We start from the raw sequence: 57,320 nt of genomic DNA, 5'->3' as shown, positions 1-57,320 counted from the left end.
TGCCTGTCACTCGGCCTGGGACTATCCGCAGCTTCCGGGACTGCGAATGCGACGCAACCATCTCTAATGGCGACGCCATCCGCACAGAATTCGGCGCCGAATGTGCATCAGGTCCAGTATTACGATTACCGGGGCGATCGTCGCTACTGGCGCGAACATCGCCGCCACTGGCGGCATGACTACCCGCGTTACCGTCCACACTATCGCTATGACCGACGCTATTGGGGACCGCCGCCTGCCTACCGCTACCGCGCAGCGCCGGTCTATCGCGGCGGCAACCCGCATGTGCGCTGGTGCTACAATCGTTATCGCTCCTATCGAGCCTATGATAACACGTTCCAGCCCAATTACGGGCCGCGGCGCCAGTGCTATTCGCCATATCTCTAAAACGAACAAGCCCCGGTTTCCCGGGGCTTTTTCTAAATGAACCGGCTCAAAAATCAGGTAACATAAGCACCGATGGAAGCCGCGACGAGGCCGATCGCGATCGCAATCATCACGCCATAGACGCGCGGCTTGTCGAAAAGAACGGCGAAAGCTGAAAACCAGCCGACGACCGCCGCGCCAAGCGCGAATAAAAAGCCCGGCTTGTCGCCGTGGTACAGGTTGGCCGCCATGAGACCGCCGATGATCAGCGCGCCAAAAACGATCATCAACCCTGTGGCATATCGCTCGTAATCGTCCATTTAAATTCCTCGGTTCCGCTCCCGCCGTGACAGGTGCCGGAAACTTTCGTCAATCCATTTGGCCATTTAAGGGCATTGGCCGGTCGCTTTCACACAATCATTATTCGTGTCGTTCTTCAACCATTTCGCTGCGCCATTTTTGGCAATTGTTGCGACTTTTCACGTGAACGTTCCTGTAGCGGCCCGATAAGCGGCCCGATAAACGGCATTGTCGTGATCAAAACCGTGCTAACATCACAGCCATGGAATCGTCAGGCGTCACCATTTTCGAAACAGAAATCGGACCGTGCGGCATAGCGTGGCGCGGGCAGAAAATCGTTGGCGTCGAAATCGGAGATGCCGACGAAAAGGAAACCCGGTATCGTCTGCGCGAGCGGTTTCCCGGGGCAGACGATAAAGAGGCGCCGGCTTTCGTTACCCGGGCAGTCGAGGGTGTGCGTGCGCTTCTGGCCGGAGCCGATGTTGATTTTTCGGGCACGCCGCTGGCGCTCGATGCCCAACCCGACCTCAACCGGCAGGTTTATGAAATCATCCTCGAACTGAAAACGGGCGAGACCACGACCTACGGCGCAATTGCCCGGCGGATCGGTGATGTGAGTCTCTCACAGGCTGTCGGCTATGCGCTGGGCAAGAATCCGTTTCCGATCATCGTTCCCTGTCACCGGGTGCTCGGCTCCAATGGCAAGGTCGGTGGCTTTTCGGCGGCGGGTGGCACGGCGACGAAACTGAAGCTTCTCAATATCGAGCGGGCGAGAACGTCCAGCGAGCCCGATCTTTTTGGCGGCCTGCCATTGCAGGAGAGGCCGCAGGCCGACTGGTAGTTATCATCTGCGAACGCAAAACCGCTTCGCACTTGGCTCGAAAGTGCTTCAGCCCTTGTCCGTCACCACATCTGCGGAAAAACGCAATTCGCGCATGGGACGCACAAGCTGTGTCGTGGCGTCGTAAGTCGGATGCCTTTTGAAAGCGAAAAGCGCTTCCTCATCCTTGAACTCGGCATAGACAACCAGATCGATGCGGTCGCACATCGGGTCGACCTTGGAATTCGGCAGGACTTCAAAAAGGTCAGCGTGGGGAATGGTGGCAAGTTGCTCCAATCCCCTTTTGACAGTCTCGATATCCTGATCTTGCCTGACGCTGAAGAAAACAATGTGCCGGATCACGCCGCGACTCCCTGAAATTGGTGAGGCGTGTCTAGCGCATCAAGGCGCGCAGAAAAATGGCAAATTTGAGCGATGCGCCTAACTTGCCTTGACGCGACGCCAGGCAAACCCGCCCTCTTCCGGAATGGAACCGCGACCCGGCTGATAATAGCCGGGGGTATCGACAAGCCGGTTTTCATCAAGCCGCTTCTGCGCGACCTTGTTTGTCACCTGCAATGTGTCGAAGCCCGTGCGCAGCATCAGGCTCGCCTGATCGATCAGCACGTCACCAACGGCGCGCAATTCGCCCGTAAAGCCTTCACGCCGTAAAATCTCGGCCTTGGAATAGGAGCGTCCGTCATTGAAAGCCGGGAACTGCAAGGCGATCAACGGTATGCTGCCAAGATCGTCCAGAAGCGGATCGATTGCTTCGCCCGGCGCAACAGTAACGCCGATCCGGCGGTTGGAGGCGCGGCGGCGCTCCTCATCCAGTCCGAGCCAGATGGCCAGCGGAATGATGACAGCCGAAGCATCGCCCGCTGCGTCCAGATCGTCGGCAAAGACATAGTCGTCCTCGCGAAAGCCATCGGCAGACCAGAGTTTTGTTTCGTTGATTTCACTCATTTGCGGTCCGTGGCTCCCAATGTTTTAAGGCTGTCGGCAAGACCCGTCAGATGGATGCCGCATTCCGTCTTTTCCGATCCGGCCCAGCGTCCGGCACGTTGATCCTCGCCATCGCTCACGGGGCGCGTGCATGGCATGCAGCCGATGGAGCGATAGCCCTGCGCCGTGAGCGGATGCGGCGGCAGTTCGTGCTTTTCGGCATAGGCCTTCAAGTCCGCCGCCTGCCAGCGCGCCAGCGGATTGATGCGGATGCGCGGGCCGACCGATTCAAATACCGGCAAACTTTCACGGGTCGATGCCTGAAACTGCTTGCGGCCTGTCATCCAGGCCCGATAGGGCGCGACCGCCCGCGCCATCGGCTCGACCTTGCGGATGAAGCAGCAGCGGTCCTTGTCGGTCATCGACAGGGCGCCGAACGGATCTTCGCTTTTGAGACTTTGCTCGACGGGAAGAATGTCCTGCACATCGGTCAGGCCAAGCCTGTCCACCAGATCGTGCCGATAATCGAGCGTCGCCCGGAAGTGCTTTCCCGTATCCAGAAACAGGACCGGGGTCGCCGGGTCGATTTCCGAAATCATGTGCAGAAGCACCGCGGATTCCGCGCCGAAGGAAGACACGACCGCGATCTGCCCCCCATAGAGTTCATGCGTGGCAAGCGCGATCACTTCCTGCGGGGAAGATGCGCCGTGGCTAGCCTCAAGAAGGCGGGCTTCGGCGGCAGCACTTTCTTCGGCATCAAGCTGCACGGCTGATTTCTCCATAAAGCGCGCGTTTGAAGGGCTCCATGCCGACGCGGCGATAGGCGGCAAGGAAGGTCTCGTCCGCGCTCTCGCGCAAGGCGAGATAGGTGTCCACCACCGTCTCGATGGCATCCACCACGTCTTCCGAGGAGAAACCGCGACCGGTGATCTCACCAATGGCCGAATGCTCGTCCGCCGAACCGCCAAGCGTGATCTGATAGAGTTCCTCACCCTTCTTCTCGACGCCCAGAATCCCGATATGGCCGACATGATGATGGCCGCAGGCATTGATGCAGCCCGAAATCTTGATCTTCAGATCGCCGATTTCAAGCTGGCGCTGCTGGTCGCCGAAGCGCTCGGAAATGCGCTGCGCCACCGGAATGGAACGCGCATTGGCAAGCGCGCAATAGTCGAGACCCGGGCAGGCGATGATGTCGGTGATGAGACCGGCATTGGGTGTCACCAGACCATCCGATTGCAACAGATCGTAGACGGCGGCGAGATCGGCCTTGGCGACATGCGGCAGAACCAGATTCTGCTCGTGGCTGACCCGGATTTCATCGAAGGAATAAGTTGCAGCAATATCCGCGACCAGCTCCATCTGTTCAGCGCTTGCGTCACCCGGAATGCCGCCAATTGGCTTCAGCGAAATGGTGACGACCGCGTAATCCGGGTGCTTGTGCGGCGTGACATTGCGGGCAACCCAACTCGCGAAAGCCGGATCGGCCTTTTGCGTGACGGCCAGTATCTCCCAGCCTTCCGGCCGCTGCGGCAGGTTCGGCATACGGAAATAGCTTTCGATGGCGTCAATATCGCGCTGCGGCAGCTTCAACTCACCGTAACGGATGTCTTCCCATTCGGCATCGATCTCGCGGGTCAGTTCTTCCACGCCCGTTTCGTGGACGAGAATCTTGATGCGCGCCTTGTACTTGTTATCGCGGCGACCATGCAGATTATAGACGCGGACGATTGCCGTCACATAGGTCAGCATGTCCTCGATGGGCAGGAAGTCGCGGATTTTCTTCGCCACCATCGGCGTGCGGCCCTGACCCCCGCCAATGTAGACGGCCAGCCCCAGATCGCCTGCCTCGTTCTTCTTCAGCTGCAAGCCGATGTCATGCACCTGAATGGCGGCGCGGTCATGCTCCGAGCCGACAATGGCGATCTTGAACTTGCGGGGCAGATAGGAAAATTCCGGATGCAGCGAAGACCACTGGCGCAGGATTTCCGCGAATGGGCGTGGGTCGGCAACCTCATCGGCGGCAGCGCCTGCGAAATGATCGGCAGTCACGTTGCGAATGCAATTGCCCGAGGTCTGGATAGCGTGCATCTCGACTTCCGCCAGTTCTTCAAGAATGCGCGGCACGTCCTTCAATGCAGGCCAGTTGTACTGGATATTCTGGCGCGTGGTGAAATGGCCGAACCCACGATCGTAGACGCGCGCGATGTGGCCGAGCTTGCGCAACTGGCGGCTCGACAGCGTGCCATAGGGAATGGCCACGCGCAGCATGTAGGCATGCAATTGCAGATAAAGACCGTTCATCAGGCGCAACGGCTTGAACTGATCCTCAGTCAATTCGCCCGCCAGACGGCGCTCGACCTGATCCTTGAACTGGGCAACACGGGCCGCAACGAAATCGCGGTCGAATTCATCATAACGATACATAGGCTAGGTCCAAATCCGCAATCAGGAAGCGCGCTTCAATTCAGGCTTGTCGAGAGGCAAATCGCCGAAGGTCACGATGGTCGGGCCGGAGAGACGGATGCGTTCGCGCAAGCGGATCGGGTAAAGCCCCTCCTCGCGTTCCTCGACATCGATCACGTTCACATCCACGACCAGATTGGCTTTCGCGGCAATCTTCCCAGCGTCTTCAAGCGCCTCGACGGCCTCCGCATGACGGGCGACCAGCGCGCCGTCGATGGTTTCCTGCCAGGAGCCATCGGCACCAAGCCACACAGCCTGCCCGTCGATGAGGCGGTTTGCAGTGAGAACTTTTACGACCATTTCCAAACTCCAAACTTTTGTTAACCGCGCATCCTGCGCTCTAACTTTTTGTTTTTGAGCGCATCTTGTCCGAAAACCGCTGCACACTTTTCGGGATGCGCTCTTAGGCTGCGACGGAAACCGGCTTGAGCGCCAGCGCTTCGGCCTTGTCGATTGCTGCACCAGCGACCGCATCGCCAATGATCACCAAGACCGGGCCGGAAAGCTCCTTGCGGCTTTCGAGATCCGGCAGATCCTTCAACGTTCCGTGGAACAGGCGCTTGTCCTGACGGCTCGCATTTTCCACGACTGCCACGGCAGTATCTTCATGCAGGCCCGCCGCAATCAGGCGCGCGGCAACGGAAGCCGCGACCGTCGACCCCATATAGACGGCGATGGTTGCACCGGAGACGGCAAGCTTTGCCCAGCCCGGCAGCACATCGCCGGTCATGTCGTGGCCGGTCGTAAACACCAGCGAGGACGCGACGCCGCGCAGCGTCAGCGGCAGTTCCATATCAGCTGCGGCGGCGAAGGCCGAAGTAATGCCGGGCACGATCTCGAAGCCGATACCGGCGGCACGCAATGCCGCCATTTCTTCGCCTGCGCGTCCAAACACCAGCGGATCGCCGGATTTCAGTCTCACGACGCGCTTGCCTTCCCGGCCGAGCGTTACCAGCAGGCGGTTGATCTCTTCCTGGCTCTTGGAATGGCAGCCCTTGCGCTTGCCGACGGCAAGGCGTTCCGCGTCACGGCGGCCCATGGCAATGACACCCTCCGGCACCAGGGCATCATGCACGATCACGTCGGCTTCCATCAAAGCGCGGTGCGCCCGCAGGGTCAAAAGGTCCTCGGCGCCGGGACCGGCACCCACCAGCCAGACATAGCCGGATGCGTCCAGCGGCCACTCGATGAGATCATTTGCAGCGCGATAAGCCCCTTCACGGTCGCCATCTTCAATGGCGCGCGAAACGCTGCCCGAAAAGAAACCGCGCCAGAAGCTGCGACGCGCCAGCCCTTTCGGCAGCACGCGCTCGACCAGCGGACGCCAGCTTTCGGCAAAATGCGCAAGCTCGCCGAGGCGGGGCGAAAAGGCGGCATCGATCCGCGCACGCACCATCTGCGCCAGTACCGGGGCCGAACCTTCGGTGCCGATGGCGATTGCGATGGGGGCGCGGTTGACGATGGCTGGCGTCAGAAAATCGCAAAGCGCAGGCCGGTCCACCACATTCACCGGAACCTTCTGCGCTTTGGCCAATGCAGCGACGGCGCGATCCTGTGCTTCATCGCCGGTCGCGACGAAGACGAGCTTTGCGCCTTCCAGGTGCTCGCTGGCAAAGGGAGCTGCGACATGCTCCACATCATGCGCGGCGATGAAATCGGCCAGATGGCGTTCCGTTTCCTCCGCGACGATACGAATGCGGGCGGAGGTCTGCGCCACGAGGCGCGCCTTGTTCAAGGCTTCCTCGCCGCCGCCAACGACGACAACCACCTCGTCCGAAACCCGGAAGAAGGCGGGAAAATCAGCCAGCAGACGCTTCTGCGAAAAAGACATGAGCACCATCCTTTGAAGCATTTCCAGCGAAAGCGGATACCGGTTGTCCGGAAAAGCATCAGGCAACAAGACGGTGCTATTATTCATGGAAGGGCCTTGCTTTATAAGAAACGCCCTTGCGCGCGAAAATCTCGCCGCGCATCACTTTTTCTCAAATCAGGCAATTGCAGGATTTTCATTCCCGGAAGCGGAGCAAATATACTCTACAATTTTTATAGGATTTACATAGACTTATAAGTAATTGCGGCTGGTGAAGAATGCTGGCACATGCTTCGGCCACCGCCTCGGCAGCACGGCGATCAGGTCGAAACGCAGCGACAGTCGGGCATGATCGGGCTGGCGTTGCAGCCAGAGATCGGCTGCGGCTTCGATACGGTGCATGGCTTGCGGCGTGACGGCCAGTTGCGCAGCTTCGAGGCTGTTCCGCGCCTTGACCTCGACGATGAGCACCAGATCGCCGCGCCGGGCGATCAGGTCGATCTCGCCAAGCCTTGTGCGATAACGCCGCGCGACGACCCGAAAACCCTTGAGGAGAAGCACCACCGAAGCAAAGCGCTCGGCGCTATGTCCGCGAAAGAAAGCAGTTCGCTTTTTCTCGCGGAGGTCCGTCATGGCTGATCCGATTTCAGTTGCATGAGGCGCTGATAGAGCACCGATTTCTGCCCGCCGGTCATACGCGCCGCCTCGCCTGCGGCCTTGGATGGCGGCAGTTCGGCGGCAAGCGACAGAAGCAGCCTGTCGATATCTTCTTCGCTTTGGGCAACAGCATCGCCGACAGGCGGGCCAACCAGCAGTACGACCTCGCCGCGAATACGATCCTCGCCATCGAACTTTTCCGCAAGTTCACCCAGCGATGCCGTGACAACGGTTTCATAGGCCTTGGTCAATTCGCGGCAAAGCGCGCCCGCGCGTTCCGCTCCGAAAGCGGCAGCCATGTCGGCCAGTGTCGCGGCCGTGCGGTTGGGCGACTCGTAGAACACCAGCGTTGCGTCGATATTTTTGAGGCTCTCAAGCTTCGACAATCGCTGTCCGTGCTTGGACGGCAGGAAGCCGCAGAACATGAAGGCATCGGTCGGCAGGCCGGAAGCGGCAAGTGCGGCCAGAACGGCGGAAGCACCCGGAACAGGCACGACACGGATGCCCGCCTCGCGCGCCTCCCCCACCAGCCGGAAACCGGGATCGGAAACAAGGGGGGTTCCCGCGTCGGAGACGAGCGCGACGCTTTTGCCCGCCGTCAGCGCAGCAATCAGCTTTTCACCGGCCTCTGCGGCATTGTGCTCGTGATAGCTGATCGGACGGCGCGCTATGCCATAGCGGTCGAGCAGGACGCGGGTGACACGGGTATCCTCGCAAGCCAGAATATCGACGGAAGCCAGCGTTTCAATGCCGCGCAGGGTCATATCGCCGAGATTGCCGATAGGGGTCGAGACGATATAAAGCGCAGGCTCCAGCGGTCGGGCACGCATCACCGTGCCGCCCACCACATATTCCCGCCGCTCACCGCCCGTTTCATCCGTCATCATGCGTCCTTCAGTGTCTGAATCAAGCGGCCAGATCGGCGACCAACGCATCCAGCACCAGCGCGCCATCCGGCGTTGCGCGGATGAAGCTGCCATCCATCGGTTCGATCATGCCTTCCGCGATCAGTTTCGCCAATCGCTTTTCGTCGACGGCATGGCCTGAAAGCCGCTCGTAACGGGCAAGGTCGATGCCTTCACGCAAGCGCAGGCCCATCATCAGGAACTCGTCGCCTTCCTGCTCGCCATCGAGATATTCTTCCTCGATAATGCCGTGGCCGTTGCGCTCGACCTTGTCCAGCCAGGTTTCCGGGTGTTTTTCGGTCATGGTGACGGTACGCACATCGTTTTCCACGAACCGCCCATGGGCGCCGGGACCGATGCCGACATATTGCCCGTAACGCCAATAGACGAGATTGTGCTGCGACTCGCGCCCGGGCACGGCGTGGTTGGAAATTTCATAGGCCGGAAGCCCGTGCTCAGCCGTCACCCTTTGCGTTTCCTCATAAAGGGCTGCGGCGTGATCCGGGTCGGGCGTCGTCAGCTTGCCCGCCTTCCAGAGATTGTAGAACTGCGTGCCTTCCTCGATCGTCAGCTGGTAAAGCGACAGGTGATCGGCAGCAAGGCCGATGGCTTCCTTCAGCTCCTCGCGCCACGCCTCTATGGTCTGGTTCGGGCGCGCATAGATCAGATCGAAGGACAGGCGCGGGAAAATCTCACGCGCCAGCCGGATTGCCGCCTTGGCTTCCTCGACCGAATGCATGCGCCCAAGACGGCGCAGATCGGGATCGTTGAGCGCCTGAATGCCGAGCGACACGCGATTGACGCCTGCCGCGCGATAGCCGCGAAAGCGATCCGCTTCCACGCTGGTGGGATTTGCCTCCAGCGTCACCTCGATATCCGGTGCAACGGACCAATGGGACGCAATCCCATCGAGAAGAGCGCCAACCGTTTCGGGCTGCATCAGCGACGGCGTGCCGCCGCCCAGAAAAATGCTGGTGATCGTGCGCGGGCCGGTGCGTTCGCGCAGGCATTCCATCTCACGAAGAAACGCCTCGGAAAAGCGGGCCTGATCGACCGGCTTGTGCCGAACATGGCTGTTGAAGTCGCAGTAGGGACATTTGGCCAGGCAGAAAGGCCAGTGCAAGTATACGCCGAACGCATCTTCCCCGTTTGCGCGCGCGATCGGTATCGCCCCGGCGGTATTTGCGCGGGCAGCGTCCATTGCCTGCAAAGGGGGAAACAGCTTGTTCATTTCGCAGGCGCCGCTTCCACATTGAGCGCTTTTTCGGCAAAAAGCTTGAAGGCGCGCGCACGGTGCGACAGGGCCGAAGCGTCGCCCGGTTTCCAGCCATGCTTCTCGTCGGCGGTCATTTCGCCGAAAGTCTTTTCATAGCCGTCAGGCAGGAAAATCGGGTCGAAACCGAAACCGGTATTGCCCCGCGGCGGCCAGACAATCGTGCCTTCGACCTCGCCACGGAAATATTCCGCCTCGCCATCGGGCCAGGCGAGACAGATGACCGATACAAACCGTGCCTTGCGCTGCTGCGGTTCAAGGGCGCCTTTTTCCTGCAGCAGGTTCTCCACCTTCTGCATCGCCATGTCGAAATCGCGGGTACCGTCCTCGGTCTCGGCCCAGTTTGCCGTGTAGACCCCCGGATCACCGTCAAGCGCATCGACCATCATGCCGGAATCGTCCGAAAGGGCGGGCAGTCCCGTTGCTTCGGCAGCCGCGAGCGCCTTGATATAGGCGTTTTCCTCGAAAGTCGTACCGGTTTCATCCGGCTCCGGCAGGCCAAGGGCAGCTACAGAACTGACCTCGAAACCGAACGGGCCGATCAGGCCGTCGAATTCCTTCAGCTTGCCCGCATTGTGCGAAGCAACGATCAGCTTGCCCTGTTCCAGTTTTCTCATTTTCAGTTCCATAGTTTGGGTTCGGCAATCTCCAGCGAATTGCCGGACGGATCACGGAAGTAAATTGAATGCGCGCCATTCGGCCAATCGAACTCGGCCTCTATCGCCACGCCATGTCTTGCCAGATGGCTGCGCCAGCCTTCCATCTCCTCCCGGCTTGCGGCAAAACAGACATGACCGGGCCCGCTGGTGCCGTGGGCCGGTACGGGCAAATGTCCGGCGGGCGGCGGCTTCAACGTTTCTTCCGCCTTGAAGAGAAGCAATATGCCCTCTCCGCAGCGGAAAAATGCATTGCGCTCGCTGACTTTGCCAACCGGCTCCAGTCCCATTGTTCCCTGATAGAACTCTATCGCCTCGGCGACATCGCGGACATAGAGAGCGGTTTCAAGAATACGTGCTGCGCGCATGGATGAGGTCTCCTCGATATATGGAGCAGACCTCGTTCCTATCAGGCGACAGCCATTTTCTGCAAGGACACAAGACGATCAATGCCGCCGCGAGCAAGCTTCATCAGGCTGGCGAATTCTTCTTCCGAGAAAGGCGCACCTTCCGCCGTTCCCTGAACTTCAACGATCCCGCCCTTGCCGGTCATCACGAAATTGCTGTCGGTTTCGGCGACAGAATCTTCCGCATAATCCAGATCGAGCACCGGCTCGCCTTCATAGATGCCGCAGGAAATCGCGGCGATATGGTCTTTCAGGACCTTCTCGACGCGCACCATCTGGCGTGCTTCCATCCAGCGCAGGCATTCATGAAGCGCCACCCAGCCGCCGGTGATAGCCGCCGTGCGGGTGCCGCCATCGGCCTGAATGACGTCGCAGTCCACGGTGATCTGCACTTCGCCGAGCGCCTGCATGTCGACAACGGCGCGGAGGCTTCGTCCGATCAGGCGCTGGATTTCCTGCGTGCGGCCACCCTGCTTGCCAGCGGCGGCTTCGCGGCGCATGCGGTCGCCGGTCGAGCGCGGCAGCATGCCGTATTCCGCCGTGACCCAGCCCTTGCCCGTATTGCGCATCCAGCCCGGCACCTTTTCTTCAAGGCTTGCGGTGCACAGGACATGCGTATCGCCAAACTTGACGAGGCAGGAGCCCTCGGCATGTTTGGAGATGCCGCGTTCGAAAGAGACGGCGCGCATTTCGTCAGCCGCACGCTTGGATGGACGCATTGAGAATTCCTCGATTCATTTACCTGTGCGGCTTTTTAGGCTTCCCACACACAAATAGAAAGGCGCTCTGCCCGAAAAACCGACAGAGATGTTGAGAGCCCTGTCACTATAACCTAAAGCCTTTGACGCTTTGGCTTGTGCCCTTATATTTGGCCTATGTCATTCGTAAACTTCGCGACCATAATATGATGAAAACGCCGGAACACCAGCTTCTGAGTTCGCTCGACCAGCGTTCGCGCGATATTTTCAGGCTGATTGTGGAAACCTATCTGAACGATGGCGATCCGCTCGGTTCACGCAACCTGTCGCGATTGCTGCCGCACACGCTTTCGCCTGCGACCATCCGCAATGTCATGAGCGACCTGGAGCATCTGGGCCTTATCTATGCGCCGCATGTCTCGGCCGGACGCCTGCCGACGCAGATCGGACTGCGCTTCTTTGTCGACGCATTTCTGGAAGTGGGCGACCTGCCGCCGGAGGAACGCTCCTCCATTGAAGCGCAGGTTCGTTCCGCCGGCATAAACAATTCGGTCGAAAGCGTCCTGACAGAAGCAAGTCAGGTTCTTTCCGGCCTGTCGCGCGGCGCGGGCCTCGTGCTGGCCACCAAGGCGGAAGGCGCGCTCAAACATATCGAATTCGTTCGTCTGGAGCCGACCCGGGCGCTTGCAGTTCTGGTCATGCAGAATGGCGACGTCGAAAACCGCGTCGTCAACCTGCCCGTCGGCATCAGCAATTCGCAACTGGTCGAGGCATCGAATTTTCTCAACGCGCATATTCATGGCCACACGCTTTCCGAAGCCAAGGCGGAGCTGAAAAAGCTGACGGAAGAAACGCGGCAGGAACTCGACCAGCTGTCGCAGGAACTGGTTGCCCAGGGACTGGCGGTCTGGAGCGGAGCCGGAACGGATCAGCCGGCGCGGCTGATCGTGCGCGGGCGCGCCAATCTTCTGGAAAACATCCATGCGCAGGAAGATATCGAGCGGCTGCGCCATCTCTTCGATGACCTTGAAACCAAGGATGGCATGGTCCAGCTGCTCGATCTTGCGGAGGCGGGTTCGGGCGTACGCATCTTCATCGGTTCGGAAAACAAGCTTTTCTCCCTTTCCGGCTCGTCGCTGGTGGTGGCCCCCTATCGCGACAGCGAGCAAAGGGTTATTGGTGCCCTGGGGGTCATCGGGCCGACACGGCTCAATTATGCGCGGATCGTCCCGATGGTGGACTATACCGCACAGATCGTGTCCCGGCTCCTGCGTTAACTGTGAGACTTGCCGGGACAAACCAAGGCACTGAAAATAGACCTTGATTTTATTGGCATGAAACTCGATATCCGCCCCAGACGATAGTTTGTTTTTCGCATTATCCGACGCAAAGGCTCATGCAGTTTTGCTGGAAATGCTCTATTCAAGACGGAAGTAGCATCATGGCTGACGAAAAAAACAAATCCCAGAACCCCGATCTTGAGCAGCGCGATATCAACAATCCCCGGGATCGTGAGGCGCTCAACCGTGCTGCCGACGAATTTCTGAAGGCGCGCAAGGCCGAAGCCCGTGCAGAAGCTGCCGAGGACGAAGCCGAAGCGGAAGTGGACGATACCGCGAACCGGATTGCCATGCTGGAAGCAGATAATGGCGAACTGAAAGACCAGTTGCTGCGCGCCGCCGCCGAAATGGAAAACCTGCGCAAGCGCACCCAGCGCGACGTACAGGATGCGCGCACCTATGCGGTGACCAATTTTGCCCGCGACATGCTGTCGGTTTCCGACAATCTGCGCCGTGCACTCGAGGCTATCCCTGCCGAAGCCATGGCAACCGATGCCAGCCTCAAGTCGCTCGCCGATGGCGTCGAAATGACCGAACGCGCCATGCTCCACGCTCTGGAACGCCACGGCGTCAAGAAGCTGGAACCGGAAGGCCAGAAATTCGACCCGAATTTCCATCAGGCCATGTTCGAAGTGCCGAATGCGGATCTGCCGAACAACACCGTCGTGCAGGTCGTGCAGGATGGTTACGCCATTGGCGACCGCGTTCTGCGCCCGGCCATGGTCGGCGTCTCCAAGGGTGGCCCGAAGGCTACTGCCGACAATGGCGCTGCCGCTCCCGAAGGCAATTCCTGATCCGAACAAAAACCGACGAGAATTGGAGCGGCGGCTTTGTCTGCCGCTCTTTTCATATCTGCGGTCTGGTTTCCGATAACATGCATATTGCTATATTGGGACACACCGGTGAAAAGTTGTCACAGAGCATGCTTCCCGAAAGTGGGCACCGGTTTCGGGGGATTCCGGCGTTTCGTTTAAACGGGACATGCTCCGGCATGTGCGGAGGAGAGCAACAGCGTGACGATTCCTGAGTTTTTGAATTTCGCAGGCGTTTTCGTTTTCGCTGCGACCGGTGCTCTTGCCGCCTCGCGCCGCCAGCTCGACATTATCGGCTTTCTGTTCCTTGCCAATATTACCGGTATTGGCGGCGGGACATTTCGCGATCTGGTGCTCGGCGCGCCGGTTTTCTGGGTCGTCGAGCCCGCCTATCTGCTGGCCGGCACGCTGGCCGCGATCGTCGTCTATTTCACCGCGCACATGGTGGAGTCGCGCTATCGCGTCCTGCTCTGGCTCGATGCCATCGGTATGGCCGCCTATACGGTATTGGGTGCCGCCAAGGGGCTGGCGCTCGGTTTCGGGCCGTCCGTCGCCATCGTGACCGGCATTTCCACGGCCACGCTTGGCGGCATATTGCGCGACATGGTGGCTGGCGAGCCTTCCGTGCTGATGCGCCGCGAGATTTATGTCACGGCTTCGCTTGCCGGTGCGTGCCTTTATGTCCTGCTTGCCTGGCTGCATGTCGAACCAGCCATATGCGCAGTGGCGGCGGCTTTGACCGCCTTCGTCATTCGCGGGGGCGCCCTTTATTTCGGCTGGACATTGCCCGTCTATAAAAGCCGTCCCGGGCGCACCGAAGAAGAGCTTCAGCGCGACCGGATAATCAGGCCGGAATAAGCCTTATACCAGCCCGGCCTGGCTTGCGGCTGCCTGCAGGCTGAGTTGCGGGCGCGGGCCCATCTGCTGGATGATCAGGCCTGCCGCCAGCGAACCGAGACGCGCGCAATCTTCAAGCGAACGGTCGTTCGTATAGCCGTACAGGAAACCGGCGGCGTAAAGATCGCCTGCCCCCGTCGTATCGACCAGCGCATCGATTTCGATGGCGGGAACGGTCAGGGTCTGGTCGGGCGTGACCACGACCGCGCCTTTTTCCGAACGGGTGATGATTGAAAGCGCGCAATCCATGCGCACGGAGGCAATCGCCGTTTCGAGCGATTTCGTCTTATAGAGTGACTTGGCCTCGTCCTCATTGGCGAAGACGATATCGACCGTGCGCGAGCGCATAAGCTCCAGAAATTCCTCGCGATACCGGTCCACGCAGAACGGATCGGAAAGCGTCATCGCCATCTGGCGGTTTTTCTCATGCGCGATCTTCGATGCAAGGACAATGGCTTCCTTGGCGCGCGGCGGGTCCCACAGATAGCCTTCGAAATAGGTCACTTTCGCATCGGACACCTTGGAGGTTTCGACATCCTCCGGGCCAAGTTCCACACAGGCGCCAAGAAAGGTATTCATCGAACGTTCGCCGTCCGGCGTCACGAAAATCATGGAACGGGCGGTCGGCGAGCCATTTTCCAACGGGCGCGTATCGAAGGCGACGCCCTGCGCGCGGATGTCATGCGCGAAAACACGGCCCAGATGATCGGTCGCGACCTTGCCGAAATAGGCCGATCGTCCGCCAAGACTTGCAACGCCTGCTGCGGTATTTCCGGCGCTGCCGCCGGACATTTCCGTCACCGGGCCCGCAATGCGACCATAAAGCAATTCGGCACGATCCGCGTCGATCAGGTTCATCGCGCCTTTGACGATACCGTTTGTTTCCAGAAAAGACTCATCAGTGCGCGAAATAATGTCGACAATGGCATTGCCGATGCAAAGGACGTCGAATGTGGCCATGAGCGCGAGAAGCTCCCCTTTTGATTGGTCTCCTGTCCGCCAGAAGCAGATCGGTCACGTGGGTGCCGGTTTAGCCGTTTGCAATCCCTTTGGCTACCCTGCAAGCTTCCCTACCGTGATCGTGCGGCTTGCTTCGGAATGGAGGCATACCTATTTCCATCTTTGTCCACAGTCGGAATTGGGGCCAAAATGATCCTGGATGCTGCCTTGAAGGCTCTGAAGCGCCTGACCACACCGGAATTGCGCGCAGTTTTCTGGAAGACCCTCGGTTTGACGCTGTTGCTGCTAATCGGTCTTTGGGCCGCAGTCCGTCAAATCTTTTTTACTTTTGCCTGGCCATGGATGGAGCAGATATTGCCCGGCATGCCGGATTGGGCAGGCTGGCTCGGCATCGTTGCCGCCATCGTTGCAGGTCTTGGCCTGGCGCTTGTGCTCGCATTGATGATTGCACCCGTTACAGCGCTGGTAGCAGGCCTGTTTCTCGATGATGTCGCCGAAGTAGTCGAACGCGAGGACTATCCCAACGATCCTCGCGGCACGCCGTTGCCGATCGGCCGTTCCATCGTCGTTTCGCTGAAGTTTCTCGGCATCGTCATTATCGGCAATATCGCCGCCCTACTGATGCTGTTCATACCCGGCATCAACCTGATCGCCTTCTTCGTCATCAATGCCTATCTGCTCGGGCGGGAATTTTTCGAGTTTGCGGCCATGCGCTATCGGTCCGAAGCTGAGGCGAAGGCGCTACGGTCACATTATGGCGTGACGGTCTTTCTGGCCGGGCTGCTGATTGCAGGCTTCATGGCGATCCCCATCGTCAACCTTCTCACCCCGCTTTTTGCGGCAACGATGATGGTCCATCTGCACAAGGCGATCTCGCAGCGCGAAAGCAAGCTCACGCCTGCGGCGGCAAGGGGATAAGCGGCGCGGGCACGTCGCAGGTTTTCGCCGGATATTTGCAGATATCCGCAATCACGCATTTCTCACATTCGGGCTTGCGCGCCTTGCACACATAACGGCCATGCAGGATGAGCCAGTGGTGTGCGTGAAGCATGTATTCGGCTGGAATGACCCGGACGAGGATGGCTTCCACGGCCTCCGGCGTCTTGCCGGGCGCAAGACCGATCCGGTTGCCGATGCGCAGGATATGCGTGTCCACCGCCATGGTCGGCTGGCCAAAAGCCATGTTCAGCACCACATTGGCCGTCTTGCGGCCAACGCCCGGCAATTTCACCAGTTCATCCCGGTCGCCGGGAACCTCGCCGCCGTGATCGCGGATCAGGGCTTCGGACAGGAGGATGACGTTTTTTGCCTTGTTGCGCCAAAGACCGATGGTACGGATATAGTCGCCGACTTTTTCCTCGCCGAGCGCCAGCATTTTGTGCGGCGTATCGGCAACGGCAAAGAGCCCCCGCGTCGCCTTGTTGACGCCTGCGTCGGTGGCCTGCGCCGAAAGAACGACGGCGACAAGAAGCGTGAATGCATTCACGTGCTCAAGCTCGCCCTTCGGCTCGGGTCTCTGGATGGAGAAACGGCGGAATATCTCGTGAATTTCATCCGCCGTATAAAGCGTGCCCCGCACCCGACGCTGGGAACGGGCAGGAGATGCGTTCACGGGCGATTTGATTTTGGCCTTTTCCATTCCGCCTCTATAATGGTTTCCCTATCGACAAAACAATCAGCAGCTTGACGCAGGCCGGATGCGGCGTTGCGAGATGATCTGAAAACGATGCACCACCCAGACGGCGCGGAACCCGACCGGTTCGACAAACCCATTTTCGAGGCCCTGCTCACGCCCTATCGTTCGCTGGGGCGGACGGGCTTTGCCGTGCTGATGGGAGCCCTGATCGGTTGCTGGATGTTCGTAGGCATTCTTTTCTGGTCCATCGGGGCCTGGCCCATCTTCGGGTTTTTCGGCCTTGATGTCCTGCTCATCTATCTGGCCTTCCGCTGGAATTATCGTGCCGCCCGGGCGCGGGAGGAAATCTCCGTATCGCGCTCCGCCCTGCATATTCGCAAATATGCGGCATCCGGCAAGGTGACCGCACATCGCTTCAATCCGTTCTGGACACGGTTCAAGGTTGCGCGAAAGCCTGACATTGGCATCACCGGCATGAGCGTCGAGAGCCGCGAGGCGAGCGTCGCGGTCGGCAAGTTCCTCAATCCCGACGATCGGGAAAGCTTCGCCACGGCTTTTGGCGCGGCTCTCGCCGAAGCGCGTCGGTAAGCGCTCCTAAAGTTCCCGGGTATCTTGCGCCTGAACTTCACCCTACGATGGAGTGAAGGAATCCGGATTGGCCCTTGAAGTCAGGCTTTTCACAAGCCATATCAGTTAGCGAAGAGTACGCCGTATGGGTTCTCTTCATAACGGTCGCTTCTCATCAAGGACTGATGCAATGACAAGAATGACACCGTTTTCGAGCCCTCTGCTGCTCGGATTCGACACGATGGAAAAGACGCTGGAACGGATCGCTAAATCCGGCGATGGTTATCCGCCCTATAATATTGAACGCCTGCGTGGCGAGACTGGCTCCGAACGTCTGCGCATCACCCTGGCGGTGGCCGGGTTTTCCAGCGACGACCTCGAAGTCATGACGGAAGACAATCAGCTCGTCATCCGCGGACGCCAGACCGACGATACCGAACGGGAATTTCTGCATCGCGGCATCGCCGCCCGGCAGTTCCAGCGCGTTTTCGTTCTGGCAGACGGTATGCGGGTTCTCGGTTGCGATCTGAAAAACGGCCTTTTGGCCATCGATCTCGACCGCCCGGAACCGGAGCGGCTGATCAAACGAATCAACATAGCGGTGAAAGACTGAAACTGTTCAGTTTTTGTTCAGCACAAGTCCGCTATATTGAAAATGTGAAGCTCTGAAGCGGCATGGTCGCAAATGACATGCCGACGAAATGGAGGCTACGACCATGAACCGACAGATATTCACCGAAAACGAATTCGCCCATCTCGGCGAAGGTGAAGTTGCCTATGTGCGCAAGATCCGTTCTGATGACCTTGCCCGCAGCTTCCCTGCCCTCCCACCGATCGAGCCGGGCCTGGAACTCTGGGCGCTGTTTGGCGCCAGCGGCGAGCCAATCGTGCTTTCCGATTTTCGCGCCACCGCGCTGCAGGGCGCACAGGAGCACGAACTGCGCACCGTGATGCTGCACTGATCTTTGGTGCGATAACGGCCATCGCCGGTATCGCGTCGCTGGCAGCATCTGCCTTCCCCGCACATCGTTTCTGCGAGCGGACAAACAAAACCGCCGTTCAAGCTGAACGGCGGTTTTGTTTACGAGAAACTATTTGAACTCAGGCCGCGTTGGACGCTGGCTGAGCGGTCAGGAATGAATAAAGCGCCTGCGCGTCATGCGTGCCGCGCAACTTCGCAACAGTATCGGCGTCGCGCAGCATACGGGCGATGCGCGAGAGAGCCTTCAGATGATCCGCGCCGGCATTTTCCGGCGCGAGAAGCAGAAAAACAAGATCGACAGGCTGATCGTCCAGCGCCTCGAAATCGACCGGGGTTTCCAGACGAGCGAAGATTCCGGCTATTTTGTTGATGTTCGCCAGCTTACCGTGCGGAATGGCAACGCCATTGCCCACCCCGGTGGAACCGAGGCGTTCACGCTGGAGAATTGTTTCGAAAACTTCGCGCTCAGGGAGACCGGTCAGTTCCGCAGCCTTCTCAGACAGAATCTGCAAAAGCTGCTTTTTGGAGCTGGCTTTCAGCGCAGGGATAATCGCCCCTGGCTGAATCAGATCACTAAGATCCATTCTCTCCGTTCCTTCTTCAATCAGGCCTTTTCAGCCCGGTTTTGGGAAGCGCACGCGGCCGCCGATCGCGGTCCGCTGCGTGCGCTTCAGGTTTGCCGTCAGGCGCGGGGCGCGGCCTGGCGGGTGACCATCGATGGATCGACCCAGCCGATATTGCCGTCCGCCCGACGGTAGACGATATTAACTTCATCATTGCCGGCATTGCGGAATACCAGAACCGGATTCTCGATGAGATCCAGTTCCACGACCGCCGACGCCACCGACATGGTGCGCAGGGCGACGGACGATTCCGCAACAATTGTCGGCGCGTAATCCGCCGGAAGATCCTCCTCTTCCTCCGGCAGGGGTGCCATAACACGATATGCAACGTCATCATAGATCGCATCCGGCTGCGTGGCAGGACGCGATTTCAGACGGCGCTTGTAGCGGCGAAGGCGGGTTTCGATCTTGTCCGCAGCCGCTTCGAAAGCCAGTTGCGGATCCTGTGCCTCGCCAGTGCTTTGCAGAGTCGCACCGCTATCGAGGTGCAGGGTGCAATCGGCACTGAAACGCGAACCGGACTTGGTGACCGTAACCTGTCCGGAAAAGCCATGATCGAAATATTTGCCGACCGCTTCATTAACCCGATCAATGATCCGGGTCGTGAAAGCTTCACCGACGTCCATATGCTTTCCAGATACACGCAGAGTCATTTGGCACACCTCATTTGCGTTACACCACAGAACCCAGTCTAATCACAAGGCGAGCGAAGCGCAAAGCGAACCAGCATCAAAGATGCTTTTCATCCAGTGCGTTTTCCAACCAGATCCATGATGCCGACGAGCTTCTCAGGCGCACTCTCCGCAGAGGTGTTGAAACACCTTCCGAAAAGCCTTTGAAGTCCTGGCTGCTCCCGGAAAAGCCCGTTGACGGGGTGGTTGCCACACATTTCTCTTACGTAACGCCCGGTTAGCGTCACCCGTTCGGATGACATGCCTTGGAACGCCACATTGTCCTTCCTTCAAACATATGCACAATCGCAATTTCTTCCAGAAATTACGCATTCCCGGACATTTCCCGCAGAAACATATGCTGGAAACGTCAATCTCATGCTTTCTCCCGAAAACCGGCCAATCCGGGAGATATGCTTCAATTCTGCTTTGGCGCGGCTTTCCGTATAACAAGCCGTATTACGGACCAGCGCCTCAGTTCACGCTGACCGCCTCTCGTGAAAGCCGGAAAACCGAGGCTTTAATTACGGGCCGCAGCGCGAGCCGGGCTTCTATTGGTTGAAATGGCGCTTGTCAATTGGCCCTCTTGCCACCTGGTCGCCCTGCAATGTCGATCTTTTCACAAATCGAGATCGAATTTTTCTGAATGAACAGCGCGACAAGTCAAAAATTTTAGAGCGTTCCTCCCCTGTTTTCACAGGAGAACGAAGCTTGAAATACATTTCGGGACCGCCTTGGCGGACGATCAGGAAGCCGACAATCTCGCCTTCTTTTCCCGCCTGCGTTGTACCGATGAGGCAATATTCATCGATTCCCGGTATTTTGCGACCGTTCTTCGCGCAATATCCACACCGTCCTTCTTGAGGGCATCCACGATGGCGTCATCGGAAAGCACGTCGTCAGGCTTTTCGGCGTCAATCATCTGGCGGATGCGATGGCGCACACTTTCGGATGAATGCGCGTCGCCTCCCTCGGACGAGGCGATGGAAGCATTGAAGAAATAGCGCAATTCAAACACGCCGCGTGGCGTCGCCATGAACTTGTTCGCGGTCACCCGGCTGATGGTGGATTCATGCATGCCGACCGCATCCGCGACAATGCGGAGGTTGAGCGGCTTCAAATGGGTCACTCCGTGGCGCAGAAAACCGTCCTGCTGCCGCACGATTTCCTGCGTGACCTTCAGGATAGTGCGGGCGCGCTGGTCAAGGCTGCGCACGAGCCAGTTCGCAGTCTGCATGCAGTCCGAGAGAAACGCCTTTTCCTCGGCTTTCACCGAGGCGTTCACCTCGGCATAATATTCATTGTTGACGATGAGGCGCGGCATGGCCGCGGCATTCAACTCGATGGCCCAGCCGTCATCGCGCGACGGCGTCACCAGCACGTCCGGCACGATGGCATCGGCGACCGAAATCTCGAACAATGCGCCCGGTTTTGGATCGAGCATGCGGATTTCGGTCAGCATATCGAGAATGTCGGCCTGATCGACGCCGCAAAGTTTCTTGAGCGTCGCGAAGTCGCGCCGCGCCAGAAGATCGAGATTGTCGATCAAAGCTTCCATCGCCGGATCGAACCGATCCTTGAGACGCAACTGTATCGTCAGGCACTCCCGCAGGTCACGAGCGAAAAGGCCATGGGGATCAAAGGTTTGCATGACACCGAGCACGCGCTCGATTTCGACCGTTTCCACGCCCAGGTTCTGGGCGAGCCCCACAATATCGACACGCAGATAGCCGCTCTCGTCCAGCGCGTCGGCAAGCGCGGTTGCGATGAACCGGTCCATCGTCGCGGAAAAAGTCAGCGCGATCTGTTCCGCCACATGCTCGCCCAGCGAAACCCGGCTCGCCGTGACCTGGTCGATGTCATAAGCGCTGGCTGAAACATATCCGTCGCCGCCAGCGGATTTCCATTGCGCGGCAAGGTCAGGCCCGATCTCATCGGAGCGACCCGGATCGTCGGGAAAGATGTTCTCAAGCGAACTGTCGAAGGTGGAAGAAAGGCTCTCCGCATCGCCGGAGACTTCCGTCTTGAACCAGTCGTCCTCCGACGCTTGGGACTCTATCTCTCCCTCATCGGCTTCTCCATCGTCGCGGACGGAATCCGAGCCTGCAAAATCATCATTTGCTGCCTCGATTCGGTCCAGAAGCGGATTTTTTTCAATTTCGGCGTCGAGAAACTGCTCCAGCTCCACATGCGTCATTTGCAGCAGTCTTATCGACTGCATCAACTGGGGAGTCATTACCAGCGATTGCGACTGACGGAAATCGAGCTTGGGCGACAATGCCATGCGACGCGTTATTCTCCCCGGTTTACCCCTGCCGACCTCCACGGACCGCATGTTCAGGCCGAACGGAATGAAAACTGGTATGAACCTTGCTTGTCAATTCAGAATGCGCGTTTTTCAAGCAAAAGGGGAAATTAGTCGCGGAAGGGATGGGCAAATGTGGAGGCGCACTGTTTCGCGCGCTCCCAGATCATGATGCGTCAACATGGGAATTTGGAGCGCCAGCCTGAATTCCTTCAGACCGATGGGCGCTCTAGAGAGTGAACTGGTCGCCGAGATAAAGCCTGCGCACGTCCGGGTTGGCAACGATTTCCGCAGGGCGTCCATGCGTCAGCACCTGACCGGCGTGAATAATGTAAGCGCGATCGATAAGGCCGAGCGTTTCGCGCACATTATGATCGGTGATCAGGACGCCGATGCCGCGGCTCGTCAGATGGCGGACAAGCTGCTGAATATCCGAAACGGCAATCGGATCGACGCCCGCAAAAGGCTCGTCCAGCAGCATGAAATTCGGGCGCGAGGCAAGCGCACGGGCAATTTCGAGACGGCGGCGTTCACCGCCGGAAAGCGAAATGGCGGGTGCCTTGCGCAAATGCGCGATGTGAAATTCTTCCAGAAGTGCGTCCAGTTCGGACGCGCGCTTGGAGCGATCCTTCTCCACCACTTCCAGCACGGCCTTGATGTTGTTTTCCACCGAAAGACCACGAAAAATGGACGCTTCCTGCGGCAGATAGCCAATGCCAAGACGCGAACGGCGATACATCGGCATCGATGTGACATCAAAACCGTCGATCTCGATGGAGCCCGCATCAGCCGGGACGAGACCGGTCACCATGTAGAAACAGGTAGTCTTGCCGGCACCGTTCGGCCCCAGAATGCCGACGGCTTCACCCGCCCGCACGCCAAACGACACGCCGTTGACGACCTGACGGCCGCGATAGCTCTTGCAGAGACCGCGTGCCACCAGCGTACCCTTGAGACGCGCCGACTTACCCGGCTGGCCGGGCATGGCTCCGGCAACATCGGATGGTGCGTTCACATTTTGCGATGCGTCTTGCGACCCGTCGGCCTTCTTGTTCCAGAACAATCCCACGCCTGCTCCGGTCAGTTCTGCTTGGGCGCAGCACCGCCCTGCTGTTGATCTTTCGGAGCCATGATGATCGATACGCGACCCTTGGACTGTCCCTTGCAGCTTTCGACATTGGCGCGTCCCGTATCGAGATGCGCGGTCAGCTTGCAGCCGGTCACGACATTGTCGCCATCGGTCAGCACCACCTTCTGCCCCTGGAGAACCATCACCTGGTTCTTGGCATCATAGCGGCCCGTATCGCCGGTTGCGACCTGGGTGCCAGACTTGAGATAGACTTTTCCAGAAATGTCGATGTGATCGATGCTCGACGAATCGAGGCCACCGACGCCAGCACTTGCCGGTTCCGGCGCCTGAGCGTCACCGTCCTTCTTGGCCTTGTTGTAATAGACCGTCATCTGGCCAGCCTTCAGCAGCGCATCGCCCTGCGAAACGGCAACATTGCCAGTGAAGACGGCAACGCCTTCCTTGTCGCGCATTTCAAGCTTGTCGGCGTCGATCTTTACGGGAGCCTTGCTGTTGGAAAGCTTCAGGCCGTTCACAGCCGCGCCTTCCTGCGCCAGAGAGGCTGCCGGGGCCGCGATCATGCCGAGCGCCAGAACTGCAAATCCCATCCGCAAAGTGCGGGCCATCGTACCCTTGTTCATCTTGCCCGTCTCGCGTTCCATATATCACCAGCTCCCCGAAGCATTCGACCATTCCTGGGCCGACATGCGGTCAGACGCAACATTAAGCACTTTGCGTCCAAATGGGAACATTCGGCATCGCAAAATGCGATCAAAAAAGCGGTTTAGAGCCTGTGGCATTCCGATTGCATCAGAATCACGCTCTAACAATTTGTTTTCGAGCACATTTCAATCCGAAACCGGCTTCGCAACGTACTCAAGCGCCCGCACAGATATGAATCGGTCCGAACGCTTCGCCTGTCCTCAAATCAGGCTTCCTTTTCAGGGAGCCTTGTTGGGCGAAACAACGCTGCCGTCAACGGTCATTCGAACCTTGTTCTCGAAAATCAGAACCTTGCCGTTGTCCTTGACCTGCATGCTGTCCGCCAGAATATGCGTGCTGCCGCTGCGGATGTCGACGGGCTTGTCGGTCGTGATCTGCCCGCTCTTCAGATTTACGTCCGCAGAATGCATCACCGCACGCAAACCATCATCCGTGGTAACAGTAAAGTCCTTATCAAGTTGCAAACGCCCATTGGCATTGTCGTAGACACCCGACGTCGCCTCGACCTTGGCCGTGCCCTTTTCACCAACCGGCAATTCGGCGGAAATGCCTTCCAGTGAAATCGCGCCGCTGTTCTTCGCATCCTGCGTCGCCTTGGCAGCGGTCATCGAATAGGGGCGGTTGTCCTTGGTGTATCCATTGAGGTGCGGGCTCGTCATGACAAGCTTGCCGCTTTCGCCGCCATTATTCACTTCCACCTTTATGGGCGTGTTCGGCGTCGCAAGAAACGTGTACCATGAGAACACGGCCGCCACGATAACAGCAGCCACCGGCAGCGCGGTCTTCAAGACGCGAACACGGACTGAATGGCGCTGTGCCGCATGGAAGAGCGCCTCTGCCTTCTCCGACGCCCCAAAACGCATGCCACCCTTGCCGCGACCCTGGGAGGTCACGTTCTGCGGCGCATGGCTGGGTGTCGTGTCGGCGGTCATGTTGCGTTCAGTTCCTCAATGCTTTCCTGGAATTCAATAATCGGCGCGCCTATGTCGCGCTTTTTCATTTCAATAAGGTTTATTTGGGGTGAAATAGACGGTCGCTCAATAGCTTCATACCGCACAAAACACCGCACCCGCCTCCCAACAGGACAGCAAGAACGGTTTATGTGCTTGATAATTCATCCCAATTTGCGCTCTACCAAGATTGGTAGAATGCTAATCAACTCTTTGATATCACAAATCTGGCCCAAATTACAGTCGGGTGTGGCGTCACCATGAAAGCTGAACCGGCAACAAACCGGGAATCGCGCGCGTCGTCATGACTATATATACCCGGTACGGGAGCATTTCGCGAAACAGGAACGATATCCGGCCAGTCCTATTTTTCGAAGAGACTTGCCGCATGCCTTCATTCAAGGCAAAAGGTGAACTGCAAGCGCGAACCACGCTATTTGAACGAACGGATGGACGGGAATGGCTCAAGACGCCGAAGCAATCATTGAACGCCGGAAATTGCGCAGAAAGCTGACAGTCTGGCGCGGAGCGTTCCTGCTTCTGATCGCAGCCCTGATCGCCGGTTTCGCTTCCTGGTCCATGCGCGGCACCAATTTCAGCCAGCCGCACATCGCCAAGGTTCGCATCGAAGGCACCATCTTCGAGAATGAGGAATTGCTGAAGCGCCTCGACAAGATCGCCAGGGACGATGCCGTCAAGGGTGTGATTCTGGTCCTCGATTCGCCGGGCGGAACGACGGTTGGCGGGGAAGCCATTTTTGAAGCCGTCCGCAAGATTGCCGAGAAGAAGCCGGTCGTGACCCAGGTGGGCACGCTCGCCGCGTCCGCGGGCTACATGATTGCCAGCGCATCCGATCATATCATCGCGCGGCAGACATCCATCGTCGGCTCCATCGGGGTCCTGTTTCAATATCCCGACCTCTCGAAGCTTCTCGATACGATCGGCGTGAAAGTCGAAACCATCAAGTCTTCGCCGCTCAAGGCGGAGCCCAACTATTTCAGCCCGGCCAGCGACGAAGCCAAGGGAATGATCAGCAATATGATCATGGATTCCTACGCCTGGTTCGTGGATATTGTCGAAAAACGCCGTTCATTTACGCATGAACAGGCGCTGGCGCTCGCCAATGGCGCCGTTTTCACCGGACGGCAGGCGCTGGACAAGAAGCTGATCGACGGGCTGGGCGGTGAAGAGGAAGCTGTTGCCTGGCTTGCAGGCAAGGGGCTCTCGAAGGATTTGCCTCGCCTGGAATGGAAGCCGGTCAACGACGATACCGGATTTTCGCTGCGCGACCTCATCATTCATGCCGGTGCGCGCCTCATCGGCGTGCCGCAGGAAGCCGATGGCATGTTGAAGCAGATTGCCAAGGAACGCATCTTTCTTGACGGACTTCTTTCGGTTTGGCACGTTGACGGTACGCCTGAAGCGAATTGACGCCGTCCGGGCAAACACACACAATATCCGGCTGATACCGGACGAAACAAACAGAAGAACAGGGGTTTAAAGCCGTGATCAAATCGGAACTCGTTCAGATTATCGCCAGCCGCAATCCGCATCTCTTCCAGCGCGATGTCGAAAACATCGTCGGCGCGGTATTCGACGAGATCACAAACGCCCTTGCCGAAGGCAATCGCGTGGAGCTGCGCGGCTTTGGCGCATTTTCCGTGAAAAACCGCCCTGCCCGCAGTGGGCGCAATCCGCGTACCGGCGAAACGGTGGATGTGGAAGAAAAGTGGGTTCCCTTCTTCAAGACCGGCAAGGAACTGCGCGACCGTCTGAACGGCGCAGTCTGATAGACGCTATGGCGGCAAAACGCATCATCGCCATCATCGTTCTTGTACCGCTCGCCGTGGTTCTGATTGCGTTGTCGGTTGCCAATCGCGCGTCGGTGCAATTCACGATCGATCCGTTCAATCCGGGCAATCCGGCCCTCTCCTATCAAGCACCGCTGTTCCTGTGGCTGTTTGGAGCACTTCTCCTCGGTGTCGTCATCGGCTCCCTGGTGACCTGGTTCACGCAGGGCAAGCATCGGCGCAAGGAACGGATGTACAAGCAGGAGGCGGCCCGCCTGCTTGAACGCAGCACAGCCGCCGAAAAGCGCAATATATCGGTCGCGAATTCCTGAAACGGCCTTTATTCTCGAACCCGGAAGCAAACTTCCGGGTTTTCGACCGCTGAAATATCCTTTGTGCGCGGTTGAACGTCGTTTTCCCCTTCCACACCGGCCCTGTTTATCCTACCTAGACCCCAATCATGATGATTGGAGTTTCGGGTGAAAGCGCCAAAGGGAAAAGGCAAAAAGCCGTCGGGCGGCAAGCAGGAGCGTGGTTTCGAGCGCACAAGACACGATGTGCCACGTCCGGAAAACAAGCTTGAGAGCAGGTTTGAAGGCAAGTCCGATAAGGGCTCATCCTTCAAAAAGCCGCGTCCCCAGTTCGCCAAGGCTGCACCCAGGCCTGCGGACGACAAACCCGCCGCTCCGCTTCGCGAAATCAAGCCCTATGCCGGCGCCCGCCCTGCTGAAAAGCTCCCGCTCATCCTCGAAACGGAACCGTCACCCGATTATGCGCTTCTCGACAGCGGCAATGGGTTGAAGCTCGAGCAATACGGCCCCTATCGGATTGTCCGCCCGGAAGGTCAGGCTATCTGGCTCCCGAACCTGCCTCAGAAAGAGTGGGATCAAGCGGATGCCGTCTTCACCGGCAATACCGATGAGGAAGGCATGGGCCGCTGGGCATTTCCAAAACTGCCGCTCGGTGAAACATGGCCGATGCAGCACGACGGCATTTCCTTTCATGGCCGTTTCACCTCATTCCGCCATGTCGGCGTGTTTCCCGAACAGGCCGCGCACTGGTCGTATATGGATGGGCTTATCCGGGACGGCGTAAAGTCCGGACGCAGCGTGAAAGTGCTCAATCTTTTTGGCTATACGGGCGTCGCCTCGCTGGTGGCGGCACGGGCCGGTGCGGAAGTGACCCATGTGGACGCATCCAAGAAAGCGATCCTGTGGGCGCGGGAAAACCAGGAAATGGCCGGGCTTTCCGACAAACCGATCCGCTGGATCTGCGAAGACGCGATGAAATTCGTGGCTCGCGAGGAACGCCGCGGCAGCTTCTACGACATCATCCTGCTTGATCCGCCTGCCTATGGGCGCGGACCGAGCGGCGAGGTCTGGCAATTGTTCGAGCATCTGCCCGCAATGGTCGATACATGCCGCTCTATCCTGACGCCGAAGCCGCTTGCAGTCATCCTGACCGCCTATTCGATCCGGGCTTCCTTCTTCGCCATTCATGAGCTGATGCGCGACCGTTTCACCGGTCTTGGCGGCACGGTCGAATCGGGCGAACTTATTCTGCGTGAACGTTCCGCCGACCAGTCGAAAGGGCGCGCGCTTTCCACATCCATGTTCAGCCGCTGGGTAGCAAAATGAGCCGTGACGACGATTTCTCAAAAGGCCAACGGACCGAATATTCGAAAGTCGGACAGGTCAAGGAAGTCACCAGCCTTACCAATCCCATTGTGAAGGACCTGCGCTCGCTGGCGCTGAAAAAATTCCGCGACCAGCAGGGCGTGTTCCTCGCCGAAGGGCTGAAGCTTGTCATCGACGCGCTGGAACAGGACTGGCGCATCAAGACGCTTGTCTTTGCGAAATCCGGCAAGGGCAACAAAATGGTTGAGCAGGTTGCCGCCCGCACCTTCGCCAAGGGCGGACTGGTGCTGGAAGTGACCGAGAAGATCATGGCCGCCATTACCCGCCGCGATAATCCGCAGATGGTGGTCGGCGTCTTCGAGCAGCAGTACCGCCCGCTTGCAAGCCTCAAGCCGAAGGGCAACGACGTCTATATCGCGCTCGACCGCGTGCGTGACCCGGGCAATCTTGGCACTGTCATCCGCACCGCGGATGCGGTCGGCGCCAAGGGCGTTATTCTGATCGGCGACACGACCGATCCCTATTCGCTGGAAACCGTGCGCGCCACCATGGGCTCGGTCTTTTCCATGCCGCTCTATAAGGTGAGCGAAGCCGATTTCCTCAACTGGCGCAGAGGCGTGTCCGGTCTCGTCGTCGGCACGCACCTGAAAGGCGCGGTCGACTATCGCACCATTCCCTATGCCAACAAGCCGGTCGTGCTGATGATGGGCAATGAGCAGCAGGGCCTGCCGGACAGCCTTGCCGGAGCCTGCGACAAGCTTGCCCGCATCCCGCAGGCGGGACGTGCCGATTCTCTCAATCTTGCCATCGCCACCGGCGTGATGCTCTACGAAATCCGTCGCGACGCGCTCACGCTTGATGAAAGGGCTTCCGGATGAAGCGGCACGCTGTCTGGTCCTCACTTTTTGTCGTCATTCTCACCATATTGATCGACCAGGGCGTCAAGCATCTGGTGGAAACACGGATGGGCTACGGCCAGCAGATCGACCTTCTGCCGTTCCTCGCATTGTTCCGCACGCACAATGAAGGCATCGCCTTTTCCATGCTGGCCTGGCTGCACGACTGGGGGCTGGTCGCGATCACGGCCGCAGTTATCCTGTTCGTGCTTTATCTGTGGTGGACCAACGCTCCGGACCGCATTTTCGCGCGTTGCGGTTTTGCGCTTGTCGTCGGGGGGGCTATCGGCAATCTGATCGACCGGGTGATGCATGGCTATGTCGTGGACTATATTCTGTTCCACCTGCCGACATGGTCATTCGCCGTGTTCAATCTCGCCGACACGTTCATAACCATCGGCGCTGGACTCATCATTCTGGAAGAATTTCTCGGCTGGCGGCGCGAGCGGGCGGCCCGCTGACAAGGCAGCTTGATCGGTTTCAGCCTTTCGCATAATTTAATCTCGTGAAATTATAAGATTTTTGAAGAGGATACGGTCCATCCACTTGAATTGACACATTGGTGACATGCTTCTGTCATCCTCGCGTAGCACTGAATCTGTAATGCTTCGGCCGAACTGGACGTCGTGTCCACGCAATCTTGTCCGAACATGGATTGGAATGGTTCCTGCTGAAATATCGGTGGGAAAGCCGTTCAGGAATACGTGAATAGACAAATCAGGAGCCATCATCATGACAGTACTGCTTGGAATGGACCAGCAAATCATTGATGATACCGTCATGTCAGGCTTAGAAGCACAACAGGCGCTGTTCGCGTCCGGCGGCGATCCCATCGTTCTGGGACGCATCGGATCGCTGGAAGTACGGCTTGCCAATTCACCTGAGGCCGTGGAAGCCGCGCAGGAATTGCGCTTTCGTGTCTTCTTCGACGAAATGGGTGCGCGCCGCGAAAGCATCGAGGCTGTAGAGCTTCGCGATGCCGACCGCTTCGACGCTATTTGTGATCATCTGCTTGTTTACGATACCGCCCTGCCCGTGCCGGAACACCAACAGATTGTCGGCACCTATCGTCTGATGCGCAGCGATCAGGCCGACAAAGCGCTCGGCTTCTATTCCGCCGATGAATATGACGTGCAGCGTCTGGCCCTTTCGCGCCCCAATCTTCGTCTGCTCGAACTGGGTCGCTCCTGCGTGAAGGCGGAATATCGCTCCAAGCGCACCGTCGAGCTGCTGTGGCAAGGCGCCTGGGCCTATTGCCGACGCCACTCCATCGATGTGATGTTCGGCTGCGCCTCCTTCCACGGGGCCGTGCCTGCCGCGCATGCGCTCGGCCTGTCGTTCCTGCATCACAACTGCCGGGCCACCCCGGACTGGGACGTGCGCGCCCTGCCGCACCGCTATCAGGCCATGGACCTGATGCCGAAGGAAGCCATCAACAACAAGGTTGCACTCTTCTCGATGCCGCCGCTGGTGAAAGGCTATCTGCGCCTTGGCGCGATGATTGGGGATGGTGCGGTGATCGATGAAGCATTCGGCACCACCGATGTGTTCATCATCCTGCCGATTGAGCGCATCTCCAGCCGCTACATTACTTATTACGGCGCTGAAGCGAACAGGTTTGTTTAGTCTGTAGATATTTCCCCTCGCCCTTCGAGACGGCCCTACGGGCCTCCTCAGGATGAGGGGAAATCATCTGGATACCCCTCGCCGAAAAACTCGACGCCCTCACCCTGAGGTGCGGAGCATAGCGAAGCCTCGAAGGGCGAGGGTCCAGATCTCACGCCTTTCCGGCCAGTTCCTTCAACTTATAAATCAGGTCCAGCGCTTCGCGCGGCGTCAGTTCGTCAGGGCTGATGCCTGCCACCGCCTTTGCCAGTTCGCTGTCCTTTGCCGTTGCCTGCGGCTTCGGCTTTTCCTGCTGCAAGACGACGGAGAACAGTGGCAGATCATCGATCAGCTTGTCCGCCTTGCCGGAAGTTTCACCGGCTTCCAGCTGGTGCAGAACATCGCGCGCACGATTGACGACCGCCTCGGGCAGACCGGCAAGACGCGCGACCTGCACGCCGTAGGAACGGTCGGCAGCCCCCTTTGCCACCTCATGCAGGAAGACGACATCGTTGTCCCATTCCTTCACCCGCATGGTGACGTTGAAAAGCCGCTCCAGCTTTTCCGAAAGTGCGGTCATTTCGTGGAAATGCGTAGCAAACAGCGCACGGCAGCGGTTCTTCTCATGCAGATATTCGACCGCAGCCCAGGCAATGGAAAGCCCGTCGAAAGTCGCCGTACCGCGCCCGATCTCGTCAAGAATCACCAACGAACGCTCGCCTGCCTGATTGAGGATCGCCGCCGTTTCCACCATTTCGACCATGAAGGTTGAACGCCCGCGCGCCAGATCGTCGGAAGCGCCGACACGGCTGAACAGGCGATCCACGACACCAATCTGCGCGGAACCGGCAGGGACGAAGGAACCCATCTGTGCGAGAATGGCAATCAAAGCGTTCTGGCGCAGGAATGTCGATTTACCGCCCATGTTCGGGCCGGTCAGAAGCCAGATCGCACCGTTTCCCCCATCCGTTTGCGGGGAGAGATCGCAATCATTGGCGACGAACGGATTGGCCGCCTGCCGTCGCAGGGCCTGTTCGACCACCGGATGACGGCCAGCCACGATATTAAAGGACAGGCTGTCATCGACCTGCGGGCGGCAATAGCCCTGCTCATCCGCCAGCACGGCAAGAGCTGCTGAAACGTCGAAAACCGCGAGCGCCGATGCAGCCGCTCGGATGCTGTCGGCATGGGAAACGGCTTCCGCCGTCAGTTCCTCGAACACGGCAAGCTCGATGGACAGGGCGCGGTCTGCGGCATTGGCGATCTTGCTTTCCAGTTCCGCCAGCTCGGTCGTGGTAAAGCGCATCGCATTGGCCATGGTCTGCCGGTGGATGAAACGGCCCTTGGCTTCGTCTGTGTCCGTCATCGCCCCGGCATTGTTGGCCGTCACCTCGATGAAATAGCCAAGCACATTGTTATGCTTGATCTTGAGCGACTTGATGCCGGTCTCTTCTATATAATCAGCCTGGAGACCGGCGATTACGCGGCGTGACTGATCGCGCAAGGCCCGCATTTCATCAAGCTCGGCATTATAGCCTGCCCGCACGAAACCGCCGTCGCGTTTGAGAAGCGGCAATTCGTCGGCCAGGGCCCGGTCAAGATGCGCGGTAAAGATGGCAGGCATGGCGCTGACGGCATCGCGGGCATGTGCCAGTTCGTCCGGCAGCAACGCACTTTCCAACAGATTTGCAATCGTGTGCGCAGCCTCGAAACCTCGCGCGAGGCTGCCCAGATCGCGCGGCCCGCCGCGTCCGACCGCAAGGCGCGAAAGCGCGCGCGGCATATCCGGCACGCCTTTCAGTTCCGCACGCATGGCTTCGCAGAGCGACGGCTCGCTCAGGAACCAGGAAACGGAATCAAGCCGCAGCGCAATTTCCTTCGGATTGGTGAGCGGCGCGGTCAGGCGCTCGGCGAGAAGCCGCGCCCCGCCGCCAGTCACCGTGCGATCAACTGCCTTCAACAGGCTGCCGTCGCGGTTGCCCGACATGGTGCGGGCAAGCTCCAGGCTGGCGCGTGTGGCCGGGTCGATGAAAAGCGTACCGCCCTCATGCTCGCGTTCCGGCCGCATCAGGGGGGGACGCTCGGAAATCTGCGTCTTTTCGATATAGGCAATCGCGCCGGAAATCGCCGACAGCTCGGAGCGGCTGAACTGACCGAAGCCATCCAGCGTCGCGACGTTGAAATAGCGCTGGATACGCGCTTCCGCAGCCGCGCTGTCGAAGAGCGTCGCCGGTTGCGGCGTCACCGCCTTGCCGACCAGATCGAAGACGGGGCGCAATTCCTCATCGTGGAAGGCGCTGTCGGCTACCACCAGCTCACGCGGGTCCACCCGCATCACATCGGCGAAAAGCCGATCGGGCGTTGTTTCCGCCACGCGGAAGGTGCCGGTAGAAATATCGATCCAGGCAAGCGCCAGTGCGCCATCGCCGCGCGTGCGCCCCATCGCCATCAGGAAATTGGCTTGCGCTGGGTCCAGCAGCTTTTCCTCAGTCAGCGTGCCGGGCGTGACGAGGCGGATCACATCGCGCTTCACCACGGATTTGGAGCCGCGCTTCTTCGCTTCCGCCGGGTCTTCAACCTGCTCGCAGACTGCAACCCGGTAGCCCTTGGCGATCAGCTTTTGCAGATAATCGTCGGCGGCATGGACAGGCACGCCGCACATCGGAATATCCTCGCCCAGATGCTTGCCGCGCTTGGTAAGCGTAATGCCCAGCGCCGCAGATGCCTCCACTGCGTCATCGAAGAACAATTCGTAAAAATCGCCCATGCGATAAAAGAGCAGCGAATCGACATTCGCGGCCTTGATCTCGATATATTGCTCCATCATGGGCGTCAGGCGAACGGGCGCTGCCTCGGCGGCATCTTCTTCCGCTTCCAACATATTTTCGCTCGCCTTCGATTCCATCGGTAAACCTTCATTTATTGCCTGGCAAACAATGCCAGGGTCATAAAATTTCGTATTCCATCGTTTTTGGATGAATATCTATTCCCGCAAGCGCTGTTTACACAATGCGTGACTGGCGCTATCGAGGTTCTCCCGCAGATGAAACCGGAGGGAACATGCCAGCCTCGACGCCGAAGGGCAACACATCAGAACGCGCACCCACAGCCAGTGAGAAGGAAGCGCTAGACTTTCACGCGCAGGGTCGCCCGGGCAAGCTGGAGATCAACCCCACCAAGCCCATGACCACGCAGCGCGATCTATCGCTCGCCTATTCTCCGGGCGTTGCCGTGCCGGTGAAGGCAATCGCCGAAGACGCCGCCCGCGCCTATGACTATACGGCGAAGGGCAATCTGGTCGCCGTCATTTCGAACGGCACCGCCATTCTGGGCCTCGGCAATCTGGGCGCGCTCGCATCCAAGCCCGTCATGGAAGGCAAGGCCGTGCTGTTCAAGCGCTTTGCCGATGTCGACTCCATCGATCTTGAAGTCGACACCACCGATATCGACGCTTTCATCAATGCGGTGCGCTATCTCGGCCCCTCCTTCGGCGGCATCAATCTGGAAGATATCAAGGCGCCCGACTGCTTCATCATCGAGAGCCGCCTGCGCGAACTGATGGACATTCCGGTTTTCCATGATGACCAGCATGGAACGGCCATCATCGCCGCCGCCGGCCTCATCAATGCGCTGCATCTGACCGGCCGCGACATGAAGACGACGAAGCTCGTCTGCAATGGCGCGGGCTCAGCCGGCATCGCCTGTATCGAACTCATCAAGGCCATGGGCTTTGCTCCAGAAAACGTCATCCTGTGCGACACCAAGGGCGTCGTCTGGCAGGGCCGCGAAGAGGGCATGAACCAGTGGAAATCCGCGCATGCGGTAAAGACCGACAAGCGGTCGCTGGCGGATGCCATGAATGGCGCGGATGTGGTGTTTGGCCTTTCGGCCAAAGGCGCGTTCACGGAAGACATGGTGCGCTCCATGGCGCCGAACCCGATCATCTTCGCAATGGCCAATCCCGACCCGGAAGTGACGCCTGAAGAAGTGGCGCGCATCCGCGACGACGCCATCGTTGCGACTGGCCGTTCGGATTATCCGAACCAGGTCAACAACGTGCTTGGCTTCCCCTACATCTTCCGCGGCGCGCTCGACGTGCGTGCGACCACCATCAACGATGCGATGAAAATCGCCGCCGTCAACGCGCTGGCCGAACTTGCCCGTGAGGACGTGCCGGACGATGTTGTCGCGGCCTATCAGGGGAGCCGCCCGCGCTTCGGCCCGAACTACATCATCCCGGTGCCGTTCGATCCGCGCCTGCTTGCATCCGTCTCGGCTGCCGTCGCCAAGGCCGCGATGGAAACCGGCGTTGCCGGACGCGCCATTGCCGACATCGAAGGCTACAAGCGCGAACTGTCGGCCCGTCGCGATCCGATCGCCTCGACCCTTCGCGGCATCTATGAACGCGTGCGCCGCCAGCCGAAGCGCATCGTCTTTGCCGAAGGCGAGGAAGAACAGGTGATGCGTGCCGCCGTTTCCTACGTGAACCAGGGGCTCGGCACCGCTATTCTGGTGGGCCGCGAGGAACGGGTGCAGGATACGGCGAAGGCTGCCGGTCTCGACCTCGACCGTCCGGGCATCGAAATCATCAATGCGCGCCTGTCGAGCCGCAATGCGGCTTACGCCGACTATCTCTACGAGAAGTTACAGCGCAAGGGCTATCTGACGCGCGATTGCCACCGCCTCATCAACAATGACCGCAATCATTTTGCGGCATGCATGGTGGCGCTGGGCGATGCCGATGGCATGGTGACGGGCGTGACCCGCAATTATGCGACGGGTCTCGACGACGTGCGCCGCGTCATCGATTCCAAGCCGGGCCATCGCGTGGTTGGTGTTTCCATCGCACTCTGCCGTGGGCGCACCGTGTTCATCGCCGATACTGCGGTCCATGAAATGCCGACCGCAGCCGAGCTTGCCGATATCGCAGTAGAGGCTGCGGGCATGGCGCGCCGCATGGGTTATGTGCCGCGCGTGGCGCTCACCGCCTTCTCGACATTCGGCCATATGGGCGGCGAACGTTCCGCCCGCATTCAGGAAGCCGTCCGCATTCTTGCAACGCGCCATGTGGATTTCGAATTCGACGGCGAAATGAGTGCCGATGTGGCGCTGAACCCGAAGCTGATGGAACAATATCCGTTCATCCGCCTGTCGGGGCCGGCCAATGTGATCGTCACACCCGACAATCACTCTGCGTCGATTGCCGCCGACATGCTGCAGGAACTGGGTGGCGCAACCATCATCGGCCCTCTGCTCGTCGGCCTCGACAAGCCTGCTCAGATCGTCACCATCGGTGCGAAGGATTCCGACATCGTCAATATGGCGGCAATCACCGCCTATAATGCGACGAACTGAAAGATCAGCGAATAGTAAAACGAAGGCCGGGGTCTCCCCGGCCTTTGCTTTTGGATATTCATCATCCATAAAAGCGGCTATAGAGCGGTTCCGGTTAAAACGGAATCGTCGGAACCGCGCTAAGTATTTGTTTTGTCGCATTTGCCACACGCAAAACCGCTTCGCACTTTTGGTGGAAATGCTCTAGGATGGCCATCGTCCACTATCCTTTCCCCGCAAACCGGATCTACATGCCGCATGAGCGCACACGACCTTAAGCTGGAAGAGATCGTCAATCCCGAGACGCTGCGCCGCAAGCTCAACGAACTGGCGGATTCCACGGACGAAAACTACACCAGCCCTACCGTGCGCAAAGTGGTGCTTCAGGCCTTGAAGGACGCGTTGGTGCGTGGCCGCGCCAACGCGGAAGGCATGTTGATGAAGGACGGCGGCGGCACGCTCTGCGCCAAACGCCTTTCCTTTCTGATGGACACGCTGATCGAGGCGCTGTTCGAATTCGCCACCACCAAAGCCTATCCGATGATCAATCCATCGAAGGCGGAAAACATGGCCATCGTCGCGGTGGGCGGCTACGGGCGCGGTGGGCTGGCGCCAGGCTCGGATATCGATCTTCTGTTTCTACTGCCCTACAAGCAGACCCCGTGGGGCGAGCAGGTGGTCGAATACATGCTCTACATGCTGTGGGACATGGGACTGAAAGTCGGGCATTCCACGCGCAACATCGATGAGTGCATCCGTCTGGCGCGCGAGGACATGACGATCCGCACGGCAGTTCTCGATGCGCGGTTTCTCACCGGCAATCGTGAGCTCTTCAAATCGCTTGTTGGCCGCTTCGACGAGGAAATCGTCAAGGATACCGGGCCTGAATTCATTCAGGCCAAGCTTGCCGAGCGCGACCAGCGCCACCGCAAGGCAGGCGAAACCCGCTATCTGGTCGAGCCGAACGTCAAGGAAGGCAAGGGCGGGCAGCGCGACCTGCATACGCTGTTCTGGATCACCAAGTATTTTTACCGCGTCAAGACGAAGGAAGAGCTGGTCAAGCTCGGTGTTCTGTCGCGGGCCGAACTGAAACTGTTCAACAAGGCGGAAGATTTTCTCTGGGCGGTGCGGTGCCACATGCACTTCGCCACGCTGAAGGCAGAAGAGCGGCTTTCCTTCGACATCCAGCCGGAAATCGCCCAGCGCCTTGGCTATACGGCGCATCCCGGCCAGAACTATGTCGAACGGTTCATGAAGCATTACTTCCTCGTGGCGAAGGATGTGGGCGATCTCACCCGCATCATCAGCGCTGCGCTGGAGGAGCAGCAGGCCAAGCATGTGCCGGGCTTCAATCGCATCTTCCTCACCTTTTCACGGCGCAAGCGCAAGCTTTCCGCAGACGGCGACTTCGTTTCGGAAAATCACCGCATCAACATCGCGCGGCCCGATGTTTTCAAGGAAGACCCGGTCAATATCATCCGTCTCTTCCATCTGGCGGACAAGCACGGGCTGGAATTTCATCCAGAAGCGATGCAAAGCCTCACCCGCTCCTTGAAACTCATCAACGCCGATCTGCGCGAGAACCCCGAAGCCAACCGGCTTTTTCTCGAAGTCCTGACCTCACCGCGCAATCCCGAACTCATTCTGCGCCGCATGAACGAATCCGGCGTACTCGGAAAGTTCATTCCGGATTTCGGCAAGATCGTCGCCATGATGCAGTTCAACATGTACCACCATTATACGGTGGACGAGCATCTGCTGCGCTGCATCGCCGTGCTGTCGGAAATCGAGCATGGCGAGCTTGAAAACGAACATCCGCTTTCAAACCACCTCATCACGACGGTGAAGCGCGATCGCAACCTGCTTTATGTGGCCCTGCTCTTGCACGACATCGCCAAGGGACGACCGGAAGACCACTCGGTTGCCGGTGCGCGCATTGCCCGCAAGCTCGGTCCCCGCTTCGGTCTCAGCCCCGCCGAAACCGAAACCGTCGAATGGCTTGTGCGGGAACATCTGACCATGAGCATGGTGGCGCAATCGCGCGACCTCAATGATCGCAAGACCATCATCGACTTCGCCGATACAGTGCAGACGATGGAGCGGTTGAAACTTCTCCTGATCCTCACCGTCTGCGACATCAAGGCGGTCGGCCCCGGTGTATGGAACGGCTGGAAGGGCCAGCTTCTGCGCACGCTCTTCTACGAAACCGAGCTGGTCCTGACCGGCGGTTTCTCGGAACTGTCCCGCGCCGACCGTGACTATCAGGCGCGAGAGGCGCTGGCAGAACGGCTTTCCGACTGGCCCAAGGACAAGCGCGATGCCTATCTGGCCCTCCACTACACCAACTATTTCCTGACCGTCAGCCTCGAGGATCAGGTCCGGCACGCCCATTTCATCCGCGAAGCCGACCGCAATGAGCGGGCGCTGGCCACCATGGCGAAGCCACACACCTTCGAGGCCGTGACCGAAATCACGGTGCTGGCGCCCGACCATCCACGTCTCCTGTCGATCATCACGGGAGCCTGCGCGGCGGCAGGGGCCAACATCGTCGACGCGCAGATTTTCACCACCGGCGACGGGCGGGCGCTCGATACCATTCTCATCAGCCGTGAATTCGATACTGACGACGACGAGCGCCGCCGTGCCGAACGCGTTGGCAAGGTCATCGAGGATGTCCTGTCCGGAAAGGCGCATTTGCCCGACGTTCTGGCCAAGCGTACCAAGCCGAAGAAGGCCGCCAAGGCTTTCAAGGTGGAGCCGCGTGTCGAGATCAACAACACGTTCTCCAACAAGTTCACAGTCATCGAGGTGGAAGGCCTGGACCGCCCCGGCCTGCTTTCGGAGCTGACCGGCCTTATTTCCGACCTTTCGCTGGATATTGCTTCTGCCCATATCACCACGTTTGGCGAGAAGGTGATTGACAGTTTTTACGTAACCGACCTAGTGGGCCACAAGATTTCAAATGCCACCCGTCAGGGCAATATCAGGCGCAAGCTGCTAGGTGTGCTGGGCGCGGAAAATGGCAGCAAGACAAACGGCCGCTCGTCGCAGGCCGCAGCATAGGTTTTTCAGTAAATGAGTTTGGTCAAAAAGTTCGCCACGGTCGCGTCCGGAACGCTGATGAGCCGCATTTTCGGCTTCACCCGCGAGATGTTCATGGCGGCGGCACTCGGCACCGGTCCGGTGGCCGACGCCTTCAATGCCGCTTTCCGTTTCCCGAACACCTTTCGACGACTTTTTGCCGAAGGCGCCTTCAACTCCGCTTTCGTGCCGCTTTTTGCCAAGGAAATCGAAAAGAACGGCATGGACGGCGCGCGTCGCTTTTCCGAAGAAGTGTTCGGCGTGCTCTTTACCGTGCTCCTGTTCCTGACCATCGTGATGGAACTTTCGATGCCCTTCATCGTGCGAACCGTGATCGCGCCGGGCTTCACCGACGATCCGGTAAAGTTCGAGAACACGGTGCGCCTCGCGGTCATCATGTTCCCCTACCTCGCCTGCATGTCGCTTGCCGCGATGATGGGCGGGATGCTGAATTCGCTGCACCGTTATTTCGCGGCGGCAATAGCCCCGGTCTTTCTCAACATCATCCTGATCGGCGTCCTGGCCGTGGCCTGGTGGCGCGGCTATGATGCGCTGGCCGTGGGATATGGCCTTTCCTGGGGCGTCATGGCTGCGGGCCTGGTGCAGCTTGCCATCGTCTGGATTGCCGTGCGCAATGCAGGCATCAAGATCGGCTTCCGCCGTCCGCGCCTCACGCCCAATGTCAGGCGGCTTCTGGTGCTGGCGCTTCCTGCCGCCATCACCGGGGGCATCACACAAATCAACCTGCTCATCAACACCAATATCGCGTCGGGCATGGAAGGCGCGGTTTCCTCGCTCGTTTATGCGGACCGCATCTATCAGCTTCCACTCGGTGTCGTCGGCATCGCGGTCGCGACCGTGCTTCTGCCTGAACTGTCACGCGCATTGCGTGGCGGTCACATGAAGGAAGCGTCGAACCTGCAAAACCGTTCAGTCGAGTTCACCTTGTTCCTCACGCTGCCAGCCGCAGCCGCTCTCCTCGTCATGTCGGAGCCAATCGTGCGACTCCTGTTCGAACGCGGCAAGTTCAGTCCGGATTCCACGCTCGTCGTCTCCAATATTCTGGCAATCTATGGCCTGGGCCTGCCGGCTTTCGTGCTGATAAAGGCGTTCATTCCGGGCTTCTTCGCCCGCGAGGATACCCGCACGCCGATGATCTTCGCTGCCATTTCGGTGGCGGTGAATGTCTCGCTTGCCATCTCGCTTTTCCCCCATTTCGGGCCGACGGGCATCGCCACCGCCGAAATCGTCGCGGGGTGGGTCAATGCTGTGCTGCTTTTTGCGACACTGGTGAAGCGGGGCCATTGGGGACAGGATATTCCACTCCTCACCCGCATCCCGCGTCTTCTCGTGGCTGCCGCGATCATGGCTGTCGGCATCCATTTTGCCGTCGGCTACTTCGCCCAAGAGCTTTCCGCGGCTGCGCCGCTTCTTGTACGAGCGGGAACCGTGACCGCAATCGTCATTGCCGCAATGGTCGTTTATTTCGGCTTTGCCTTTGGTCTCGGCGGCGCCAATACCGGGATGATCCGCCGCAACATCAAGCGCGGTGCGGCAAAGAAAGCGCCTGAAAGCGAGCAATAATTCGCGCTTGAAAGGCGACTGCGTCTCTGCGAAAAGGCTAGAGTGGGATGTTTTAAGTTGAATCACCATCCCGTGTTAAGTTTTTGTTTGAGCATGATTTTATCCGAAAACCGGTTCCCACTTTTCGGAATCATGCTCTAACATTCAAAATCCCCGCTCTCCACCGGCGGGGCTAACTTTTTAGGAAACGATCATGAGCACGTTCAAACCGCTTGTTTTCTCCGGCGCCCAACCGACCGGAAATCTTCACCTCGGCAATTATCTCGGGGCAATCAAGCGGTGGGTAGACATGCAGGACACCAACGACTGCATTTATTGCGTCGTTGATATGCATGCGCTGACCATTTCACCCGATCCAGCCGAGTTGACGAACTCGACCCGGGAAGTGACCGCTGCCTATCTCGCCGCTGGCGTCGATCCGAAGAAGAGCATCGTCTTCAACCAGAGCCGCGTCATGCAGCATGCGGAGCTGGCATGGGTGTTCAACTGCGTCGCGCGCATCGGCTGGATGAGCCGCATGACCCAGTTCAAGGACAAGGCAGGCAAAGATCGCGAAAACGCTTCCCTTGGGCTGTTCGCCTATCCGAGCCTTATGGCCGCCGACATCCTGCTTTACCGCGCCACCGCCGTCCCGGTTGGCGAGGACCAGAAGCAGCATCTGGAACTGACCCGCGATATCGCGCAGAAGTTCAACAACGACTATTCCGACCGTATCGCCTCGCTTGGGGTCGGTGTGGATATGAAGGTCGGTGACGAGCAGGTCTCTGGCTTCTTCCCGCTCACCGAGCCGGTTATTTCCGGCCCGGCCATGCGGATCATGTCGCTGCGCGACGGCACCAAGAAGATGTCGAAGTCCGATCCATCGGATCTGTCGCGCATCAACCTGATCGACGACGAAGAGACCATCACCAAGAAGATCCGCAAGGCAAAGACCGACTCGGATGGCCTGCCGACGGAACTCGACGGCCTCGACGGTCGCCCGGAAGCGGATAACCTGGTTGGCATCTATGCAGCACTTTCCGCTCGATCGAAGGAAGACGTGCTCAACGAATTCGGCGGACGCCAGTTCTCCGAATTCAAGGCATCGCTTGCCGATCTGGCGGTCGCGAAACTTTCGCCGATCACCCATGAGATGCGTCGGCTGGTGGCTGACCCGGCCTACATCGACAGCGTTCTGCGCGATGGCGGCGAACGGGCCGGCGTGATCGCCGAACAGACCATGCGTCATGTCCGCGACATCGTCGGCTGGCTGCAGAACTAAAATTCCCGATTGACCAGCGGGCGGCAGCTTTTTTGCTGCCGTCCTCCCCGTTCGAAGATCGACTTTCGATCCTCAAGCTCCTGCAAATGTCAGCTTGCAGATGGCCGGTCCCGATGGCAAATTGCGGCCATGGTATCAAAACGACTTAGCCGGGAAGCCGGTCACCGCCGCAAGTTTCTTGCCGTCATCGACGAGACGCCCGAGTGCGGGCGCGCCGTTGCCTATGCCGCTCGCCGTGCAAAAAACACGGGCGGCTCGCTCATCCTGCTTTTCGTGATCGATGACTCCGATTTCCAGCAAATTCTGGGCGTCGGAGAAATCATGCGCGCAGAAGCACAGGATCGCGCGCAGGCGGCGCTGGAAAAATTCGCGGCAACCGTGCGCACGGATCAAGGGATCGAGCCGGAAATCAGCATTCGCGAGGGCGAAACCGCCGCAGAGCTGATCAGCCTCATCGAGGAAGATCAGGATATCGCCATTCTGGTTCTGGCTGCCGGTTCGGGCAAGGAAGGCCCCGGTCCCCTGGTGCAATCGCTTGCCAGCCGCTCGCAGTTCCCGATCCCGGTCACGGTCATTCCGGCAGGCATGAGCGACGATGACATTGATGCGGTGACCTGATCACCCTATATTGATGGCAACTGACACGCGCAGTGTCGGGACAGCACTTGCGTCCATATGGATCTGCGCTTACGAGAATCGTTCCAAAATCTGAAAGCGGGACAACTGGCATGTTCATCCAGACTGAAACCACGCCCAACCCGGCGACCCTGAAGTTTCTTCCCGGCAAGGTCGTCATGCCGGAAGGCACCGCCGATTTCCGCGACCCTTCCACCGCTGGCAACACGTCGCCGCTCGCAGCCAAGCTTTTTTCGGTTCCGGGCGTAACCGGTGTTTTCTTCGGCTATGATTTCATCACCGTGACGAAGGAAGACGGCGAGTGGCAACACTTGAAGCCTGCCATTCTCGGCACGATCATGGAACATTTCATGTCCGGTGCGCCTGCAATGGCAGGCAACAGTAATGCGGATGCCGCCGCTGCCCATGGCGACGAAGAATTCTTCGATGAAGCCGATGCGGAAACAGTCGAAATCATCAAGGAACTGATCGAAACCCGTGTTCGTCCAGCCGTTGCGCAGGACGGCGGCGACATCACGTTCCGTGGCTTTGAAAACGGCACCGTATTCCTGAACATGAAGGGCGCCTGCTCAGGTTGCCCGTCATCGACGGCAACGCTGAAGCACGGCATTCAGAACCTCCTGCGCCATTTCGTGCCAGAAGTGCAGCAGGTCGAACAGATTTGATCTGTTTGAAATTGCAAATGAAAAAGGCCGCGTGAAGCGGCCTTTTTCATATCCGCATGGCCCGGCTTATTGCTTTACGATGACCTTCGCGCCCTGTTCGGTGCGGTCGTAAAGATCCATGATGTCCTGATTCATGAGACGGATGCAGCCGGAAGACATTGCCTTGCCGATGGACCACCATTCCGGCGTTCCGTGAAGACGATAGCCCGTGTCACCACCCTTGTTGTAAAGATAAAGGGCGCGCGCGCCGAGCGGATTACGCAGGCCGGGGTCCATGCCATTGCGATATTTTGCAAGTTCCGGCTGGCGCTTGATCATGGCGGAAGGCGGTGTCCAGGTCGGCCATTCGCGCTTCATGGCGACCCGCGCCGTGCCGGACCATTCAAAACCTTCACGCCCAACGCCAATGCCATAGCGCATGGCCTTGCCTTCCGGCATGATGAGGTAAAGGAATTTTTCCCGCGTATCGACGATGATCGTGCCCGGCTTTTCGTCCGTCGGATATTTGACGATCTGGCGACGATATTGCGGTTGAATCTTTTCGCTCGGGATCGCCGGGACAACATAGCCGGCATCAGTGACCGAGGAATAGGAAGCGGTATAAAAGGTGCCGCCTACGGTCGAGCAGCCAGCCAACACACTGCCCAGAAAGAGAGCCGCCGTCAGATTTAGGACGCGAGAATTCATGCATTCCCCCAGATTGGTTCATTCCGTCAATGGGACCGCGATGGGCCGGAGATAGATGCGAATCGTTCGTTGTCGTTGAAGATGGGGCAGTATTGTTAACCAGACGTTAACCGTAAATTGAAAATTCCTTGATTAAGACATTTTTTGGCCATGTTTTGCCCAGCCGCCGCAGTTTTCGCCCGGCGTGCCGCTGATTTCCGATTGTTTCGCTCCCAAACCGGGCACAAAATGCGCCCATGCCCATTGTGATTCCCAACCAGACCCATCCACTTTCCGACGGCAGGCAGTCTGAGAACGCCATGCTTGTGCGGCGTGGCGTCCAGCGCCTTTTTCTGGAAATGGGACTTGCCACTTTGCCCGAACTGCCGCTGGCGTCGGGCCGGCGCGCCGATCTGATTGCGCTCAGCCGCAAAGGCGAAATCTGGATCGTGGAGATCAAATCGTCCATTGAGGACTGGAAGACAGATCGCAAATGGCCGGAATATCGCGCCTATTGCGACCGGCTGTTCTTCGCCACCCACCCGGCAGTGCCGAGCGAAATCTTTCCGCAGGAATGCGGCTTCATTCTCTCTGATGGCTATGGAGCGGAAATTATGCGCGATGCGCCGGAGCACAAATTGCCCGGTGCGACGCGAAAAGCGCTGATGCTTCGCTTTGCGCGGGCGGGCGCCGCCCGCCTGACGATCGCCGAACTGGCCGGTCTCGACGTACCCGAGACGGAAATCGATTGATCTGGCAGTCCGAATTAGAGCGCGTTTCGATCTGATTGGATCAGATCGGCGCTCCAGGTTCTTCTATTTTATGCTCTAACGCGGTGCGCGCTTGGCCAGAATGCGCTGCAAAGTGCGGCGGTGCATGTTGAGACGACGTGCGGTTTCGGAGACATTGCGCTCGCACATTTCGTAAACCCGCTGGATGTGCTCCCAGCGAACCCGGTCGGCGGACATGGGATTTTCCGGCGGCGCAACCTTTTCACCCGGACGGCGGGTCAATGCTGCAAAGACCTCATCGGCATCGGCGGGCTTCGACAGATAGTCGATGGCGCCAAGCTTAACGGCATTCACAGCGGTTGCGATATTTCCGTAGCCGGTAAGAACGATAGCGCGCGTATCAGCGCGGCGCGAGCGAATCGCCTCGATGATGTCGAGACCATTGCCATCGCCCAGCCGCATGTCCACGACCGCATAGGCCGGTGCAGCTGCCTTGGCGGCGGCGATGCCTTCTTCAACCGATTCCGCAGTCGTCACCTGGAAACCCCGGCTCTCCATGGCGCGGGCAAGGCGCTGCAAGAAGGGCTTGTCGTCATCAACCAGAAGGAGGGTCGGATCGTTGCCTATGGCTTCGGTGTCTTCCTGCTTCAAGTCGTCCATCGGGTGCTTCCTGCCTGTATTTTTCTTTCCTTATTGATACCCCTGCGTCAAAAAGTCAAATAGCCACTGAATTGTTGAAGCAATTTCAGCAGGCGATCCCGCGCCGGGGCAATACAAGCCCTTGTATTCAAATGTTATTTTTAAATGCGGACACGAGGATTTGATAGGAAAATCCCATACGTGCCCGCAAGCGTGCTTCAGACGGACGTAAATGCGGAACGCGGCCAGACCACCTTTACCTCCGCGCCTTGCCCCGGATTGTTGCGATTGCGGAAGGTGATGTGCGCGCCCGAGCGTTCCAGCAGGGTTTTGGCGATGAAGAGGCCGAGGCCCAAACCGCCGCCATTTCGGGTATTGTCGCGGCTTGTCATATAGGGTTCGCCGATCCGGTCGAGGATTTCGGGTTTGAACCCCTCGCCGTCATCCTGGATGGTTACGCTCACATTGCCGTCAGTCCAGCCCCAGGTGACATTGACCGTCCCGCGCGCAAAATCGACGGCATTCTCCACCAGGTTGCCCAGGCCATAAAGCAGCCCGGGGTTGCGGCGGGTGACGGGTTCCGGCTTCGGACCTTCCATCTTTTGCACGTCGATGGTGATACCGAAGTTGCGGTGCGGCGCGATGACCTCCTCGATGAGCGATGAGAGCGGCAGGCGCGACATGTGTTCTTCGCCTTCGGAGGAAAGACTGGTCAGGCGCCTGAGAATTTCCCGGCATCGCTGGGTCTGCGAATGCAGCAAGGCGATATCTTCGGCAAGGCCCGGATCGGTGGTGTGGGCGCGCTGCATTTCCTTCACCACCAATGCAATGGTTGCAAGCGGCGTGCCCAGTTCATGGGCCGCTGCAGCAGCCAGCCCATCCAGCGCCGACAGATGCTGTTCGCGCTGGAGAATAAGTTCGGCGGCGCTCAATGCGTCGCCCAGCTGGCGCGCTTCCTCGGCGATGCGATAGGCATAGACCGCGGTGAACCCGAGCGCCGAAATGATCGCGCACCAGATGCCGATCACGAACAGGAACGGCAGGTTCAGCGTTTCGCCCGGATACCAGGGCAGCGGTTCGTGCCTGATGGTGAGCACCGATGTACAGGCAACCACCAGCAAGCCAAGCACGAGCGTGTGGCGGGCAGAAAGCGATGTCGCCGAGATGATGACGGGCACGATCATCAGGATGACGAACGGATTTTGCAGGCCGCCGGTAAGATAGAGAAGGCCTGCCAGTTGCAGAATGTCGAATGCCAGAACCAGACTTGCCGCCGCCGGATTGAGCCGATGGTTGGTCGGAAAACGGAAGGCAAGATAAAGGTTGAGCCAGGCCGAACAGGCGATCAGCGCAAAACAGATGCCGACTGCAAACGCAAATTGCAGATAAAGCGCCACGAACATGACTGCGGCGGTCTGTCCCGCAATTGCCAGCCAGCGAACGCGGACCAACGTGGTGAGGCGCGGGCGGCGCGAAAGATTGGAAGCGCGATTCTCGAATTCTGCGTGCATGGGGTCCCTCGTCAGGCCCTTATGAGGCAAGCCCGGACCAGAAAGCAAGCGAAACTGCGTTATCCGGTCGCAGGCCGGATTCAGGTTCCGCGCGGCTTGGCGCGACGGGTCGCTTCCGCATTGGCAGGGTCTTCCGGCCAGACATGCTTCGGATAACGCCCGCGCATGTCGGAGCGCACATCCGCCCATGAACCCTTCCAGAAGCCAGGAAGATCACGGGTGATCTGGATCGGGCGGTGAGCCGGAGAAAGCAGTTCAAGCAGGAGCGGAACCTTGCCGTTGGCGATGGCCGGATGCACGCCAAGACCGAACAGTTCCTGCACGCGGACCGCTATGACAGGCTCCTCCGCATCGTAGCGGATCGGAATATTCGATCCGGTCGGCACTTCGAAATGCGTCGGCGCAAGCTGCTCCACGCTGCGCTGCAAATCGAATGGCACGAGGCTTATCAGGCCGTTTTTCAGCACATGCCCAGGAATGCGGTCGAGCTGTGCTTCACCTGTCAGGAAAGGCAGCAGCCAGTCTTCCAGCCTTTCGACAAGATGTTCATCATCCATGGCGGGCCACGGATCGCCGAGACCACGGTGAAGCCAGCCAAGCCGTCGGCGCAGGATGTCGGCCTCCTTGCTCCACGGCAGGATATCGAGGCCATGTTCACGCACGGCGGCAATCACGCCTTCGTCGGCGGTACTTCCTGAAGGACCGGCGAGCGGCTTCTCGGAAAGAGCGATAGCGCCGATACGCACGGCTTCGCGCGCCCGCAAGGCATTCTTTTCCGGGTCGTAGACAACTTGTCGTCCACTCTCGATTTTGCCGCCCAAGGCAGCGCGGATTTCCGTTTCGCTGACTTCCGCAGCAGAAAGAACACGCGCCCGGCCTGCCTTGCCCGACATATCGGCAACCACCAGCCACGGCGCGCGGCTAAGGCTGATGGCGGGATCAACCTCTCCGCCGCGTCCATTCGCGAGCAGAAACTGCCCCGCCGCCCCACGCGCCTTCGCGATGCGATCCGGATAAGCATCGATGAGCATTCGCCCAATGCTTGAGCCTGCGGCTTCGCCGTTGTTCGGGACATTCGCGGCGAGCCGCCTTGCCAGTCCTTTTGCACGCTGCGCCCGGTCCGAGCGGTCATTGCGAAAACGCGACATACGGGTGTCCAGGTCGGTTTCATTGCCGCCAAGACCGCGTTCGGTCAGCAATACGGCAAGCTCAGCCGCTTTCTGTGCCTCGCCACGCTTGGCCGCCTCCGCAACCATATGCGCCAGACGCGCGGGCAGCGCCAGAGAACGCATTGCTTCGCCATCCGGCGTCAAGCGCCCCGCTTCATCCAGCGCGCCCAGCCGCAACAGCAGAGCCTTAGCCTCTTTCAGCGCGGGCCCCGGCGGAACATCGAGAAAACTGAGCGTCGCCGGATCGGTCACACCCCATGCGGCAGCATCGAGCACCAGCCCGGACAAATCAGCTTCCAGGATTTCCGGCGGCGAGAAAGGGGGGAGCGCTGCCGTCTGTCCCTGATGCCAGAGGCGGATGGCGATGCCGGGTTCGGTACGCCCGGCGCGACCAGCTCGCTGATCGGCACTTGCGCGAGACGTGCGCACGGTTTCAAGGCGCGTCAGTCCCGTGGCCGGTTCATATTTCGGCAGGCGGGCAAGGCCGCTATCGATCACCACGCGCACCCCATCGATCGTGATGGAAGTTTCGGCAATCGAGGTCGCCAGAACGACCTTGCGATGACCAGCCGGTGCAGGCTTGATCGCCGCATCCTGTGCACCGCCTTCCATGGCGCCATAAAGCGGCGCAAGCAGCACGTTGGCCGGAAGCCGGTCATCCAGAAGCCGTGCGGTGCGTTCAATCTCGCCCTGCCCCGGCAGGAAAGCCAGAATGCTGCCTGTCTCTTCGGCCAGCGCATCGCGGATCGCCCGCGCCATCACGTCTTCGATCCGTTCATCGGCCTTGCGGTCGCGATAGCGGATATCGACGGGAAAAGCGCGGCCTTCGCTCTCGATCACCGGTGCATCGCCAAGAAGCGATGCCACACGAGCGCCATCGAGCGTCGCCGACATGACGAGGATTTTGAGATCGTCGCGAAGCGCCGCCTGCACATCGAGCGCCAGCGCCAGACCAAAATCCGCATCGAGGCTGCGCTCGTGGAATTCATCAAACAGAACCGCTGCAACGCCCGTCAAATCCGGATCATCAAGAATCATGCGGGCGAAGACGCCCTCGGTGACGACGAGAATTCTGGTTTTGTCCGACACCTTGCTTTCAAGGCGCATCCGGTAGCCAACGGTTTCGCCCGGCTCCTCGCCGAGAAGCTGCGCCATGCGGCGCGCGGCGGCGCGTGCCGCGAGACGGCGCGGCTCAAGCAGCACGATCATGCCGTCCTTGCGCCAGGCGGCATTCAGCATATGAACCGGCACCAGTGTCGTCTTGCCCGCACCGGGCGGCGCGACAAGGACTGCACTCGCATGATGCGCCAATGCCTCATCCAGTCGAGGCAGAATCTGTGTCACAGGAAGATCGGGCAGGCTCGTCAAATTAGTTTCCGTCAGATAAGGCTTTCGCTTTCGTGCTTATCACACAAGGAGCGCACATGATCCATATTCGAAAATCGAGCAGCAGCGACGCGCCTGCGCTGACCGAAATCTGGCGCGCCAGCGTGCTCGCCACGCATGACTTCCTTAGTCGCGATGATTTCCTGGAAATCGAAAAGCTCGTGGCCGAGCAATATCTGCCCAATGTCGAAGTCTGGCTTGTTGAAGACGCTGGCAAGCCCGTCGGCTTCATGGGCATGAGCGATCATCATATCGACAGCCTGTTCATCGCCCCCGACCAGCGCGGCAAAGGCATCGGCAAACTTATGATCGCCCATGCAAAAGCTGTCGGCAATCCTTTGACCGTCGATGTGAACGAGCAGAACCTGCAAGGCGTCGGCTTTTACCGGCATATGGGATTTGTCGAAACCGGGCGTTCCGAAACAGACGATCAGGGACGCCCTTATCCGCTTCTGCACCTGCAGCTGGCGAACAGTGATTGACGTACTCCCCCGGAGTATATAGATTTCGTTGAAATCGGGAGATTCCATGCCGCATTCACCGGAAGACAAGAAGCGCGCCCTGACGCGTCTGCGCCGCATTCGCGGACAGGCCGAAGCGCTGGAGCGCGCGGTGGAGGCAGGCACCGAATGCGCGGCGCTGCTGCAGCAGATCGCGGCGTTGCGAGGCGCGGCCAACGGACTGATGGCGGAAGTGCTGGAAAGTCATTTCCGCGAGACGTTCGGCCATGAAGCCAATGCCGATCCCGATACGCAAATCGACGAAATCATGCGGATTTTGCGCACCTATCTGAAATAGGCGCGCAACACACAACTGGAAGGGAAACATCGCCATGAAATCACGCGCAGCCGTCGCCTGGGAAGCGAAGAAGCCGCTCACTATCGAAACAGTCGAAATCGGTGGTCCACGGGCTGGCGAAGTGCTGGTCGAAATCATGGCGACAGGCGTTTGCCATACCGATGCCTACACGCTGTCGGGCCTCGATTCCGAGGGCAAATTCCCCGCCATTCTTGGCCATGAAGGCGCGGGCATCGTGCGCGAAATAGGCGCGGGCGTGACCTCGGTCAAGCCGGGCGATCACGTCATTCCGCTCTACACGCCAGAATGCCGCCAGTGCAAGACCTGCCTGTCGCAGCGCTCGAACCTCTGCACGTCTATCCGCGCCACGCAAGGTCAGGGCCTTATGCCCGACAAGACCACGCGCTTTTCCTGCGATGGCGGCGAAGTGTTCCATTATATGGGCTGCTCCACCTTCTCCAATTTCACCGTTCTGCCGGAAATCGCAGTTGCGAAGGTGCGTGAAGACGCGCCCTTCGACAAGATCTGCTATATCGGCTGCGGCGTGACCACCGGCATCGGCGCGGTGATCTATACCGCAAAGGTTCGCCCCGGCTCCAATGTCGTCGTGTTCGGTCTCGGCGGCATCGGTCTCAATGTCATCCAGGGTGCCCGCATGGTGGGCGCCGACAAGATCATCGGCGTGGACATCAATCCGGCCAAGGTCGAGATGGCTAAGAAATTCGGCATGACCGACTTCATCAACCCGCGTGAGATCGGCAATGACAAGGTGGTGCAGGCCATCCAGGACCTGACCGACGGCGGCGCTGACTATTCCTTCGACGCAACCGGCAATACGGATGTCATGCGTCAGGCGCTGGAATGCTGCCATCGCGGCTGGGGTGAATCGATCATCATCGGCGTGGCCGAAGCGGGCAAGGAAATCGCCACGCGTCCGTTCCAGCTTGTGACGGGACGCGTCTGGAAAGGCACCGCCTTCGGCGGCGCGCGCGGTCGCACCGACGTGCCGAAGATCGTCGACTGGTACATGGAGGGCAAGATCAATATCGACGATCTTATCACCCACACCATGCCGCTCGATGAAATCAACACTGCCTTCGATCTCATGCATGAAGGCAAGTCCATCCGTTCGGTGGTTGTCTACTGATGGCTGAAAAGCTTCTCGTTTCCCGGTGGGACCAACTCGACAACCTGACCCCGCGCGCACTTTATGCGATGCTGAAGCTGCGCGTGGATGTCTTCGTGGTCGAACAGAAATGTCCCTATCCGGAGATCGACGGCAAGGATTTCGAGGCGTTTCACCTGCGCATTGTCGACGGGGAAGAGCTTGCAGCGTCGCTGCGGGTTCTGCCGCCGGAACAGGATGGCAAGCCGGTGAAGATCGGACGCGTGGTCGTGGCGCCGGATTACCGGGGCTACAAGCTCGGCCACCGTCTGATGAAAGAGGCCATCGAATTTGCCCAGGCCCGTTTTCCGGGTACGGCGATCGAGCTTGGCGGACAAAGCCATTTGCAGAAATTCTATGGCTCGTTCGGCTTCGAGGCGATTTCCGACGAATATCTCGAAGACGGCATTCCACATGTCGATATGCGATTGGAACCAAGGGAAACGCTTGCCTGATGTTTCTGCTGCGCCGCCATATGTCGTTCTATCTTGCTGCCCTGGGCGGCGTTGCAGCTTTCATCATTGCGTGGCTTGTCGACAGGGAACTCGCCCCCGTCATCGGGGCCAACTGCTTCTTCGTGTTCTATCTCGCGCTGACGCTCTTTGCGCTGCCAAAACTCACCGCAGCACAGCTGAAAAAACACGCCGCCAGCGCCGATGAACCGGTCTGGATCATCTTCCTTGTGACCTTCGCGACCGTGCTCGTGGCGGTCGTCTCGCTGTTCATCCTGATCAACCGGCAGCCGCAGGCCGATGCCTTCTCGCTGGTGATGACGCTCGCCTCGGTGCCGCTCGGCTGGTTTACCATCCACATGATGGCGGCGCTGCATTACGCGCATGCTTACTGGCAACCCGGCGAACCTGCTGGCAACGATAGCAGCCATGCCAGCCGCCATCGTGGCGGTTTCGAGTTTCCCGGCACAACGGAACCTTCCGGCTGGGATTTTGCCTATTTCGCTTATGTGATCGGCATGACGGCGCAAACGTCCGACACCAGCGTGACAACGCCTGCCATGCGCAGGATCACGCTGCTGCACAGCATCGTCTCCTTCTTCTTCAACACCGTTCTGGTCGCCGCTTCGGTCAATGTTGCGGTGGCGCTCGGAAGCTGAACAAAACCGGGAATTTTCCATGGAAACCATTTCAACCGCAAAGAGCTTTGGTGGAACGCAGGGCGTTTATCGCCACAAGAGCGCGACAAACCAGTGCGACATGACCTTTGCCGTTTTTTTGCCGCCGCAGGCCAAGGATGGACCGGTGCCTGTGCTATGGTATCTGTCGGGCCTCACCTGCACGCATCAGAACGTGATGGACAAGGGTGAATATCGGCAAATGGCCGCAGAATTGGGAATTGCCGTCATTTGCCCTGATACGAGCCCGCGCGGAGACGACATTCCCGATGAACCGGACAACTGGCAATTCGGCAAGGGAGCCGGGTTCTACGTCGATGCGACGCGGGAGCCTTTTGCCAAAAACTATCAGATGTACAGCTACATCACGCAAGAACTGACCGATCTGGTGGGGCGCGAATTTCCACTCGACATGGCGCGGCAGGCGATCACCGGTCATTCCATGGGCGGCCATGGCGCGCTGACCATCGCACTTAAAAACCCGGACCGCTTCAAGTCGGCCTCGGCCTTCGCGCCCATCGTTCAGCCTTCGACGGCGGGCTGGTCCAGACCGGCGCTGGAAAAATATCTGGGCTCCGAAGAGCGGGCCTGGCGTAGCTATGATGCCACGCTGCTTATCGAGGATGGTTACCGCTTCCCGGAATTTCTGGTCGACCAGGGTACAGCCGACGGCTTTCTCGATGAAGGCTTGCGTCCATGGCTTCTGGAAGAAGCCTGCAGGAAAGCCGACATTCCCCTCACGCTCAACATGCGTGAAGGCTATGACCATTCCTATTTCTTCATCTCCACCTTCATGGGCGATCACCTGCGCTGGCACGGGGAGCGTCTGAAGCGCTGATCAGCGTTTCAAAACCTTCATCGGCAGGCCGCCTTGCGGCTGGGTGGTGAGCTTTTGCACCGGCCAAGGCCTTGTCGTTTCGAGCACGTCGAAACGACGGCCGTCGAGCAGGACGGCAAGTGCTATCACCGCCTCCTGCAAGGCAAAGCTCGCGCCGATGCAGACGCGCGGACCCGCCCCGAACGGCAGATATTGAAAGCGGTCTAGCCTCTCGCGGTTTTCGGGCCAGAAGCGTTCCGGCATGAAGGCATCCGGCTGATCCCAATAGAGCCTGTGGCGGTGAATGACCCATGGCATGACCAGCACGGTTGCGCCCTTCGGGATTTTCAGATCGTCATATGTATCGTCGGTCGCGGCTTCGCGATTGATCGAGGGAGCGGGCGGATAAAGCCGCATCGCCTCCTCGAAGGCCGCGCGCGTGAAAGGCAGAGACGTCAGCCAGTCCTGCGGCGGCAGATCACGCCCGCCCCGTGCAAAAAAGCCGTCGATTTCCGTCTCGATGCGCTCGCGCTCGCGGGGCGCCTTGGCGAGCAGATAGAGCGTCCACCCCAGTGCGCGGGCGGTGGTCTCATGGCCAGCGCCAATGAAGGTGATGATGTTGTCCTCGATCTCGGAGCGGCTCAAGCCATCTGGTCCTTCGGCGCGCAAAAGCAGGGTAAGAAAGTCGCTCGGCACGTCCTCGCCCCTGTCCATGCGGGCTTTGCGTAGCGCGATGGTGTTTGAAACCAGCTCGCGGAAAAAGCCCAGCGATTGCTGTCCGCGCAGGCGCGTGAAGCGCGGCAGCCAGTCGGGCAGCCCCAGAAGATCGAACGGATCAACCCGGCCCATGGTTTCGAACAGCCTGTCGATCTGATGGGCGAAATCATTGGGATCGCCCGCGATCTCGCCCGAAAACAGGGTTTCGGCGAGAATGTCGTAGGTCAGGAGCGTCATGTCATGGGCGACATCGGTAATCGTGCCGGGCGTCTTGTATCGCTCGGCGAACCGAAGCGACCGGTCACGCATGGTCTCGGCAAAACCGCCGATATGGCGCGGCGTGAAAACGGGAGCCATGGCCTTTCGCGACCGCTTCCACACCTGCCCCTCGGCTGTCAGCAGACCGTCGCGCAGCAGCGGACGCAGCACGCGCTGGCGGATGGCGGACATGGGATAATTGGCGGCATTGTCGACCAGCACATGACGGATCAGCCCCGGATCGTTGGCAATGATGGTCTTCATGCCGAACCAGCTGACGGAAATCCAGCGCTCGTTATAGGAAGGCTCGCCCCAAAGCTCGAGCGGGTTCTTGTAGACGACCCGCATCATCTCGAAACGCCCCACGGGCTTTTCCCGCGGACGCGGTGCAGGCGGCACGAACGGTCCCGATCGGTCGCTCACATTCGCAATTTCCATCAAGCGTTCCTTTCGTCATGGAGCGCGTTTCGATCTGACGGGATCAGATCGCCGCTCCAGCTTCACTTTAGGCACAATCCGGTCGGATCATGCTTTAAACAGGTCGAGAACGCCCCCGTCAGACCAGATATAAGCGTCAATTGTGGCGGTTCCAGAAGCCGGACGGCAGCCGGATCGCCCTCATATGGACAGACTGCCGGAATCCCCGGCAAATTTACCGCCAGAATTTGGAAAAATGGCCGTTAGCACCTATATTAAAGCCATGTTTGTCGCGTGATTCGACATATCTTTGAAGCTGCATTCGCAGCGCGTTTTTCGAAAGATTTTCATGAGCGAGATGCCCGAGATGAATTCCGAAGCCCCCGCCGAATATGGCGCGGATTCCATTCGTGTTCTGAAAGGTCTGGATGCCGTTCGCAAGCGCCCCGGCATGTATATCGGCGACACGGATGACGGCTCCGGCCTGCATCATATGGTCTACGAGGTCGTGGACAATGCGATCGACGAAGCGCTGGCAGGACATGCCACGCTTGTGACCGTCACTCTCAACCCGGACGGGTCCTGCACCGTGACCGACAATGGCCGCGGCATCCCCACCGATATCCATAAGGAAGAAGGCGTTTCGGCAGCCGAGGTCATCATGACCCAGCTTCACGCCGGCGGCAAGTTCGACCAGAATTCCTACAAGGTTTCCGGTGGTCTGCACGGCGTCGGCGTGTCTGTGGTGAACGCGCTGTCGATCTGGCTGAAACTGAAGATCCGTCGCGCTGGCAAGATCCATGAGATGAGTTTTACGCATGGCGTTGCCGATGCACCGCTTGTCGTGACGGGTGATGCGGGCGGTGAAACCGGCACGGAAGTCAGCTTCCTGCCTTCGCCGGAAACCTTCTCGATGGTCGAATTCGATTTCGATACGCTGGAGCGTCGCCTGCGCGAACTCGCCTTCCTCAATTCCGGCGTGCGCATCAAGCTTGCCGACCGCCGCCACGCCGATCTGGTGGAACACGAACTGCACTATGACGGCGGGCTTGTCGAATTCGTGAAATATATCGACCAGAGCAAGAAGCCGCTTCTGGAAGAGCCGATCTATATCCGCAGCGAAAAAGACGGCATGACGGTCGAAGTCGCCATGTGGTGGAACGATTCCTACCATGAGAAGGTGCTGTGCTTCACCAACAACATTCCGCAGCGCGATGGCGGCACGCATCTGGCCGGTTTCCGCGGTGCGCTGACCCGTCAGGTGACCGGCTATGCCGATGCTTCGGGCATGACCAAGAAGGAAAAGGTCACGCTTACCGGTGACGACTGCCGCGAAGGCCTGACCGCCGTTCTTTCGGTCAAGGTTCCCGATCCGAAATTCTCGTCGCAGACCAAGGACAAGCTGGTTTCCTCGGAAGTTCGCCCCGTCGTGGAAAGCCTCGTCAACGAAGCGCTTTCGACATGGCTAGAAGAACATCCGGCAGGCGGCAAGGCCGTGGTCGAGAAGGTCATCCAGGCAGCCGCTGCCCGTGAAGCCGCCCGCAAGGCCCGCGACATCACCCGCAAGAGCAATCTCAGCGTGACATCGCTTCCGGGCAAGCTTGCCGACTGTCAGGAACGCGATCCGGCCAAGTCCGAAATCTTCATTGTCGAGGGTGACTCGGCAGGCGGTTCCGCCAAGAGCGGCCGTTCGCGCCAGAACCAGGCCATCCTGCCGCTGCGCGGCAAGATTCTCAACGTGGAACGCGTTCGCTTCGACCGCATGATCTCGTCCGATCAGGTTGGCACGCTGATTACCGCGCTTGGCACCTCGATCGGCAAGGATGAAACGCACGGCTTCAACCCGGACAAGCTGCGCTATCACAAGATCATCATCATGACCGATGCTGACGTCGACGGCGCGCATATCCGCACATTGCTGTTGACCTTCTTCTTCCGCCAGATGCCGGAACTGATCGAGCGCGGCCATATCTATATCGCGCAGCCACCGCTCTATAAGGTGTCGCGCGGCAAGTCCTCGCAATACATCAAGAACGAAGCGGCCTTCGAAGATTTCCTCATCGAGACAGGACTTGAAGAAGCCACGCTGGAAATGGCAAGCGGCGAAGTTCGCGCCGGGCCGGACCTGCGTTCGGTGGTGGAAGATGCACGCACCATGCGTCAGCTTCTGGGCGGCCTTCACACGCGCTATGACCGCCGTGTCGTGGAACAGGCGGCCATTGCCGGGCTGCTCAATCCGGATGCCTCGAAAGACAATGCAACCGCGCAAGCTTCCGCCGATATTGTTGCAAAGCGTCTCGACATGATCTCGGAAGAAACCGAGCGTGGCTGGACGGCCCATGTGACGGAAGATGGTGGTTACCGCTTCGAGCGCATGGTGCGCGGCGTGAAGGACATTGCCGTTCTCGACATGGCGCTGCTCGGTTCTGCCGATGCCCGCCAGATCGACCGTGTGGCTGCACGCCTTTCGGAAGTCTTTGCCGAACCGCCGGTGCTGCGCCGCAAGGACAAGGTGGAAACGCTTTCCGGTCCGATGGCTCTGCTCGATGCGATCTTCGCGACCGGCCGCAAGGGCCTGACCTTGCAGCGC

57 protein-coding genes (2 of these 57 cut by a window edge) are annotated in these 57,320 nt (G+C 59.1%); 30 read left to right on the top strand and 27 right to left on the bottom strand.

Features of this window, described 5'->3' with window-relative positions:
- Positions 1–387, top strand: the 3' portion of a protein-coding gene (locus tag JNC63_RS06905; RefSeq protein ID WP_021586362.1) for a BA14K family protein. The gene continues 33 nt to the left of window position 1, outside the view; 387 of the gene's 420 nt are visible here — the last part of the coding sequence; its start codon lies off the left edge, out of view; it ends in the stop codon at positions 385–387.
- Positions 388–440: 53 nt separating this feature from the next.
- Here JNC63_RS06905 and JNC63_RS06900 read toward each other — a convergent pair whose 3' ends face one another.
- The gene (locus JNC63_RS06900; RefSeq protein WP_002965436.1) at positions 441–686 is read right to left on the bottom strand and encodes a hypothetical protein; all 246 of its coding nucleotides are present in this window, start codon (positions 684–686) and stop codon (positions 441–443) included.
- Positions 687–928: 242 nt separating this feature from the next.
- On the opposite strand from JNC63_RS06900, the gene JNC63_RS06895 reads away from it, so the two are divergent.
- Complete coding sequence (locus JNC63_RS06895; protein WP_021586363.1) at positions 929–1,507, top strand: methylated-DNA--[protein]-cysteine S-methyltransferase; 579 nt, start codon at positions 929–931, stop codon at positions 1,505–1,507.
- Between the two features lie 48 nt (positions 1,508–1,555).
- Here JNC63_RS06895 and JNC63_RS06890 read toward each other — a convergent pair whose 3' ends face one another.
- From JNC63_RS06890 to rph, 12 genes are all read right to left on the bottom strand, one after another.
- On the bottom strand, positions 1,556–1,849 hold the full coding sequence (locus tag JNC63_RS06890) for a Dabb family protein (RefSeq protein WP_021586364.1): 294 nt from the start codon (positions 1,847–1,849) through the stop codon (positions 1,556–1,558).
- 78 nt (positions 1,850–1,927) lie between these two features.
- Positions 1,928–2,452, bottom strand: coding sequence for a DUF934 domain-containing protein (locus JNC63_RS06885; protein WP_021586365.1), 525 nt, complete (start codon positions 2,450–2,452; stop codon positions 1,928–1,930).
- On the bottom strand, positions 2,449–3,213 hold the full coding sequence (locus JNC63_RS06880) for a phosphoadenylyl-sulfate reductase (RefSeq protein ID WP_025089791.1): 765 nt from the start codon (positions 3,211–3,213) through the stop codon (positions 2,449–2,451). Before JNC63_RS06880 ends, JNC63_RS06885 begins: the two co-directional genes overlap by 4 nt.
- Positions 3,188–4,858 (bottom strand): nitrite/sulfite reductase, encoded by a 1,671-nt coding sequence (locus JNC63_RS06875; protein WP_021586367.1) that lies wholly within the window; start codon positions 4,856–4,858, stop codon positions 3,188–3,190. Before JNC63_RS06875 ends, JNC63_RS06880 begins: the two co-directional genes overlap by 26 nt.
- 21 nt (positions 4,859–4,879) lie before the next feature.
- Entirely contained in the window at positions 4,880–5,197 is a 318-nt protein-coding gene (locus JNC63_RS06870; RefSeq protein ID WP_006470893.1) for a DUF2849 domain-containing protein, read from the bottom strand.
- Between the two features lie 103 nt (positions 5,198–5,300).
- Positions 5,301–6,737 (bottom strand): siroheme synthase CysG, encoded by a 1,437-nt coding sequence (cysG, locus tag JNC63_RS06865; protein WP_374846168.1) that lies wholly within the window; start codon positions 6,735–6,737, stop codon positions 5,301–5,303.
- A gap of 222 nt (positions 6,738–6,959) precedes the next feature.
- Positions 6,960–7,340, bottom strand: a complete 381-nt coding sequence (locus JNC63_RS06860) for a YraN family protein (protein WP_063619973.1) — start codon at positions 7,338–7,340, stop codon at positions 6,960–6,962.
- A complete protein-coding gene (rsmI, locus tag JNC63_RS06855; RefSeq protein ID WP_063620072.1) occupies positions 7,337–8,248 on the bottom strand; it encodes a 16S rRNA (cytidine(1402)-2'-O)-methyltransferase in 912 nt (303 codons plus the stop codon). Before rsmI ends, JNC63_RS06860 begins: the two co-directional genes overlap by 4 nt.
- Before the next feature lie 22 nt (positions 8,249–8,270).
- Positions 8,271–9,500 carry a radical SAM family heme chaperone HemW gene (gene hemW, locus JNC63_RS06850; RefSeq protein ID WP_006465901.1) on the bottom strand — a complete coding sequence of 410 codons (1,230 nt, stop codon included), beginning with the start codon at positions 9,498–9,500 and terminating at the stop codon, positions 8,271–8,273.
- Positions 9,497–10,159 (bottom strand): RdgB/HAM1 family non-canonical purine NTP pyrophosphatase, encoded by a 663-nt coding sequence (gene rdgB / locus JNC63_RS06845; protein ID WP_006470896.1) that lies wholly within the window; start codon positions 10,157–10,159, stop codon positions 9,497–9,499. Before rdgB ends, hemW begins: the two co-directional genes overlap by 4 nt.
- Before the next feature lie 2 nt (positions 10,160–10,161).
- Positions 10,162–10,566 carry a VOC family protein gene (locus tag JNC63_RS06840; RefSeq protein WP_006465899.1) on the bottom strand — a complete coding sequence of 135 codons (405 nt, stop codon included), beginning with the start codon at positions 10,564–10,566 and terminating at the stop codon, positions 10,162–10,164.
- Between the two features lie 41 nt (positions 10,567–10,607).
- On the bottom strand, positions 10,608–11,324 hold the full coding sequence (gene rph, locus JNC63_RS06835; protein ID WP_063619972.1) for a ribonuclease PH: 717 nt from the start codon (positions 11,322–11,324) through the stop codon (positions 10,608–10,610).
- A gap of 185 nt (positions 11,325–11,509) precedes the next feature.
- Here rph and hrcA point away from each other — a divergent pair, with 185 nt between their 5' ends.
- From hrcA to JNC63_RS06820, 3 genes are all read left to right on the top strand, one after another.
- Positions 11,510–12,580 (top strand): heat-inducible transcriptional repressor HrcA, encoded by a 1,071-nt coding sequence (gene hrcA / locus JNC63_RS06830; RefSeq protein ID WP_025089795.1) that lies wholly within the window; start codon positions 11,510–11,512, stop codon positions 12,578–12,580.
- Positions 12,581–12,744: 164 nt separating this feature from the next.
- A complete protein-coding gene (gene grpE, locus JNC63_RS06825) occupies positions 12,745–13,437 on the top strand; it encodes a nucleotide exchange factor GrpE (protein ID WP_006470898.1) in 693 nt (230 codons plus the stop codon).
- Positions 13,438–13,656: 219 nt separating this feature from the next.
- Positions 13,657–14,313, top strand: coding sequence for a trimeric intracellular cation channel family protein (locus tag JNC63_RS06820; protein WP_006470899.1), 657 nt, complete (start codon positions 13,657–13,659; stop codon positions 14,311–14,313).
- 3 nt (positions 14,314–14,316) lie between these two features.
- Here the strand turns inward: JNC63_RS06820 and JNC63_RS06815 are convergent, their stop codons facing one another.
- Positions 14,317–15,312: an adenosine kinase gene (locus tag JNC63_RS06815; RefSeq protein ID WP_063619971.1), complete on the bottom strand. Its 996-nt coding sequence runs from the start codon at positions 15,310–15,312 to the stop codon at positions 14,317–14,319.
- Positions 15,313–15,501: 189 nt separating this feature from the next.
- On the opposite strand from JNC63_RS06815, the gene JNC63_RS06810 reads away from it, so the two are divergent.
- Positions 15,502–16,230, top strand: coding sequence for a sulfate transporter family protein (locus tag JNC63_RS06810; protein WP_063619970.1), 729 nt, complete (start codon positions 15,502–15,504; stop codon positions 16,228–16,230).
- On the opposite strand, the gene nth is transcribed toward JNC63_RS06810, so the two are convergent.
- On the bottom strand, positions 16,205–16,951 hold the full coding sequence (nth, locus tag JNC63_RS06805) for an endonuclease III (protein WP_063619969.1): 747 nt from the start codon (positions 16,949–16,951) through the stop codon (positions 16,205–16,207). The genes JNC63_RS06810 and nth overlap by 26 nt on opposite strands.
- A gap of 87 nt (positions 16,952–17,038) precedes the next feature.
- Between nth and JNC63_RS06800 the strand changes: the two genes are divergently transcribed.
- From JNC63_RS06800 to JNC63_RS06790, 3 genes are all read left to right on the top strand, one after another.
- Complete coding sequence (locus JNC63_RS06800) at positions 17,039–17,536, top strand: DUF2244 domain-containing protein (RefSeq protein ID WP_063619968.1); 498 nt, start codon at positions 17,039–17,041, stop codon at positions 17,534–17,536.
- 169 nt (positions 17,537–17,705) lie between these two features.
- Positions 17,706–18,128 (top strand): Hsp20 family protein, encoded by a 423-nt coding sequence (locus JNC63_RS06795; protein ID WP_006470903.1) that lies wholly within the window; start codon positions 17,706–17,708, stop codon positions 18,126–18,128.
- A 103-nt stretch (positions 18,129–18,231) separates the two neighbouring features.
- Complete coding sequence (locus JNC63_RS06790; RefSeq protein WP_063619967.1) at positions 18,232–18,477, top strand: BQ00720 family protein; 246 nt, start codon at positions 18,232–18,234, stop codon at positions 18,475–18,477.
- A 139-nt stretch (positions 18,478–18,616) separates the two neighbouring features.
- On the opposite strand, the gene ptsN is transcribed toward JNC63_RS06790, so the two are convergent.
- The 6 genes from ptsN to lptC form a co-directional block, all read right to left on the bottom strand.
- Entirely contained in the window at positions 18,617–19,081 is a 465-nt protein-coding gene (gene ptsN, locus JNC63_RS06785) for a PTS IIA-like nitrogen regulatory protein PtsN (RefSeq protein ID WP_006465889.1), read from the bottom strand.
- 98 nt (positions 19,082–19,179) lie between these two features.
- A complete protein-coding gene (hpf, locus tag JNC63_RS06780; RefSeq protein WP_006470905.1) occupies positions 19,180–19,773 on the bottom strand; it encodes a ribosome hibernation-promoting factor, HPF/YfiA family in 594 nt (197 codons plus the stop codon).
- Between the two features lie 763 nt (positions 19,774–20,536).
- The gene (gene rpoN, locus JNC63_RS06775; protein ID WP_063619966.1) at positions 20,537–22,075 is read right to left on the bottom strand and encodes an RNA polymerase factor sigma-54; all 1,539 of its coding nucleotides are present in this window, start codon (positions 22,073–22,075) and stop codon (positions 20,537–20,539) included.
- A gap of 250 nt (positions 22,076–22,325) precedes the next feature.
- Entirely contained in the window at positions 22,326–23,165 is an 840-nt protein-coding gene (gene lptB / locus JNC63_RS06770; protein WP_006465885.1) for an LPS export ABC transporter ATP-binding protein, read from the bottom strand.
- 11 nt (positions 23,166–23,176) lie between these two features.
- Positions 23,177–23,827, bottom strand: coding sequence for an LptA/OstA family protein (locus JNC63_RS06765; RefSeq protein WP_063619965.1), 651 nt, complete (start codon positions 23,825–23,827; stop codon positions 23,177–23,179).
- 279 nt (positions 23,828–24,106) lie between these two features.
- Positions 24,107–24,820, bottom strand: a complete 714-nt coding sequence (lptC, locus tag JNC63_RS06760) for an LPS export ABC transporter periplasmic protein LptC (protein WP_021586380.1) — start codon at positions 24,818–24,820, stop codon at positions 24,107–24,109.
- Positions 24,821–25,297: 477 nt separating this feature from the next.
- On the opposite strand from lptC, the gene sppA reads away from it, so the two are divergent.
- The 7 genes from sppA to olsB all read left to right on the top strand — a co-directional run bounded on the left by sppA (position 25,298) and on the right by olsB (position 30,787).
- Entirely contained in the window at positions 25,298–26,269 is a 972-nt protein-coding gene (sppA, locus tag JNC63_RS06755) for a signal peptide peptidase SppA (RefSeq protein ID WP_063619964.1), read from the top strand.
- Positions 26,270–26,343: 74 nt separating this feature from the next.
- Entirely contained in the window at positions 26,344–26,628 is a 285-nt protein-coding gene (locus JNC63_RS06750; protein ID WP_004687882.1) for an integration host factor subunit beta, read from the top strand.
- Positions 26,629–26,636: 8 nt separating this feature from the next.
- Positions 26,637–26,960 (top strand): lipopolysaccharide assembly protein LapA domain-containing protein, encoded by a 324-nt coding sequence (locus JNC63_RS06745; RefSeq protein WP_063619963.1) that lies wholly within the window; start codon positions 26,637–26,639, stop codon positions 26,958–26,960.
- Between the two features lie 147 nt (positions 26,961–27,107).
- Entirely contained in the window at positions 27,108–28,265 is a 1,158-nt protein-coding gene (locus tag JNC63_RS06740; RefSeq protein ID WP_063619962.1) for an RsmD family RNA methyltransferase, read from the top strand.
- A complete protein-coding gene (locus JNC63_RS06735; protein ID WP_063619961.1) occupies positions 28,262–29,143 on the top strand; it encodes a TrmH family RNA methyltransferase in 882 nt (293 codons plus the stop codon). Before JNC63_RS06740 ends, JNC63_RS06735 begins: the two co-directional genes overlap by 4 nt.
- Positions 29,140–29,622, top strand: a complete 483-nt coding sequence (lspA, locus tag JNC63_RS06730; protein ID WP_063619960.1) for a signal peptidase II — start codon at positions 29,140–29,142, stop codon at positions 29,620–29,622. Before JNC63_RS06735 ends, lspA begins: the two co-directional genes overlap by 4 nt.
- Positions 29,623–29,893: 271 nt before the next feature.
- On the top strand, positions 29,894–30,787 hold the full coding sequence (gene olsB / locus JNC63_RS06725; protein WP_006465876.1) for a l-ornithine N(alpha)-acyltransferase: 894 nt from the start codon (positions 29,894–29,896) through the stop codon (positions 30,785–30,787).
- 151 nt (positions 30,788–30,938) lie between these two features.
- Here the strand turns inward: olsB and mutS are convergent, their stop codons facing one another.
- Complete coding sequence (gene mutS, locus JNC63_RS06720) at positions 30,939–33,671, bottom strand: DNA mismatch repair protein MutS (protein ID WP_063619959.1); 2,733 nt, start codon at positions 33,669–33,671, stop codon at positions 30,939–30,941.
- Positions 33,672–33,826: 155 nt separating this feature from the next.
- Here mutS and JNC63_RS06715 point away from each other — a divergent pair, with 155 nt between their 5' ends.
- The 6 genes from JNC63_RS06715 (at position 33,827) to JNC63_RS06690 (ending at position 43,327) form a co-directional block, all read left to right on the top strand.
- Entirely contained in the window at positions 33,827–36,121 is a 2,295-nt protein-coding gene (locus JNC63_RS06715) for an NADP-dependent malic enzyme (protein ID WP_063619958.1), read from the top strand.
- Between the two features lie 237 nt (positions 36,122–36,358).
- Positions 36,359–39,163: a [protein-PII] uridylyltransferase gene (locus JNC63_RS06710; protein ID WP_021586387.1), complete on the top strand. Its 2,805-nt coding sequence runs from the start codon at positions 36,359–36,361 to the stop codon at positions 39,161–39,163.
- Positions 39,164–39,175: 12 nt separating this feature from the next.
- The gene (murJ, locus tag JNC63_RS06705; protein WP_063619957.1) at positions 39,176–40,765 is read left to right on the top strand and encodes a murein biosynthesis integral membrane protein MurJ; all 1,590 of its coding nucleotides are present in this window, start codon (positions 39,176–39,178) and stop codon (positions 40,763–40,765) included.
- Positions 40,766–40,958: 193 nt separating this feature from the next.
- A complete protein-coding gene (gene trpS / locus JNC63_RS06700; protein WP_063619956.1) occupies positions 40,959–42,026 on the top strand; it encodes a tryptophan--tRNA ligase in 1,068 nt (355 codons plus the stop codon).
- 129 nt (positions 42,027–42,155) lie between these two features.
- Positions 42,156–42,644, top strand: a complete 489-nt coding sequence (locus tag JNC63_RS06695) for a universal stress protein (RefSeq protein ID WP_006470912.1) — start codon at positions 42,156–42,158, stop codon at positions 42,642–42,644.
- 110 nt (positions 42,645–42,754) lie between these two features.
- Positions 42,755–43,327 carry a NifU family protein gene (locus tag JNC63_RS06690; protein WP_063619955.1) on the top strand — a complete coding sequence of 191 codons (573 nt, stop codon included), beginning with the start codon at positions 42,755–42,757 and terminating at the stop codon, positions 43,325–43,327.
- 66 nt (positions 43,328–43,393) lie between these two features.
- Here JNC63_RS06690 and JNC63_RS06685 read toward each other — a convergent pair whose 3' ends face one another.
- Entirely contained in the window at positions 43,394–44,014 is a 621-nt protein-coding gene (locus tag JNC63_RS06685; protein WP_006465868.1) for a L,D-transpeptidase, read from the bottom strand.
- A 236-nt stretch (positions 44,015–44,250) separates the two neighbouring features.
- Here JNC63_RS06685 and JNC63_RS06680 point away from each other — a divergent pair, with 236 nt between their 5' ends.
- Positions 44,251–44,745 (top strand): MmcB family DNA repair protein, encoded by a 495-nt coding sequence (locus tag JNC63_RS06680; protein ID WP_025089798.1) that lies wholly within the window; start codon positions 44,251–44,253, stop codon positions 44,743–44,745.
- A 75-nt stretch (positions 44,746–44,820) separates the two neighbouring features.
- Here JNC63_RS06680 and regA read toward each other — a convergent pair whose 3' ends face one another.
- The 3 genes from regA to hrpB all read right to left on the bottom strand — a co-directional run bounded on the left by regA (position 44,821) and on the right by hrpB (position 49,411).
- Positions 44,821–45,384: a global response regulator transcription factor RegA gene (regA, locus tag JNC63_RS06675; protein ID WP_006465866.1), complete on the bottom strand. Its 564-nt coding sequence runs from the start codon at positions 45,382–45,384 to the stop codon at positions 44,821–44,823.
- 197 nt (positions 45,385–45,581) lie between these two features.
- Positions 45,582–46,874, bottom strand: a complete 1,293-nt coding sequence (locus JNC63_RS06670) for an ActS/PrrB/RegB family redox-sensitive histidine kinase (protein WP_006470914.1) — start codon at positions 46,872–46,874, stop codon at positions 45,582–45,584.
- 80 nt (positions 46,875–46,954) lie between these two features.
- Complete coding sequence (gene hrpB / locus JNC63_RS06665) at positions 46,955–49,411, bottom strand: ATP-dependent helicase HrpB (RefSeq protein WP_063619954.1); 2,457 nt, start codon at positions 49,409–49,411, stop codon at positions 46,955–46,957.
- Between the two features lie 56 nt (positions 49,412–49,467).
- On the opposite strand from hrpB, the gene JNC63_RS06660 reads away from it, so the two are divergent.
- Genes JNC63_RS06660 through fghA form a run of 6 tightly spaced genes read left to right on the top strand, consistent with a single transcriptional unit; the run spans position 49,468 to position 53,359 of the window.
- Positions 49,468–49,911 carry an acetyltransferase gene (locus JNC63_RS06660; protein ID WP_063619953.1) on the top strand — a complete coding sequence of 148 codons (444 nt, stop codon included), beginning with the start codon at positions 49,468–49,470 and terminating at the stop codon, positions 49,909–49,911.
- Positions 49,912–49,957: 46 nt separating this feature from the next.
- Positions 49,958–50,227, top strand: a complete 270-nt coding sequence (locus JNC63_RS06655; RefSeq protein WP_006470917.1) for a metal/formaldehyde-sensitive transcriptional repressor — start codon at positions 49,958–49,960, stop codon at positions 50,225–50,227.
- Positions 50,228–50,261: 34 nt separating this feature from the next.
- A complete protein-coding gene (locus JNC63_RS06650; protein ID WP_374846163.1) occupies positions 50,262–51,374 on the top strand; it encodes an S-(hydroxymethyl)glutathione dehydrogenase/class III alcohol dehydrogenase in 1,113 nt (370 codons plus the stop codon).
- Complete coding sequence (locus tag JNC63_RS06645) at positions 51,374–51,847, top strand: GNAT family N-acetyltransferase (protein ID WP_063619952.1); 474 nt, start codon at positions 51,374–51,376, stop codon at positions 51,845–51,847. The genes JNC63_RS06650 and JNC63_RS06645 overlap by 1 nt, the downstream gene beginning before the upstream one ends.
- The gene (locus JNC63_RS06640; protein WP_063619951.1) at positions 51,847–52,503 is read left to right on the top strand and encodes a DUF1345 domain-containing protein; all 657 of its coding nucleotides are present in this window, start codon (positions 51,847–51,849) and stop codon (positions 52,501–52,503) included. Before JNC63_RS06645 ends, JNC63_RS06640 begins: the two co-directional genes overlap by 1 nt.
- Positions 52,504–52,522: 19 nt before the next feature.
- Positions 52,523–53,359 (top strand): S-formylglutathione hydrolase, encoded by an 837-nt coding sequence (fghA, locus tag JNC63_RS06635; protein ID WP_063619950.1) that lies wholly within the window; start codon positions 52,523–52,525, stop codon positions 53,357–53,359.
- Here the strand turns inward: fghA and JNC63_RS06630 are convergent, their stop codons facing one another.
- On the bottom strand, positions 53,360–54,751 hold the full coding sequence (locus JNC63_RS06630) for a cytochrome P450 (protein ID WP_006470919.1): 1,392 nt from the start codon (positions 54,749–54,751) through the stop codon (positions 53,360–53,362).
- A 328-nt stretch (positions 54,752–55,079) separates the two neighbouring features.
- Between JNC63_RS06630 and gyrB the strand changes: the two genes are divergently transcribed.
- Positions 55,080–57,320, top strand: the 5' portion of a protein-coding gene (gene gyrB, locus JNC63_RS06625; protein ID WP_063620071.1) for a DNA topoisomerase (ATP-hydrolyzing) subunit B. 201 nt of this gene lie beyond the right edge of the window; only the first 2,241 of its 2,442 coding nucleotides appear in the window; the start codon lies at positions 55,080–55,082; its stop codon lies off the right edge, out of view.

The sequence above is a fragment of the Brucella ciceri genome (assembly GCF_041930145.1).
GTDB lineage: Bacteria > Pseudomonadota > Alphaproteobacteria > Rhizobiales > Rhizobiaceae > Brucella > Brucella intermedia.
This window is presented reverse-complemented; position numbering and strand designations above follow the sequence as displayed.

Coding starts and splice junctions, on each gene's coding strand:
- JNC63_RS06900 (WP_002965436.1), bottom strand. CDS start 686: ATGGACGATTACGAGCGATATGCCACAGGGTTGATGATCGTTTTTGGC.
- JNC63_RS06895 (WP_021586363.1), top strand. CDS start 929: ATGGAATCGTCAGGCGTCACCATTTTCGAAACAGAAATCGGACCGTGC.
- JNC63_RS06885 (WP_021586365.1), bottom strand. CDS start 2,452: ATGAGTGAAATCAACGAAACAAAACTCTGGTCTGCCGATGGCTTTCGC.
- JNC63_RS06880 (WP_025089791.1), bottom strand. CDS start 3,213: ATGGAGAAATCAGCCGTGCAGCTTGATGCCGAAGAAAGTGCTGCCGCC.
- JNC63_RS06875 (WP_021586367.1), bottom strand. CDS start 4,858: ATGTATCGTTATGATGAATTCGACCGCGATTTCGTTGCGGCCCGTGTT.
- JNC63_RS06870 (WP_006470893.1), bottom strand. CDS start 5,197: ATGGTCGTAAAAGTTCTCACTGCAAACCGCCTCATCGACGGGCAGGCT.
- cysG (WP_374846168.1), bottom strand. CDS start 6,737: ATGGTGCTCATGTCTTTTTCGCAGAAGCGTCTGCTGGCTGATTTTCCC.
- JNC63_RS06860 (WP_063619973.1), bottom strand. CDS start 7,340: ATGACGGACCTCCGCGAGAAAAAGCGAACTGCTTTCTTTCGCGGACAT.
- rsmI (WP_063620072.1), bottom strand. CDS start 8,248: ATGACGGATGAAACGGGCGGTGAGCGGCGGGAATATGTGGTGGGCGGC.
- hemW (WP_006465901.1), bottom strand. CDS start 9,500: ATGAACAAGCTGTTTCCCCCTTTGCAGGCAATGGACGCTGCCCGCGCA.
- rdgB (WP_006470896.1), bottom strand. CDS start 10,159: ATGAGAAAACTGGAACAGGGCAAGCTGATCGTTGCTTCGCACAATGCG.
- JNC63_RS06840 (WP_006465899.1), bottom strand. CDS start 10,566: ATGCGCGCAGCACGTATTCTTGAAACCGCTCTCTATGTCCGCGATGTC.
- rph (WP_063619972.1), bottom strand. CDS start 11,324: ATGCGTCCATCCAAGCGTGCGGCTGACGAAATGCGCGCCGTCTCTTTC.
- hrcA (WP_025089795.1), top strand. CDS start 11,510: ATGATGAAAACGCCGGAACACCAGCTTCTGAGTTCGCTCGACCAGCGT.
- grpE (WP_006470898.1), top strand. CDS start 12,745: ATGGCTGACGAAAAAAACAAATCCCAGAACCCCGATCTTGAGCAGCGC.
- JNC63_RS06815 (WP_063619971.1), bottom strand. CDS start 15,312: ATGGCCACATTCGACGTCCTTTGCATCGGCAATGCCATTGTCGACATT.
- JNC63_RS06810 (WP_063619970.1), top strand. CDS start 15,502: ATGATCCTGGATGCTGCCTTGAAGGCTCTGAAGCGCCTGACCACACCG.
- nth (WP_063619969.1), bottom strand. CDS start 16,951: ATGGAAAAGGCCAAAATCAAATCGCCCGTGAACGCATCTCCTGCCCGT.
- JNC63_RS06800 (WP_063619968.1), top strand. CDS start 17,039: ATGCACCACCCAGACGGCGCGGAACCCGACCGGTTCGACAAACCCATT.
- JNC63_RS06795 (WP_006470903.1), top strand. CDS start 17,706: ATGACAAGAATGACACCGTTTTCGAGCCCTCTGCTGCTCGGATTCGAC.
- JNC63_RS06790 (WP_063619967.1), top strand. CDS start 18,232: ATGAACCGACAGATATTCACCGAAAACGAATTCGCCCATCTCGGCGAA.
- ptsN (WP_006465889.1), bottom strand. CDS start 19,081: ATGGATCTTAGTGATCTGATTCAGCCAGGGGCGATTATCCCTGCGCTG.
- hpf (WP_006470905.1), bottom strand. CDS start 19,773: ATGACTCTGCGTGTATCTGGAAAGCATATGGACGTCGGTGAAGCTTTC.
- rpoN (WP_063619966.1), bottom strand. CDS start 22,075: ATGGCATTGTCGCCCAAGCTCGATTTCCGTCAGTCGCAATCGCTGGTA.
- JNC63_RS06765 (WP_063619965.1), bottom strand. CDS start 23,827: ATGGAACGCGAGACGGGCAAGATGAACAAGGGTACGATGGCCCGCACT.
- lptC (WP_021586380.1), bottom strand. CDS start 24,820: ATGACCGCCGACACGACACCCAGCCATGCGCCGCAGAACGTGACCTCC.
- sppA (WP_063619964.1), top strand. CDS start 25,298: ATGGCTCAAGACGCCGAAGCAATCATTGAACGCCGGAAATTGCGCAGA.
- JNC63_RS06745 (WP_063619963.1), top strand. CDS start 26,637: ATGGCGGCAAAACGCATCATCGCCATCATCGTTCTTGTACCGCTCGCC.
- JNC63_RS06735 (WP_063619961.1), top strand. CDS start 28,262: ATGAGCCGTGACGACGATTTCTCAAAAGGCCAACGGACCGAATATTCG.
- lspA (WP_063619960.1), top strand. CDS start 29,140: ATGAAGCGGCACGCTGTCTGGTCCTCACTTTTTGTCGTCATTCTCACC.
- olsB (WP_006465876.1), top strand. CDS start 29,894: ATGACAGTACTGCTTGGAATGGACCAGCAAATCATTGATGATACCGTC.
- mutS (WP_063619959.1), bottom strand. CDS start 33,671: ATGGAATCGAAGGCGAGCGAAAATATGTTGGAAGCGGAAGAAGATGCC.
- JNC63_RS06715 (WP_063619958.1), top strand. CDS start 33,827: ATGCCAGCCTCGACGCCGAAGGGCAACACATCAGAACGCGCACCCACA.
- JNC63_RS06710 (WP_021586387.1), top strand. CDS start 36,359: ATGAGCGCACACGACCTTAAGCTGGAAGAGATCGTCAATCCCGAGACG.
- murJ (WP_063619957.1), top strand. CDS start 39,176: ATGAGTTTGGTCAAAAAGTTCGCCACGGTCGCGTCCGGAACGCTGATG.
- trpS (WP_063619956.1), top strand. CDS start 40,959: ATGAGCACGTTCAAACCGCTTGTTTTCTCCGGCGCCCAACCGACCGGA.
- JNC63_RS06695 (WP_006470912.1), top strand. CDS start 42,156: ATGGTATCAAAACGACTTAGCCGGGAAGCCGGTCACCGCCGCAAGTTT.
- JNC63_RS06690 (WP_063619955.1), top strand. CDS start 42,755: ATGTTCATCCAGACTGAAACCACGCCCAACCCGGCGACCCTGAAGTTT.
- JNC63_RS06685 (WP_006465868.1), bottom strand. CDS start 44,014: ATGAATTCTCGCGTCCTAAATCTGACGGCGGCTCTCTTTCTGGGCAGT.
- JNC63_RS06680 (WP_025089798.1), top strand. CDS start 44,251: ATGCCCATTGTGATTCCCAACCAGACCCATCCACTTTCCGACGGCAGG.
- regA (WP_006465866.1), bottom strand. CDS start 45,384: ATGGACGACTTGAAGCAGGAAGACACCGAAGCCATAGGCAACGATCCG.
- JNC63_RS06670 (WP_006470914.1), bottom strand. CDS start 46,874: ATGCACGCAGAATTCGAGAATCGCGCTTCCAATCTTTCGCGCCGCCCG.
- JNC63_RS06660 (WP_063619953.1), top strand. CDS start 49,468: ATGATCCATATTCGAAAATCGAGCAGCAGCGACGCGCCTGCGCTGACC.
- JNC63_RS06655 (WP_006470917.1), top strand. CDS start 49,958: ATGCCGCATTCACCGGAAGACAAGAAGCGCGCCCTGACGCGTCTGCGC.
- JNC63_RS06650 (WP_374846163.1), top strand. CDS start 50,262: ATGAAATCACGCGCAGCCGTCGCCTGGGAAGCGAAGAAGCCGCTCACT.
- JNC63_RS06645 (WP_063619952.1), top strand. CDS start 51,374: ATGGCTGAAAAGCTTCTCGTTTCCCGGTGGGACCAACTCGACAACCTG.
- JNC63_RS06640 (WP_063619951.1), top strand. CDS start 51,847: ATGTTTCTGCTGCGCCGCCATATGTCGTTCTATCTTGCTGCCCTGGGC.
- fghA (WP_063619950.1), top strand. CDS start 52,523: ATGGAAACCATTTCAACCGCAAAGAGCTTTGGTGGAACGCAGGGCGTT.
- JNC63_RS06630 (WP_006470919.1), bottom strand. CDS start 54,751: ATGGAAATTGCGAATGTGAGCGACCGATCGGGACCGTTCGTGCCGCCT.